Below are 57,671 nucleotides of genomic sequence, written 5' to 3' on the forward strand. Positions count from 1 at the left end.
TTCAGCAATCCCCAGATGACGGATCAAATCCGCCACCGGTGCCCCCATCTCAGCCTGCTTGAGTACGGCCACGATTTGCTCGACACTGAAGCGCTTGTGTTTCACAGCGTTCTCCTTCCCCTTCTAGGGCCGGATTATGCCGGAAACTCTCCATCAGATTGGTACGAAAAAGGCGGGGCCGCCCACTTTAAAGTTGAGTATGGAAATCGACTTAACTCAATTCAGTTGCTGTGGATGACACATTCTTTGGTAGGGCGTGAAACTGTCCTTGGAGAATGTTGTGCGTCATTAATTGCATCTACCGGGAGAATTCGGTTTGAGAATCTACAACCTCGATGAGGATGGTTTGGCAGCCGTTATTTCTTTCGGGAAATTGTTACAGCTATCTCACCTTGATTGTTCCAATAAAATCCTCGAGCATCATTCGCATAGAGAACCAATGGGCCATCTTCCTCTGCAAGAAGGTTCGGAGATTCCGATAAATCGTGGAGATGACATTTGTCCACTCCTTTGATTTCCGCTATAAGAGCAAACCATTTTGCGTCGCGATTCTTCTTTAGCAGGGCAAACAGATTCATCAGCCAGGTTCCTGGGGCACCCTTAGGGGCGATATGCTCGTGTGAGGCGTCATACCACGCTTGCTTTCCCACCACCGACACGATGTACTCACCGCTGGCTTGCAGATGCAGACCGACAGCATTTTCTGAGATCTCAGCCTTTATTGAGGCGACACATGAAGCTCCTACATCAAGCCTGTGGTCGTCCACCTGCGAGCACAATACTTCGTTCGGAGGAAATAACATGGTCACAGGATTGACATAGTCATTTCCCGCCCATGCATGGTCTCCAACCATCAGCCATACTGCACTGGCCACAAGGAATTTTCGCATCGTCGAACTCATTTTTCTGGCTGCCATCGGCGAGCTCTATCCCCATTGTAAAGGAGGTTATTCTACGACCTTAAAATGTTTTTCGAAGAATTCATCGATACTACCTGAGGTGGCGCGGCCTAAGAACAGATATCGTCCTCCAGCCTCACGTCGAGCATGAGGCTTAAATATTTTTGCAGATTTGATTCTCTGAGGCACACTCTTGTGAATGCTATCGCCTGGATGCGGCCTCCGCGGAAACGTTCCCATGTTCTGAAAAAGCCCAAATCCCCCATCAAAAAATTCGTCATGTAAGAGGCCGCAATTGCACTCAATAAACGGATTCGCCTCATGGGCGCAGCCACACTGAAGGAATCCGTTTTTCTCCTGATCGGCTAATTTGATCAACTCGTCTGTAGGTGGGAAGATGTCAAACGTCGAGAATTTTTTTAACATCCAGTTCAATGGCGTTGTCGCAAGGCCATTGAAGTTGTCTTTTGATGTGCAATTGTATTCTAGGGAATAGCTTCCTCCCACATCTGAATGCACCCCGGCAAACCACACCTCTTCAAGACGACTTCCCGGGATAGCTCGTAAGGGATCAAATCGAAGCAGGCGAAAGTCGTCTCGTTGCTCATCTAGCGCTAGTGCATGGAAACCATTGTCCGCGTAGAGTTCCACTCTGTGGTCGTCTGGCTCGTCATCGCGAATCAATCCCAAGGCAGGGACTGTGTCAAATACACCTATTGCAGTGATCTTCACTTTGTGCTTGTCTTGGTATGCGGTCATGCCGCGATGTTCCATCAAGGCTCTTAGCTCTCCTCTGATTCTCTCTTCGAATTCAGCCGTGCCATCAAAGTCCTGATGATATACGTCATAAAGTGCGCCTATGCTGAAGTGAAGGTTTGTCGCACCAATCCACTCAAAAGTGTCATACCATTTCTTCGGGATGCTTCCTCTATCGACAAGACCTGCGAACTCGATCAGTCCATTTAGTGATCTTGCAGTAAATGCTCCACGACTGAAGCCGATGATATAAATTTCATCCCCTGGCAGGTATGTCTCGACCAAGAACCTATAGGCTTGGCGTATGTTTAAACTAGTTCCCCTTCCTCCGATGCCACCAGTCACACGGTCAATCCATTTCGCGCCCACACCCTTGTCATAATAGGGAATTATTCGTTTCCCGCTACAGGCATGTTGCACAGCGAGTCGATAAAGTTTTCTCACGTTTGTTGATGAAGATTTATCATTCCCGGTGCCGTCCATGAATACCACTAACTTGCGGTGATCATCTGAGTCAGAGATTGCATTCTTTCGAGAGTAGTGTGCATTGAAGGTTCTCCAGAACGCGCGATTTGCAACATATGTATCACTAAGCCCATCAGTGTCAGTCGCCTTAAACTCCATACATAAACTTGGAGGTTCACCTTCATTCTTAGGAATCATGTCCTTGGGGACACAGCCTAAGAGTAGGAATATGCCGATAATCAAAAAAACCACGTTCATAATTTTTCCTTTGTCGTTAAAATCATCTGCCATCAGCAGCGCATTTACCTGTGATCAGGGCCTAGGGCTGTTGAGGCCCACCGCTGTAAGCGTTTCCATGCAGTGCAAAATTGTCTCAAACCGGAAGGAGGGTACTTTTTCAGGTATTTCGCGTCAAGTAAATGTGTACGACTAAATACGTGCATTATCAGAATGCTATCTGACACTTTATTCTAAGTTTAGCCGGATCTCGGAAAAGTCTTGTAAGTATTCAGTTCATCGCAGCTGTCATGAGGGAATGTGCGGTATTAATGGCCGTGCTGAATCTGGCCGTGGATATGGATCGGCTTGATAGGAATCGACTCAAACTCCTTCCGGTGCCTGAGTATGTGAAACGTGAGCGCGTGCTGGAAGGATGGGAATTGTTGAAACTTAAGGCGACTGCCTCGCCACAAGTTTGGCGTCTCATCATGGCAGCGCTCCAGATTGGCTTGCGCGAGAACAAGCTCATTGAGACTCATGAAGAATGGCTGATGCAGCGGGGAGACGGGTGGTGGATGGCGCCGGCGCCTGGTCGAACGAAGATCAAGGGCGTTCCCAAAACAATCCCTCTTAACCGCTTGGCATATGAAGCACTGTTCGGAGGGCTATCTCGGATTGGCGGGCGATTCTTTGGCCAATGGAAGAATGGGAACTCGTTCAAACATAGTTGGATGAGAACGTGTGAGAGGGCAGGGATTCATGACCTGCATTTTCACGACCTGCGCAAACCTTCGCGACTTGGCTGATGCAATGAGGTGTGGATTATGCTGTGATTCAGACCCTGAAAGGCGAGCCGCTTCCTGGTTCAGCAAAGTATTACATTCACAATTGGGACGGTCGATTGCGCGATGCGGTCACTCGCTTGGAGTCGTTCACCGGGGCTTTTCTGAACGGTGAAAATCCCTCTGAGGTGCCACTTACTGCCACTCAGGTGCCACCATCATACGTAGAACAATCTCTAAGTGCGCGATTTATGGTGCCGAGGGACAGAATCGAACTGTCGACACCAGCCTTTTCAGGGCTGTGCTCTACCAACTGAGCTACCTCGGCATTCCGGCAGAATTCGAGAGGGGGCTTCTGTCTACAGGATCACCGTCGAAAAATCAACCTTCATCGTAGGGTGGCGGAGAGGGCGGGATTTGAACCCGCGACAAGGCTTTTGGCCCTGTGACGGTTTAGCAAACCGTTGCCTTCGGCCACTCGGCCACCTCTCCGCACTCCCATATCTAGGACCCTGTTTGGGATATCTGACCCACGATTGCTCGAATGTGATCTCCCTTCTCGGAAAGAAGAAGGGGGATCATACCCCAGAGCATGGAGTGCACTCAAGTGATTCTCGTGAATGATTTTCAGGAAGTGAGTCTGGTTGCTAAAGCTGTGGTGTGATCGGGCACCGACGAGACCTCTCGGTTAGCGCTTCGCGAACTCTTTCAGAATATCCGCGAAGGTGGATTGCCATTGCGAGAGCAGCCCCTGATGCCGCTTGTAATGTGTCATGTGAATAAGTCTTGTCTGCACCGCATTTCTCGACGGGACCGGGCTGGGCGAGCGTATCTGTGAACGCGGGATGCCCATGGAGGGAGGATCGATATCGGCCGATCGAACAACGCCGCTGGTGAGCAGCATGCGCAACGCATGTGACTTTTGGTGGTTTCGTGTGCGCGAACTCTTTTGAGAGTTTGCCATATTTCCTCGTGCAGCGGTCGATGGTTGGTGAAGGCAATGACCATGTAGGGTCTTCTACATCCAAAGAATCCGGCCAAGTTCTTCATCGAGTTCCTTTGCCCGCTGACAGTGGCTGCAGCGAGCGAACAGGCCGTCGTTGCCCGGCGAGCTCTGGGATCGGAGTACCAACTGGTATTTCTGGCCACCGCAGAATGAACAGGCTTTCCCGTGAAGTTCCCGGCGCACCGATCCGATTTTCCCAACCTGTTTGTGCATGGAGCCTCCTATGAGATGGGGTGTTGGCTGCAGTGAATTTCCGAAGGGGGCCGTGATGCGTTGCGAATCGTGCATGCTCAACAATACCGAGCAAGTAGGAGGCTGAGAATACCGTGGAGGAGGGGAGGGGGATGAAGCAAAAGAGGGGAATGAAAGGAACGTCACTACATGTTTTTCGTGTCGTTCATTTATCTGTAAAGTATTTATATATCAATGTGTTGCTTGATATGTCTCATCTTGTAGATGATTTTGTGCAGCCTGGGCCATCTGCGGACGAATGTCGCGTAGGAAAGTGACGAAATAAAAAGTGATCTGATTGTTGAAGTTTTGGGGGTGAAGGCAGATCTCGCCAGGAGGATGCCGAGACCTCTTCCCGCCCTGGGTGGGCACAACCAAGGCAGAGACCTTCACCCTTTTTCAGTCAACCATGTGATCGGCCGTTCACGCAAGTGCGTAGTTGTTCGGAGGGATAGTCTTACTTGACGAGGTCGATCTCATGTTGGATGGCGTACTGGACACACCTGCTGTGTCATGCTCAATCACGAGGCATCTTTGGATGCGGTCTCACTCGCGAGCCTGGGATGATTGAGCCTATCGGCAAGGGTGTCCAACTGGACAAGAGATCGTTGGGTAGTTGTCTGTTCTGAGCAGGATAGGAATGGTCGCGCAGGGGGCAATATTATAGATCCTGATCATTCAGTTGTCTGCAGCAGGGACCTTGGCGGATTTGGCGGATATTGACCCTTCGCGCTTGCTCCATGGAGCAAGCTTTTACCAGGAGATAAGCATGGCGTTATGACCTATTTGAGGTTCTATCCCTGGATAACCGAGTATCAGGAATACCGTGAGGGGATATCACGCTGGGACAGCTTGTTCTATATCGTACGTTGTTAAGTCTGAAGAAAATTCGACCGATAAAGACACCACGACGTTGTCGGAAGACTCGCTCGGCGTAGTGGACGTGTAGGCAAGAAGTGCATTCCGTAGAATGGATACAGAAGAATCCCTCTCCGCAGCTGCACTGCAAAGAGGTCGCGATGATCGTAGATATGCCAAGATTCCAGCGGTATCGTCCGGTCATGCCAAGACGTTCATCGCCGCTCCCTGTTTGCTTGCCGTATAACGTACGCCTATCGGCGCCTGAGGAATCCGCAGAGTCGGTTTACACGGTGCGATTTTCGAATGCAATCTTGATGTCTCGCGAATCAATTCGCCGGATTCGTTAGGAATGAATGTCTGGGCCAGCCAGACACGTGGTAACAAGCCTCATGGTCGCTCGGGACTCCTCTACTGGTCATTCGTCGCATGAAGTGGCCGACCGCATCGCGCTTACCGACGCTGGTTTAGTGAAATCTGCGGAAGGACTGCCTATGGAGGAGCCACAGGGGGCGGTGGTATCTGCAAATGGTATGGTCTTGAGCTCCGATGCGCAGACATCCCAGGCTATGGAATCGACACTCTCTCACGAGGATTCGTCTCGCCTGTATGCATGGCTTCCCTCGCTGATCGTGATTCTTTTGTTTGCCACACTCACGATCAGTGCGTTGGCTTTGCATTATGTGGAAGCACACCTCGTCGCGTCATCCGGTGAAACGGTGGCCCTGGCCGCAACGGATGTAGCCGACAAATTGGACCGCTTTCTATTCGAGCGCTACAGCAATGTCCTTATGGCCGCCAATCTCATGAGCGCGCGAGCGGCTGATCGGAAATACCAGCGTGAATATCTAGATCGCATGAAGGAATTGTATCCGGAATATCTGTGGCTAGGGATCACCAACGAGCGGGGGCAGGTTGTCGTCGCGACGGACTCGACAACCGTCGGTCGTGACTACAGTGCTGAATCCTGGTTTCAGTCGGTGTTGCACGGAGGGTCGGTCCATGTTGGTGATATCGAACCATTCGCCATCATGGGAGGAGTGGACGCCGTCGAACTTACCGCGCCGATGAAAGGATCCCACGGAGAATTTCTGGGGACCATTACGACACGTGTCTCAATGACCAGCTTAGAAAATGTGTTGATTCAAACCCTGCTGGCGTATCAACAGCGTGAAGGTCTGCAGGGAGGGGTGGCCTATGAGTTTCTGACCAAATCAGGTGTGGCATTTGTTCAGTCCGAATTGCAGTTTAAAGGGAATGTTAACCTCAAGCAACTAGGCTTGTCCTCTGCCCTGTTGGCGGAGCAGTCTTCCTCGGGGTATGTGGAAGAGGCGCATCCACATCGCCATGTTCCAATTATCACTGGGTATAGCAAAACGCACCCCCTCGGAAAATTCGAAGGAATGCACTGGACGGTCCTCATGCATGTGGATCGAGACGACGTCTTGAGGCGAGTCCATTCCATTCTCTGGAATCTTGGCCTCGCGGGCAGCGTCGTGGTATGTCCCGTCTTCGGTGTGTTGCTGTGGACGATGAAACGCGTGCAGAAAGAACATCTCTCTGCTCAACATGAGAGTCGAACAGCCAAAGCCGCAGAGGCCTCACTTCGTGAGAGCCAAGCCAACGTGAGTGCGTATGCGGGGACACTCGAGGAGAAAAATCGGGCGTTGGATCTGGCCTTGGTCGAGGCGCAGGCAGCCACCGTAGCGAAGTCCGCATTTCTGGCGACCATGAGTCATGAGATTCGCACGCCAATGAATGGGATCATTGGAATGACGGGCCTCTTGATGGACACTCCCTTGACATCCGAACAGCGCGAATATGCGGAAATCGTCCGACGTTCCAGCGAAAGTCTGTTACACATCGTCAACGATATCCTGGATTTTTCGAAGTTTGAGGCCGGCGCGCTCAAACTTGAGCAGATCGATTTTGATCTTCGGACGATCGTTGAGGAGGCGTTGGACTTGTCGATCGAAGAGGCGCAGCGGAAGGGGTTGGAACTGGGGTGTCTGCTGCGTGCGGACGTCCCGGAATCCTTACGGGGTGATCCCGGACGATTGCGGCAAATTCTCGTGAATTTGACAGCCAACGCGGTGAAGTTTACGGAACGCGGTGAGGTCATGATTCATGTGACCCGGGGAGAAGAACAACGCGACCACGTCCAACTCCACTTCATGGTGAAGGACACCGGTATTGGAATCTCGAAGGAGGCACAAGCGAAGTTGTTCCAACCCTTTTCGCAAGCCGATAGTTCAACGACGAGAAAGTTTGGCGGGACTGGACTTGGCTTGGCCATTTGCAAGCAGTTGGTGGAACAGATGGGCGGGCAAATCATTCTGGAAAGTGAAGTCGGTCAGGGGACGGCATTTCGATTTACCATACTGCTGTCCAAGCAAACCAACCCCGCGCCGATCCCGGCTATCCCCGGAGGTGTCCTCAAGGGAAAGCGGATATGCATCGTGGATGATAACGCCACCAACCGATGTATTCTGGAGCAATATGCGTCACAGTGGGAGATGTCGAGCGTCTCCGCGTCCGGCGGACCCCAGGCGCTGGAGCTCTTGAGAACGGCGTACGCCCTAGGAACACCCTTTGATGCAGCGATTCTTGACTTGCAGATGCCTGACATGGATGGATTTGAGTTAGGGCGCGCCATTAGCACCGATCCTGTCTTGGGCGCGACGCGCCTTCTTTTGCTGACATCAGTTGGGATACGCGGACAGGCTGAGCAGGCTCGAGCCGCGGGGATTGCGGCCTATTTGACCAAGCCCGTGCGTCGAGCTCAATTGCATGATTGTCTATGTATGATTTTGGGAGAGACGAGTACTCCGGCAGTCAGCCGAACGGAGGATCCTCCGCGTGTATTGGTGACTCGGCATGTCATTGGGGAGGCGGCCTCTGCCAGGCGTCCGCGCATTTTGGTCGCGGAGGACAACATCTATAACCAAAAAGTGATTGTTCGAATGTTGGAAAAGTTAGGCTATCGTGCCGATGTGGTGGCAGATGGTCTCGAAGCCGTTGACGCAGTGGCTCGTATTCCTTACGCGGCGGTATTAATGGATTGGCAAATGCCTGAACTTGATGGGCTCCAAGCCACAGAAAAGATTCGGATGAATGAACGACGTCACGCTGGTCGTCAAACTCCTATTATCGCCCTGACGGCGAATGCCACACGCGAAGACGCTGAACGCTGTTTGGCTGCGGGTATGAATGACTATCTGAGTAAACCCGTGAGGAAAGAAGAGCTGGCGCTCGTGATCGAAAAATGGCTGTCTGCGGCAACCAAACAAGTGACCGGCTCGGGACCTCAAGCTTAGACTGAATACGGGTTCACTCAACACACGGCGCTTAAGGCAATCCCTCTCGAAATCTATCTGCAGCGGCTAGTGCGTGAAATGGGAATCAGTCCTACTCACGAAATGAGCGTGAGTGTGTTCGACTCTCCTCCAGCCCAAGATCTACAGCAGTTTGGCGGAGGGGGCGAGATTTGAAACCCCCACAGTATCAGAGACTATAAGTACTCATCCCATCTCATCGTTTCGTTCTCAATCACTTACAGAAGAGTCAGAGGTAGCGGAGGAACCGATCAAAACCGATCGGGCAATATAGTTCTGCCACAATTCGGCCACAGCGAGACGAGGGTAAATTAAAGGAAAAGCTGGCAACGACATAAAGCTGTCCGTCATCGGTTCTGAGCGAAGAGAAAAAACGCCTGCAAACCGACCAAGTGCGATTCATAGATTGGTGGGCATGATCTTCCTCAGTGAAGGTCAGTAGATTTTACCCATGTATGAGGTTGTGCTGTAACCCGAGCCGAGTTCCTGTTGGGCATAAACGCTAATAATTTTTCCATTGAAGAACAGAAATTTGAATGGCTTATAGCCGATGTATCCGCCGTAGCTGTTCTTGGCGTTGACACTTGCATTTAGTACGTAACCAAACTTAAGTGAACCACCATGAAGAGGAGCTTCTCTCATCCATCCAGGGGACACAGTGGACCAATCAATTCTTGCTGAATCAGGGTCTTTTAGGCTTCCTTTGAGAAATTCTAAAGCTTGCCGTTGGGCTAACTCTTGAGAGATAGGGGGCCCGTAGTCTGCATTAGAAAGTTCTTCTTGGGTTGGGGGACCACTGGCGCAACCGCTCATTAAAGGAAAGACGATGGATAATGAAATTGCCATGAATAGCAGGAATGGTTTCGACACAAGAGCCATACAGTCTCCTTTATGGTGGAAATGCGCGGCATATTGCCAGAAGAACTGGCATTCGCCAAGTTCTCATTTTTGGGGCAGTTGTAATGAAATGGTTGTATTGGAGGCTCCGAGGCGAGCCTTTGGCGGGCTGGAATTGGAGATTCGCGGACTCTCTGTAAGTAAATGATTTAGCAGATGAAATTATCTATTTGTGGCGAAAGTGTGGCTAACATGAATGATACTCAAATGTGCAACGAAGCAACGATAACCGGCAGAACGCACGGCCTTACCACCATGAAACGGGCCATAAAGACCCTTGGTAACCGTGCAATTGACCGTCGATCCAAGGTTGGCAAAGCGTTGGAAGCATGGCGAGGTGAATTGATTGCCGATCTCGGAGGGCAGGATACGATCTCGGCGCAACAACAGACCTTGATTGAGCTAGCCGTGAGAACCAAGTTGCTCCTGGATTCAATAGACGCCTGGCTACTTCAGCAAGGTAGTCTTGTGAATGCGAGAAAGCGGACGGTCTATCCGGTTGTCCTTCAGCGGCAACAACTCGCCGATGGTTTAGCCCGGTATCTGTCCCAACTTGGGCTTGAGCGTCGCGCCAAGCCTGCAAAGAGCTTGGCAGAAGTCTTGTCAGGCTCGGCCAGGAAGGGCGATCACCCAGCGGCATGAAGTTGGCCTGGGCTTGGGCGATTGTCGGCAGAATACTATCGGTCCTCAACGGCAGGCGTCACCGAGGATCGGCATAACATTGACGCCAGAAAAATGGGGGCAATCATGACTGTGAAACAGCAAATGGCATTTCGAGCCACGCACACGGCCAGTGAGGTAACAGATGTGTTGGACCTCTTAGCCATCGTGCAGCATCGACTGCAAGAGGTCGGCGAGTTAGAAGCTGTGGGCCAATCAGTGACGGTCTTGCATGTGGCCGCAGAGAAATTGGCGAAGCTCAGGGCCTTGAGCTGGTGAGAGCGGCTTCAGGCTGGTGACACGGCGGGTACTGGGGCACATGCTCGCCGTGTCCAGCCGAGAAGGCTCGGCTTCCTGTAGGTGGAAGGTGTATAGGCCATAACTTAATGTACGCGGGTTGTGCTGAGGTATGCTATAGTGAGACCTGTTTGGACAAGATAGCATACGTAGTTACCGCGTGGGCAGCTATGGGTAGAAGCCTAGGTCCGCTGCGAGCTGAAACAGTGCCAAGGCACTGACCGCGTTCAGCGCAAGACCGTATAGCTGCCTGATGTTGTGACATAATTCGGCTCATCGAACGCAAAGGCCGACTGTGGGAGTTCATCCCATAGTCGGCCTTTTTTATTGCCTGAAAGGGGGAAAGTTATGCCGCTCGTGAATGTAAAGCAGGCCGCGCAAGAGCTGGCCTGTAGTGAGTCGTTCTTGCGCAAACAGATGGGCAGGCGAGACTTTCCCCAGTATCGTCTTGGGTCAGATGTCCGGCTAGATCTGACCGAATTGCGAGCCTGGTTTCGGAGGAACAGCAGGGGACCAAGTGACCATGCTGACTCGCTGAATGGCTCTAGGACGAACGATCAGGGCGCGGCCTAAGCCCTGCCCTGGGTCAGTCATGAACAAGCGATTCTACAGGCAAGGCGTCGCCCTGGAATCGGTACACAATCAGACGCCGCATAACAAGGGGTGGGGTATGGAGACTGTAGAAAATAGCGTTAGCCTGATCCACGTCAAAGACATTATCGAACTGTTGAAGGGACATGCGTTGAACATGCGAGAGCTTCCCAACGTTGATCCGCTCATCATCGACGGATTGGAAAAGATGTCGAGCGGTTTCGTGATGCTGCACAAATGTCTGGAGCAGATGATTGCTACGGAGGTCGAAGAGGGCCTGTAAATGGATGCGGCGCTTGAGTTCTCTCCTGTTCCGCTCATGACGTTCGAAGTCATTTTATGTCATTTTAGGTTATTGTACGTAGTCACGAAAAATATTTCCTGACAAGTTTTCAAGGCCGTGTTACTTCATGTGAGAGAAAGTGAACGCGAGTAAATCTTAACCACAACGGAGGGACACACATGAATGAGTTGTTAACGATTCGAGAAGCCGCGAAGGAGCTTCGATGCTCACCCAATTTCCTCTATGTGCGAGTCAAGCAGCTTCCCCATATTCGCCTTTCGAAGCATGCCATTCGCTTTGAACGACATGTACTGCTGGAGCACTTCAAGCAGGCAGCCACTCACGAAGAGACGCGATGAAACCGAAACTGAAAACCGTTCCGAAGGTGAGCGCCGAGGAAGAGGCGGATTTCGACTTTGGGATCGCCGGTGAGCGAGGGGCGTTGATCCCTGCGGGGGACTATGACGTAGGCTTTGTCCGTGCCGTGAAGCCGTTCTGGTGCTTCAATCATCAGCGCACCTTGCTCTGGTTCCGCGTCACAACTGCGGGCGAACATCACGGGGTTGAGCTGTACATGGCGTGTCGCACCTCTCCACGGGAGGGGAAAAAGAGCCTTGCCCCAAGCTCCAAGCTCGTGCGGGCCTGTGCTCTGGCATTAGGTCGTTGGCCGAGCCGGACCGATCGATTAAGCACCACTGCGTTCAAGGGGAAGGCGTTTGCTGCACGGGTAGAAACCGTGACGCATGACCCGAAGAAGCAGCCGCTGTCAACAGAGGCGCAATATAGCATCATTCGCTCACTCACGAAGAAGATTGCGGGCTGAGCATCGGAAAGAACTGATACTTGAACAGGAAGCGTAACGTATACAACCACAAGTACCCTGACAATTACGGGTACCTGTACCATCCCCAGGCTAGGCCGAGACGGGCGATTTTGCCCCTTCCAGAGCGGGAATTCGGCGTATTGACCGTGAACGGGTATGGCAAGCTTTCGAGGGAGATAAACCACCCTCGAACGGTCCGTCACAGGACCGACTGGTAGGGATGACATCCCCCTGAGTTGAGGAGGCCGATAACCTCCCCAACTCAGGTGACCAGGCTGAACACGATGTGAGGGGTACGGGCATGATACCCGATTGCACGATGAGTGGAGAGAAAGATTGTAGCGCCGATTTTCTTGGCCCTTTGCCAATCATTCTCGCTTGACAGATCTCAATTTCATGAGAATATGCACCTAAGGAGATAAATGTATGGACGAGCAACGACTAGAAACATCTGCGGAAATGGCACAGCGACTCAAAATTTCACGACAGTTTTTGCACAAACTTACGGTCGCTTGTGCTGTGCCAGCATATAAGTTTGGAAGAAATTTTCGATACTCAGCCGAGGAGGTCTTGGCAGCGGTCAAGACACGTAAACGACGCCGCCAAGGAAACTAGACGGGCCGTGCGGTGCGTTTTCGCCCGCATACTCGCAGGTTCGGTGCAGTTCTGCCGCTCCACCGGGCCTGCGGCCCACAAAAAGCAACGCGATGAACCAGATTGACCCGCTAAAGTTTTTTGCCGCGCTCCGTTGGATCGATGGGCGGCCTCTCATCGAAACGATAGAGGCTTACCGGAGGCAACTCTTCACGCAGGCCCTTTTTACGTTTGATGCTGATGGGCGGCCCCGCATCAACCGTGTGCTGAGCGGGCGAAGTAAGAAAAATTTTAAGTCGTCTGATTTGTGCCTGGCGGGATTGTATTGCTTCCTATGCCGGACAAGTCCTCAAGGAAACGATGCGTACGTCTTAGCAAATGACGAAGACCAGGCCGGTGATGATCTTGGATTACTCAAAAAGTTGATTGCGGTGAACCCCATTCTTGCGAATGAGGTTGAGGTGCTCCAAAAAGCGATTGTGCGCAAGGACGGTCGGGGAACGTTTCGAGTGCTCCCAGCGCGTGACGTGGCTGGTGCGCACGGCAAGACGGCATGCTTCATCGGGTACGATGAAATTTGGAACTATCGCACCTATGACTTGTTCGAAGCGCTGGCCCCTGATCCGACGCGTCCGGACGTGCTGGAGTGGATCACCTCGTATGCGTCGATCTACAACAGTCCAGGTTTCCCGCTGTATGACCTTTTCCAAAGCGGTAAGCGTTGCGATGATCCGCGCATGTTGTTTTCGTGGTACGCGGGAGATTTTACGACTGATCCAGCATTTAAGGAATGCGAGCCGGAGGCACGCGCCAATCCTTCAATGGCATCGTGGGCAAATGCAGACTATCTAGGGCAACAGCGCCGACGGCTTCCCTCTCATAAATTTCGCCGATTGCATCTCAACCTTCCTGGCATGCCGGATGGGGCGGCACTCAATGCGGAACGAGTAATGGCCTGTGTTATCGAGGGCCGAAAGCATCTTGCCCCCAATCCAGAGCGAAACTACACCGCCTTCGTCGATATGAGCGGAGGCTCGTCGGATGATGCGGTACTGGCTATCGCGCATTGGGAGGAGCAGCGGGCAGTCCTGGACCTGTTGCTGAATCAGGGATCACGCCCGCCTTTCAATCCCCGTGTGGCTGTCAGTGCGTTCGTGGATACCTTGAAACAATACGGGGCCAGCAGCATTCACGGAGACGCGTATGCGGGCCGGACATTCAAATGCGACTTCGAAGACCGAGGCATTAGCTATCATCTGTGTGAGTGGAATCGTTCTCAACTCTACGGCCAGATTGAGCCCGCCTTGAATAGCGGCCAGGTTGAATTGCTGGACCATCCGAAGATGCTGGAGCAGTTCCTTGGACTTGTACGGCGTGGAGAGAAGGTCGACCACGAACCGAACTCGCACGACGATTTTTGCAATGCAGCAGCCGGAGCGTTGGTTCTGGCAAGTCAGGTTAATGCGGGTCCTGGAATATACGTATTTACGTAAAGTGAGAGTTTCCGCGTCTCACAGGCCGTCTAGGCATCTGCCAATAGGCTGCATTGAGGGACGGCACCACCACGGGAGGGGGCAGGCCGAAATTACGACTGGCGAAGCGGTGTCTTGCTGGCTAGGCCAAGGCGGGGCGCAACGTGAGCCTAGGTCGTGAATGGGCCGCTCTTGAGGCCTGGGAGAGCGAATCCGGGTCAGTTCAATGTGAGCAGTGAGTAAGGGGAAAAGTATGAATGGCGGAATAGTAGGACTCGAAAAGTCACTAGGGGAAATCAAAGTCGGCATCACGAACATGGTGATGAAGCATGATGATCTCGAACATAAGCAGGACGAGCTCTCAAAGTATGTGCATGGTCGTGTGAAGGCTGGGCTGAAAGCCAGTCTGCCAGGTGTCGATCATTACCCCTTCAGCTTCGGGAAGGCACTGTTGGCAATCTCAGCAATGAATAGGGGCCAGGCCCATCTCGTCAAAGAGTGGAACGTAGGTCATGAGCTGGATGTGATGACCCAGGCCACCAAGAAGGCCATGGACACCGGCACGGCGGGTTCTGGAGGGGGGTACCTAATTCCTCGGGAACTCATGCCTGAGATCATTGAAATGATGCGAGCCGAGGCGCAGTTGGTGCAGCTCGGCGTGACGGTGCTGGACGGGCTCAAAGGCTCGCCGGTTGAATTCTCAAAGCAATTGGCGGCGGGATCGATTCAGTGGGTTGGTCAAAATCAGATCATTCCGAAATCTGACCCCTCGTTTGGCGGTGTGCAGTTGACGCCAAAAATTGCCGCCATGCGCTGCGGCTTTAGCAATCTTCTGAACATCTTGAGTAATCCCGGTATTGAAGATCTGATACGACGGGATTTTGCTCGGGTTCTTGCCCTTGAAGTTGACCGGGTGATTCTCGAAGGCACAGGCACAAGCAATCAGCCGATGGGTATTGCTCAAATGCCTGGTGTGCAGACATTCGCCTTAGGGACGGATGGTGGCGTGCTCGGATGGGACGAGGTCACTGACCTGTTAGGAAAACTCGAAGACGCGAATGTGCCTAGCAAGAAATTGGGATTGGCGTTCCATCCCAAGGTCAAGCGCCTTTTAAAGAAGCAAAAGGTCGCCCAATATTCTGGAGACACGAAAGGTGCATATACCGTTGCTCCGGCTGCGTCGGATGAGAAGCTGCGCGAAATTCTGGGGGTCAACTTTGCCTCAACGACGCAGATTGCCACCAATCTGACTAAAGGCTCCGGTACCGGCCTGAGCCGCGTATACGCCGCCGATTTCTCGGAAGTCGTACTTGGCATGTGGGGCGGATTGGAGATCATTGCCACCAACATTGGTGGTGATGCGTGGATTACGAACAGCATTGAAGCTCGTCTCGTTGCCAACATGGATGTTGGCGCACGGCATCAGGAGAGCATTGTGATTTGCTCTGACGCCAAAACAGCATAGCAAGGAAGGGGGGGGGCGGGCGGGGCTTCGGCCTCGCCCGTTCTCTATCGAGGAGGACCGTATGGACGAAGATTCAACACTCTGGCAGGAATTGCTTCACGGCATCACCTGGAAAGAATTGTTTGCGCAGTATGCCGAAGCCCTCAACGAGTTGTTTGGGTATATCCGCCAGCATCCTAACGCCAAGCATGCCGATGAGCGGGTCGCCGCCGCCATGCAGACGGTTGTGGACGTGAATCAGGAGGTGGTCGGCTATGCCCGCAATCGTGAGGTGCAGCAGAGCCCACCACCGGTGGAGCTTGTCAAAACAGTTCTCGCAATCGCCTCGCAAGTTCGACGAGCCATTCCAGAGCCGACAATGCAGGGAAAGGATGCCGCATGAAACCCGCAGCCGAAACCGTAACGATTCCCCTGCGCGATACTGGCGCGGCCTTGGCTATGCTGCGTTTCGTGATTCATTCAGCCGGACCCGAGCACTATGCCGACTGTGTGACGACCCTGCGCCAACTCGATGCCGTGATAATGGGCCGACTTGCGCAAGGTTCGACACCAGAGCCGAGGCGGGTTGATCCGCTTCCGGCGGAACGGTATTTAAACATTGAGGAAGTATGCGCACAATTTAAGGTGACGGCCCGCTGGCTCTATCGGCACAAATCGAAAATGCCTCACTCTCAGCCAAGCCGGAAGCGGTTGATCTTTCCTGAGAAGGCGGTTACAAGGTGGTTTGCGAGTCGACAATCCGCTTGACATGAACTATAACTGAGTTATACATTGAGCATGACGGCAAAAGAACTGCACAAGCTGCGAAAGGTGTTGGGATTGACGCAGGCCGGATTAGCTCAGGCGGTAGGTGTGACGGCGAACGCTATCGCCTTAGCCGAGCGAGGTGAGCGGGGCATCAGCGAACCGCTGGCCCGGTTAGTGAAGATGCTGGTTCAAGTGCACACGGGAGAGTTAGTGCCCAAACGGTCAACCAAAAGGAAGCCATCATGAAGCAGCGCGGGCTTGGCATGATTTTTCAGCGTGGTGCAATCTGGTGGGTTCAGTACTACTTTCGCGGTAAGCGATACCGGGAAACCTCAGGATCGACGGCGCAGAAAGACGCGGTGCGGCTCTTGCGTGCTCGACAAGCCGAGATGGGGCAGGGACGGCTGCGAGGCCCAGAACTCGAAAAGACGACCTTCGCCGATCTAGTGCAAATGATGCGTGATGAATACGCAGCCAATCAACGGCGCTCCGTCAAACGCCTCAATACGAGCTTGAAGGCATTGGAACCGGCTTTTGGGCATTTGCGGGCTTGTGACATCACCTTGGACCGCCTCAATCGCTATGTTGCCGATCGGTTGGCAGTCGGAATTGCTCCTGCAACGGCTAAGCTTGAGCTGACCCATCTTCACAAGGCCTTTCGCCTGGCTGAACGAGCTGGAAAGGCCATCTGTCCGCCGTTCCCGGTGATTTCGGTACAGAATGCCCGCAAAGGATTTTTTGAGCGGGGCGATTTTGAAGCTGTTCGCTCCCACTTGCCGGGAACTTATCGAGGCGTGGCGACCTTCGCGTTTTTGAGTGGATGGCGTGTGCCGAGTGAAGTCCTCAGGCTTCAGTGGTCACAAGTAGACTTTCAGGCGGGCATCGTCCGCTTAGAACCGGGCACCACGAAGAATGACGAGGGGCGAACCCTTCCGTTTGCGGTGCTCCCAGAACTGGCTCAGCTCCTCCGGTCGCATTGGGACGAGGCTTTAGCTACAGAGTTGCAAACGGGGCAGCAAGTGCCTTGGGTCTTCTTCTGGAATGATCGAGGAGTGATGAAGCCGATCCACGTGAAGGCGTTCTATCGGCGCTGGCAGGCCGCCTGTAAGCGGGCTGGAGTCCCTGAACGCATTCCCCATGATTTTCGACGAACCGCTGTTCGAAATTTTGAGCGGGCAGGAGTGCCTAGGTCTGTCGCCATGAAGCTGACCGGCCATAAGACGGAAGCCGTCTATCGGCGCTATGCCATTGTGTCTGAGGCAGACCTCACCGAAGGCTTGAAGAAACTGGCGAGATTGCAGGAAACGCTACGCGAGAAGATGCAGCCATGCGGAACGCCGACGGAGTTTAGCCACAGCTTAGCCACAATTTCAGGGCGAAATATGCAGTTTTCGCCGGAAAATTTGGCGGAGGGGGCGAGATTTGAACTCGCGGATAGGTTACCCCATCTCCGGTTTTCAAGACCGGCACGTTCGGCCACTCCGTCACCCCTCCACACTAGGCCGGAAACAAGGTCATGCGAGCGTTTCTATCTTCTGAAGTCCTCCCATATAGGGCTGCAGGACGGGTGGGATAGCGACCGAACCGTCAGGTTGCTGATAATTTTCGAGAATGGCGACCAGCGTGCGCCCGACAGCCAACCCGGAGCCGTTCAATGTATGAACAAACTCCGGCTTCGTATCTTTTTTGCCGGCCTTAGGGCGCCAACGAATGCTCGCGCGGCGCGCCTGAAATGCCTCAAAATTGCTGCAGGACGAGATCTCGCGAAAGGTCTGCTGCGAAGGGAGCCAGACCTCAATGTCGTATGTTTTCGCGGCAGAGAAGCCCATGTCGCCGGTGCAGAGCGTGACGACTCGATAGTGTAGGCCAAGCCCCTGTAGAATGGCCTCCGCATGAGACGTCAATCGCTCCAGTTCTTCATACGATTGCTCAGGTTTTGCAAAAGCGACGAGTTCCACCTTGTTGAATTGATGGAGGCGAATCAGTCCTCGCGTGTCCTTGCCGTAGGAACCGGCCTCACGTCGAAAGCAAGGCGTATAGGCAGTGTAGCGAATCGGCAGCGCGTCTTCGGACAGTATCTCTTCTCGGTGCAAATTCGTCACCGGGACTTCTGCGGTGGGGATTAAGAACAGCTCTTCGTCGCGCATTTGAAACAGGTCGTCCTCGAACTTCGGTAACTGTCCTGTTCCGGTCATCGCCGCGCGATTGACCAGCAACGGAGGCAGCACCTCTCGATACCCGTGCTGGCTGGTATGGGTGTCCAACATATAATTGATGAGCGCCCGCTCGAGGCGCGCTCCCAGCCCGGTCAGCACCGCAAAGCGGGCTTTCGCCATGCGCACGGCCCGATCAAAGTCCAAAATTCCAAGCGCTTCTCCGAGATCCCAGTGCGACTGGGCCGGAGCGGAGAGGGCGGGCGGCGAGCCCCATCGACGCACCTCAACATTGTGGTCGGCATCCTGCCCGGTCGGTACCGACTCGTGAGGAAGGTTGGGGATGCGGAGAGCGATATGAGCCAATTGTTCTTCTATAAGCCGAAGCTGATCTTCCTGTCCTTTGATGGTGTCGCCCAGCGCTTTCATTGCTGCCATGGCCGCGTCGGCAGATTGCTTCTCACGTTTCAGGCGAGCGACCTCGTCCGAACCTTTTTTGAGCTGATGCCGAAGTTCTTCCACCTGGATCATTCGGGTGCGGCGATCCTCGGTCAATTTCCGAAGATCCTCCCATGCGACATCTTTACCGCGTGGCCCGAGCCGCTCGCGAAGTCCGTCTAAATTGTCTCGCAAGACACGAAGGTCGTACATACCCATTCCCCAGTGAAGCGGCGAGAAATCTAACACCGCATGTTCCCGTAGTCAATGAATGGGGGAACGTGATGTGCGGCACCGTCACGATGGCGCGCGATTGACAACAGTGGGCGCGCGCGGCACCATGACGAGATGAAACTCATCTCAAATCCACCCAATCGATTTGAATTGATACAACGCGAAAGGCTTGAGCCTGCCGCACGGGCACGGGTGCAGCTCTTCGAAGACAATACACAGCAGATTCTTAGCCGGAACGACAGCCCCGACCTGCCGTTTCGATGGAGCGTGAATCCCTACCGCGGTTGTTTTCACGCCTGCGCCTACTGCTATGCCCGCCCGTCGCATGAGTATTGGGGCTTCGGAGCGGGAACCGATTTTGAATCGAAGATCGTCCTCAAACGTCGCGCGGCAATTTTGCTACAGCAGGCGTTCGAGAAGCCATCCTGGAAAGGCGAGCTGGTCGTATTCTCGGGCAATACTGATTGTTATCAACCCCTCGAGGCTACACTTGGCTTGACCAGGGCTTGTCTTGAAGTCTGCGCGGAATATCGGAATCCCGTGGGTATCATCACAAAAGGTGTTATTCCCGCACGCGATCTGGATCTCTTTACACAATTGCGCGAGCAGGCGTGGATTCGCGTCTACTTCAGTATCGCCTTTGCCGATGATGAAACCGCGCGACTGGTAGAACCGCAGGCTCCCGGCATCAGTGCGCGCTTTGAGGCGATGCGTGTGCTTTCCGACGCGGGCATTCCGACCGGAATCTCTGTGGCGCCGATCATTCCCGGGTTGAACGAAGAAGCCATTCCTGAAATATTGTCTCGTGCGAGGCAGGCGGGAGCGACCTCGGCAACCTGGAGTCTGTTGCGGTTACCGGGACATGTCGAGCAGGTCTTTATTGAGCGTATGCGCGAAGCCTTTCCTGATCGGGTTTCGAAAATTATGCATCGCATTCGGGAGGTTCGCGGGGGCGCCTTGAGCGACGCGGAATTTTTCAGCCGGCATCATGGCATGGGGACCTATTGGCGCTGTGTCGAGCAGTTATTTGAGCTGGGACGCAGGCGTGCCGGTTTCGAGCCGGATGAGTTGCCCGTTCCGCAGACGTTTCGGCCCCCGGCGGCGCAGCAATTGTTGTTTGATGAGGAGGAGTCGTTGTGAAGCATAACCCCGGATTTTTGAAAGTCGTGGAAGACGCGCGCGCTCGCGTCCGCGAATGTACCGTTGCTGATGTAAAAGCCCGGTTGGATCGCGGCGAACGGTTCCACTTTGTCGACGTGCGGGAGGACGAGGAGTTTTCCCAGGATCATGCCGCAGGGGCCATTCACATCGGCAAAGGGGTGATCGAGCGGGATATTGAAACGGCGATTCCCAATAGGCAGGAGCCGATTGTGTTGTATTGCGGCGGCGGGTATCGGTCGGTCTTGGCCGCCGACAGCCTCCATCAGATGGGGTATACAAATGTCATCTCGATGGATGGTGGCATCAAGGCCTGGCGCGCCGCCGGCTATCCCATTGAGAACGGTCGGCCCTCTTAACGCATGCCCTTTTCACGACGCGAATTGTTCAACAATGCCGGCTTTGGTCTGCTCCTGCTGCCGGCGCTGCTCCGCTCGCCACAGACTATTTTACGTCATCTGCTTTTTGATCCCGAGGGGCCGCTGGTTTCGCCGAAGCCTATTCCAATTAATCCATTGATGCGGGAGGGCCGCTCTCTCGTCGCGATCGTCTACGGGACAGAGCCCGGCCGCATGCTCAGGCGTGCCCTGGAGCTGCTCGGCGGGATTGACCGGCTGGGCCTGCGCGGGCACCGTGTCTTACTGAAGCCCAATGTCTTGAACGATCAACCGCCGCCTTCCACGACCAATCCTCTGGTCGTGAAGGCCATGGCCGAGATGGTCCGGGCAAATGGCGCGGCAGAGGTGATCGTGGCCGACGGGTCGGGAATCATCCGCCTTCCCACATCGGCCAATTTGACCAGCACCGGCATGCGGGCGGCGGCGGAATCAGCCGGGGCACGGGTGCTGGCGCTGGAAGACGAACCCTGGGTGCGGCTTGAACCGCCCGATGCCAAGGCCATCGGCCAGTTCTATTTCTCGCGGCCGGTCTATGAAGCCGATGTGGTGATCAACATGCCGGTGATCAAGACCCATCGCTTTGCCGAGTTTTCCTGCAGCTTGAAAAATTTCGTCGGAGCGGTCCACCCGCGTTATCGTCCATCCGTCACATTTTGGAGCGGGGATTGGCACGAGCGTATTGCGGAAATCAACCTCGCGGTTCACCCCCTGCTGACGGTAGCCGACGGGACCACCACGATGATCGAGGGTGGTCCCACATCAGGTACCCCTTCGAAGACTGATCTGCTCATCTGCAGTGGAGACCGGGTTGCGGTGGATCTGACAGCCATCGCGCTCCTACGGTCCTTCGGCAAGTCGAAACTGCAGGGCAAGCGGATCAGCGATCAACGGCAGATCGTGCGCGCGGCGGCGCTTGGATTGGGAGTTGGCACGGGGCGCAGGATTGAACTTGTCAGTGAGGCGGTCGATCCGGCTCCACCAGCGTTTCTGCAGCTGGTGGAGCATATTCGGCAGGAATTGCTGAATTCGTGACCGTTATTTGTTCGTGCGGTCGAATTCCTTGATGACTTGCTCGGTCAAATCGATCGTGTCTTTGTTGAAAATCACGATTTTCACCGTTTGCTCGCTACCCTTATCCAACACCAGTTGATACCCGCCCTTGTCGGCGACGGCCTGCGTGGCCACGGCAATCTTCTTCATATACTCGTCGACGAGTTCCTTTTGCTTGCCTTGCAGTTCTTGGTTAAACTCCTGCGCGCGCTTCTGATAATCCTGGATCTTGCCGCGGAACGAGGTTTCCTTGTCTTTCTTTTCGGCATCGGTCAATTTGGAGCCAGGCTCTTTGAGCTGTTTTTCCGTATTGCGCAACTCTTCCTCGTCCCGAGACAAGAGTTTCTGACGCGTGGCCACATATTCTCTCAGCCCATCCAGTGCTCGCTTGCCGGCCTTACTCTTTTCCAGAACAACCTGAGGATCGATGACCCCCATCTTGAATTCCGCCGCCGGACTCATTGAGAACAAGCCGAGGGTCGCTGCGACGAGCGCCCCAACCATGACCGCGCGCCGGCCTGCTCCGTGCCACTTCACACCCATCTCGAGACTCCTTTCGCGGGAAAAATGTCGTACTACAAACTTTGGGAGAATAGCCGTACGCCGGGGAGGAGTCAAGAAGGCAGAGGCAGCCTGGGTCTGTGGTTTGACAGGTCTAAGCCGGACGGCTATAAGCCAGAGAGTCTGCTCCCTTATGCCACCCTTCGGTGCAGTCTTCACCACCGAGTGAGAAAGGAGTGCTGCATGCTCACGGGTCACGAGCGAGCCCACCGATTGTTCGTGAAGGCGATTCAACACGAACGTATCAACTGTGAGCGCGATGGTTGTCCGGGACCGGTTGAAGCGATCGACCAGTCCCGGACGCGGGATCGAGTCAAGACGTTTGATGTGCACTGTGAGTCCTGCGGCTGGCGGAGCACCGTGACGGGAGAGGAAGCGCTCACGCCGCCCTGGGACAACGCTGCGCTGGAGTTGATGGCTGATGAACACTTGCTGCACCAACAACCGGTCTGTCCGTTCGATGAGACACCGGTGGTGTTCATCTCGATGCCGAATCCTCGCCGCAAGGCCAAATATCGCGTGGCTTGTTTCTATTGCGGGCGACAAACGGATATGGATTGGCCCCCGCCGGAGAGCAAGCGCTAGCGAGTCAGAGGGCCTCCATGGCAAGGAGGCCCGGGCGCGAGCCTGGATTGTTCATCAATGCCTTCGCGAGGCCTTTGAAACGGAAGCCCGTCGAGGCTGCTCGCTCGTGGGGACGCCGCAGGCTTACATACATGCCGTCTGTCGAGGAGGCTGGACGAGAACAACCTCGACGGGTGAGAGAATCGGACGCCGGAGCAAGTGTTTGTGGGTCATTCGGGTTAGACGAAGTAACGTGCGGTGTCAAAGTGATGTTCGGCGTTATCGACGAGCTGCTGAATCGTATGGAGGTACTGCCCGCGCTCATCCTGCTGCGTCAGGTCCAATTCAGGTCCGTCTTCAACCGGCGCGCCGTCCTCATTCGTGATCACCTGCACCAGCGGGCGTTCGGCATTGGCTTTGTCCTGCGCCGGTTTGATCACGACGGCCAGCGGGCCTGAGTCAAGTCGTACCAGGCTGCCGATGGGGATAATGCCTACGCAGTTCACGAAGAGCTTCAGCAGCACCGGATCAAAGGACTGGCCGCTCTTCCCGAACATGAACTTGAGCACGTTTGCCGGTGACATCGGTTCGCGGCGATACACGCGGGACGAGGTCATGGCGTCGTAACAATCTGCAATGGTGATGATGCGGCTCGCCACCGTCTGCGACCAAGGTACCTTGAGTTTGGGGTAGCCGGAAAAATCGAAGTTCATATGGTGTTCAAAGGAGGCGGCGGCCATGCGAGCCGGTACGTTATTGATGCCGCGTGCTTTGACGAGCGTGAAGACCCCTTCGATGGGGTGCGAGCGCATGATGGCCCACTCGTCCTGGGTGAACTCACCGGGCTTATTGAGCACATCCAGGGAGATGGCGCATTTCCCCACGTCATGAAACAGGGCCGACAAGCCCAGATCCGCCAGGTCGACTTTCGGGTAGCCGGCCCGATTTCCGAGGGCCATCGCCAGCAACGACACGTTCACGGAATGGTTGTGCGTGTACTGGTCGTGGCAACGCAGATTCGTCAGGCCCAGTAGCGTGGACTCGTCCTGCATCAGCAGTTCGACGATGTTTTGAATCGCCCGTTTGGCCTGTTTGAAACTGACGGTGCCGCCGGCACGCGTGTTTTTGGTCAAATCACCGAGCGCCGACGCTGCCTTGGCATACCGGCCTTTGGCGAGTGCTCTCCGCTTCTCTTTGGAGTCCTCCGGGGATGACGTGGAGCCTCCTGGGCGTGTTCCTATTCCTCCAGCGGTTCCTTCGCCTTCGGCCAGATGTTGCAACTGAAGTGTTTTGGGTTCCTCCAGTTCAATGCCTTTGACGCCGGCGTTTTGCAGGGCTTCCTGCAAATCGGCGAGGGCATGTTTCTCCGGATCCAGGCTGACGAACAGGTAGGCGAATTCGCGATAGTCCTTCGATTCCGCCGTCGACGCGAACGAGACTCCGCCGATGTGCCAGGTGTTCAACGCCTCGATGATGCTCGCAAAGACCGCCATCTGTTGCGAACTCATCTTCAGATGACTGTCCCCGAGAAACAGAAAGTCATTCTGTAGCCGGAGCACCACGGGGTGATCCGCCGCCAGGGTCCTCACGAGGGTCAGCATCGAGTCCACGGGTTTGTCGAGGGCCGCATTCGTGCGGCCGTGGATGCGTGAGGTCTTGATGAGGACGTTGAGCTGGGTCACCAGCTGAATGCCCAGCATTGCGAGTTGCTGGTCGAGGATGTCTCCCGCTTCGGACCCCTTGGCGATTTTGTTTGCCAGGGATCGCTCATGGGTCAGGATCGGATGCGCGTTGTCTGCTGCTGAGGCCGGGTGGCTGGAAGATGGAACGTCGCTCACGGGTGGCATCCTCGCAATCAGGAGTTCGCTGCGGATGGGACTTGTCGTCGATGGACCCGGTTGGCTGCTGAGAGTGCGACACTGCAGGCCTGTTTGACGGCGGTGCCGCCTTTCTTCTGCCCGAGTTCGAGCGCGGCCAGTGCGGCCGAGGTTGCGAGTTTCCCGAGTGTATCCGCCGCGAGTAAGGCCAATTCTTCTTTCTTTTTGCGGTTCGTCCAGGACCACTCAGTCAGCAACCCTTGCCAGTAGGGGACGGCTTCGTCACCGGCCGTATGCTTGATCGCCAGGTAGATGGCGCGTTTTTCAGCCGGGGACCGATCATAGAACTCATCGGCCGCCACGAATGGAGCCCAGGCGGAAAAGGGCACCGTGTACTGTCCGCTGGTCAGCACTTTCATGGCGGTCAGGCGGACGGTTTCGTCACCGTCACTCAACAGCGCAACCAGTTTGCTCCCGCTTCCGGATGGGCGTAGGGTCGCTAGGAGGCGCAGCGCTTCGCGCCGTACGGTCGCTTCAGGGTGTCGCAAGGTTTTCTCGACATGGTCGCCAAAGCGGGGATCGTTCCATCGGGAGAGAATTGTGAGCAGGTTGCGCACGTAGGTCGGCCGCTTGTCCGTCAGGCCGCGGAGAATCGGTTCGGCATGGTCGCGGGCGTTTGTCTGCAAGGCCTCCATGATCACCGCTTGATGCGACGGACCATCCAGCGTGGCCAAGACAGAGCAGAGTCCGGGCACAGCCTCTTGCTTCATCATCAGGAGCAGCGTGATCAACCCTTGGGTGTTGGCCTGCGGCGTGCGGTTCAAGTGTACCCCGATGGCTTTCAACCGTTCTGGGCGGTGAAGCCCATCGAACAGCCCGGCGACCTGTTGCTTGTGGCTGTCCGCGAGATCGGGACGGACCGTTTCCGCCTCCTGCAGCATGGTCAGCACGGTTTCGAGCTGGGTCCATTCCCCGCCACGTATCAAGACATCGAGGACATTGTCCCAGACGTCGAACAGTTTGGTCAGCAAGGCTGGCGAAGGTTCGGAGGCCAGGACTGCGGTTAGGATATCGAGGATATAGGTGGTGGGATCGCGTGCGGTTTCGCGTTGGATCTCTTGTGCCAGGGTCTCTTGTTCCTGGTCGGAGACGTCATACCCGACCATGCTGGATTGAAACCGTCTGTTGCGGTTGGGGCCAGGTCCGTCGGAGGCCGCGCCGGTCGGGGCACTTCCGTTCTCCTCACCGGACCCGCTCGTGCTGTCTTTGTCGGCGGTTTTCTTGGCGCGTTCACGGTCGAGCAATTCGCGCAGTGAGCTGACCGACAGGTTCATGTAGCCCTGGGTCTGCAGTTCGAGCTCGTCCTGTCCGAACCCGGACGACCGCACCAGTTCTTCGGCGGTGACGACGGTGATGGTCTCGAGGTTCTTGGCCCATAACCGCGTCACGATGTCATCGTCATCATCAGGTTCGATCACCGGATGTTCCGGTCCGGTCTCGTTCGCCGGTACCCCCCAGAGGGCGTCGAGAAAAAAGGCGAGATCCTCTTGCGTGAGCCCTTGATAGAAGCTCAATTCTCGGATGCCGTCCGAATACATCTTGAAGGCGAAGCTGTCTCCGGTCGCGTCGCGCTCCGGTTCGTAGACGATCTCGTCTTTGAGATACAACTGGTTGCGTTGGACGAGGAGCGCCAGATGGGGATGTTGCGTGAGATGTTTCGTCAGATCGTCATAGAACTGTTGGAAAAATCGCTGCGCCACCGGATTCTTGGTGCCGTACGTGCGGGCCGATTTGGCCGCCTTGTCGAGCAGCTTCAACAATTGTTTGACTGCGGCGACCTCAGGGTCGACGTGGGCTCGAGCAAACGGGGTGGCTGCTGTGCCTTCCGGAAGCGGGGCTGTAGGTTCCATATGAGTCAGTCGTACCGCGAGGCCCTGTCTTCGTCAAGAAAATAGCCGGTCTGCGCATGGGTTTTGGCGTACGAATCTCACCTCGATGCAGCCAGGTGACTGGTGAGGACTCGGGATTGCGTCGCTTCGGCACGAACAGTAGAATCGCTCTATGGCTCACGACACGCGACTTCCGCTCATTGTGTGTTTCGGTGACAGCCTCACGGCTGGATACCAAGCTCCCAGCCCGTCGCATCCCTCCGGAGAGGACGCGCCCTATGGGCCGGTGCTGCAAGAGCGTCTGGGGCAGCGTGGCCGGGTTGCGGTCAGCGCAGTGTGTGGAGAAGTGACGGGTGAAATGGTGTTGCGGTTTCGCTCGTCGGTCCTTGATCGCCATCCGCAGGTGGTGATCATCCTCGGGGGGACGAATGATCTGGGATGGAATGCCGACCCAGCGGAGATCATGCGCAACTTGCTCAAGATGTATGAATTGGCAAGGGCCAATTCAGTCGTGCCGGTGCCGGTGACAGTACCGTCGATTCGCGTTGAGCTGGGCGGAGACAACCCTGAAGCCGCGTCTTGGCTTGCACAACATCTTCAACGTCGTCAACGATTGAATGCCATGATCGCGGAGTATGCCGATGCAAAAGGCCTGCGCTATCTTGATCTCTTTACGGCAACAGCCGAACCGGACTCGCTCATGCTTGCGCGGCCTTACTCAAACGACGGGCTTCACCTCACGACGTCCGGATACCGGCTCTTCGGGCAGTTGGCCTACGAGCGGCTGTTCGGCGACGAATCAGGGTTGCTCGGCCTGCCTCCCTCAGGTGCGGCGCATTCATGATTGGCGAGGTGACGGACCGGAATTTCGCACGTGAAGTGGAGCAGGCTTCCATGCCGGTGCTGGTCGAGTTCTGGCAGCCTGGGTGCGGGCATTGTCTCGCCCTGTTGAGGCAGTTGGAGCAGTTGCACGAGGAATTGGGGGCAGCGGTGAAGATCGTCACGATGAACGTCCAGGAGAACTTCCAGATCCCGGCCGAGCTTGAAATCAGTTCCCTGCCCGCGCTTGCCTTGTTTGAGGGCGGATCGTTCGCCAGGTTCATCGGGGGAATCGGGAAGAAGGACGAGATTCGACGACAGCTGTCTCTCGGCTAAGCCGCAGGCGGCCTGCCGATGCTCACAAGATGCGCCAACTCCGACCGTCGCGTTGAATCATCCGGTCCGCTTCAACCGGGCCCCAGGTTCCGGCCGGATATTCCGGCAGCCAGCGAAGTTTCTGTTGAGCCCACCCGTCGAGAATGTTCGTGACCCAATCCCAAGAGGCTTCCACCGCGTCGCGCCGCATGAAACGTGAGGCGTCGCCGGCCATCACATCCAGCAGCAGCCGTTCATAGGCTTCCGGGGAGGGGCAGCCAAACACGTCGCTATATTGGAAATCCATCTCCACGGGATGGGTTTGCGCGCGGGTGCCGGGAACTCGCGAGACAATTCTGAGCGATAGCCCTTCGTCCGGCTGAATACGCAAGGTCAGGACATTGGCCGGTTGCGGTTGTGCGGGGTTGGCGTTGAACAGAATCTGCGGAATATCCTTGAACTGCACGGCCACTTCACTGGCACGTTTGGGGAGGGCCTTGCCGGTGCGCAGATAAAACGGGACCCCGGCCCACCGCCAGTTTTCGACGAATGCTTTGACTGCAACGTAGGTTTCCGTGATGGAGTTGGGATTCACCCCCTTCTCCCGACGGTAGCCCGGAACGGGTTGCTCATGAGCGGTGCCCTCCGCATACTGCGCCCGCACCGTATACTGCTCGACATCCTTGCCGACGATGGGCCGAAGGCAGCGCAGGACCTCCATCTTGGCATTGCGCACCACGTCCGGATCGAGCGAGTAGGGTGGTTCCATGGCCACCAGGCAAAGCAGTTGCAGCAGATGATTTTGAATCATGTCCCGCAACGCACCCGCCTCTTCGTAATAGGTAGCTCTGGTGCCCACACCTTCCGACTCGCTGACCGTGATCTGCACATGGTCGATATATTTGTGGTTCCAGATCGGTTCAAAAATGCTGTTGGCGAAGCGGACGACCATCAGGTTCTGAACGGTTTCCTTGCCGAGGTAGTGGTCGATCCTGAAGATCTGGGACTCAGCGAACACCTTGCCGGTCACTTCGTTGATCTCCCGTGCGGAGGCGAGATCGCGGCCCACCGGCTTTTCAACGATGATGCGCGAATAGGGTGACGCCGTGGCGGCCGATGTCGCCAGTCCCGAGTGCGCCAATCCCTCGCAGACGGAGGCAAAGGAACTGGGAGGGATACTGAGGTAAAAAATCCGGTTTCCGGGAAGGTGCAGATTCCGTTCGATTTCTTCGGCCTTGGCGCGGAGCGCCTGATAGGTTCGGGCATCTTCGTTTTCCCCCTGGAGGTAAAACAGGTGGGATTGGAAAACGTCCCAGGTTTCTTGTACCAGTGCTTGGCGTGAATATGTGACGACTCCGTCCCGTACCAGGTTGCGGAACTCCTCATCCGTCATCGGTTTGCGGCCCAGGCCGATCACGGCATACTTGTCCGGTAATAGACCATCCAGCAGTAAGTTATAGACCGCGGGAATCAGGCGCCGGCGAGCCAAATCTCCGGAGCCGCCGAAAATAACCAGGGTGCACGGCTCCACGGGAGGCGCGGATTCCGGCACCGGTTTGCACTCGATGGGTGTCGTAGGGGAAGGCATGGTCTCGAAAGTCCTTGGGTGAAGGTCAGCGACGGACACTATGTCCGCCGAAGGCGTTGCGCAAGGCCGCCAACATTTTCTCCGCGAACGATTCTTGCTGCCGCGATCGGAAACGGGTGAACAGCGCCGCCGTGAGAGTCGGCACGGGCACATCCTTATCGATGGCGTCTTGTATCATCCAGCGGCCTTCGCCGGAATCCTGCACATAGCCTTTCAATTTTTCGAGCTTGGGATCCTGTTTCAAGGCGCCCACCGCCAGTTCCAGGAGCCAGGACCGGACCACGCTGCCATGCATCCACACATCGGCGACTTTGCCCAGATCCAGACGATAGTCGCTTTTCGCCATGAGTTCGAACCCCTCGGCATACCCTTGCATCATGCTGTACTCGATCCCATTGTGGACCATCTTGACGTAGTGGCCGGCACCGTGTGTGCCCATGTGGGCCCACCCATTTTCCGGCGCCAAGGTTTGAAAGATCGGGGTCAGGCGCTGAACCGGTTCGTTGTCGCCGCCGATCATGAGACAATACCCGACGGTCAGACCCCAGATGCCTCCGCTGGTGCCGACGTCGACATAGTGGATGCCTCGTTTCTGTAATTCGGCGGCGCGGCGCGTATCGTCATGGAAGCGCGTATTGCCTCCGTCGATGATCGTGTCGCCCGGTTGCAGCAGGGCGGCGACGGTCTGAATGGTGTCTTCCGTCGGCGTTCCCGAGGGAACCATGACCCAGACTGCGCGAGGGGCGGTCAGGTGTGCGACGAGGTCGCTCAGGGACGTCGCGCCGATACTCCCGGTCCGCTCCGCCTGTGTGACGACCTCGGGTGAACGATCGTAGGCCACGATGCGGTGACCACCCTGGCGCAGGCGCGTCACCATATTCATCCCCATCTTCCCCAGTCCGATAAATCCGAGTTCCATAGGTCATCCTCTCTGGTCAGTACCGGTGTGTGATGACTGGTTGTCCGTTGGCCTCGCGCGGCGTGTGGCGGTGCCGGTTCGGCGGGTGGCCGATGGTATCACGGTTCGGCACGAACGCAAACACCGGTTCGCTCTGAGGCGAGACAGTGAGGCCTGGTCAGTCCACGCGGGGCGGAAGGGGAATCTCGCGAAAGAGGGTGTCCGCGAATCGGCGTCCGGCGGTCAGCCGGTCGTGGAGGGTCGCCGCGCTCAAAAACTGGCTGGCCAACTCTCCGAGCGCCGGGTCGCGGGAGGCCAGGAATCGCAAGGTATCGACCGGCGCCGTGAACCACAGGCCTCGGATGCGAAAGAACGCCGACACGCACTCTTCGAAGAACAGTTGCAGGAGATATTGCGCCGTGTTGGGTCGGTCGCGCAGGTCCTCGACCTTGCCCAGCCAATGTAAACATTCCGCCTTGAGGCGGATGCGTTCATGGATCCCGGCAGCCGGTGGTCCCTGGCGAAACCGTTGCGCAGCTTTGGCGATGAGTTGGGCGGCGATATCTTCGTGATCGTAGAGAATCCGGCCCTTCCGGAGTAACGGCGCCAGACGGGGGGAATAGGCGAGATCCTCGCCCACCGTCTGGTGCTCACCATATCGAATATCGACCAGGCGGTCTCCCACCCGGATCATTTCCTGCCCGTCGGCCGGTCCCTTGACCAGGACAATCAGATCGATATCGCTGTGTGCCGTGACGGTGCGACGTGCGCCTGAACCCACGAGAATGATACCGACCAAGTCCCCGCCGCGTTTGGCGCGAATATATTTGACGGCCCCTGCCAGCGCGTCGTCATAGCCGGGTGGAGGCACGGCTGGAGGCATTTCGGGTGGTTCGGGAATCTCGAGTAACTCCGCCTTCAACTCTTCGGACGAGGGAAGCGTGCGTGTCGACTGGGAGGACGAATCAGCGATCTGCGAGTCCATATCTCACCTTCGACGTGGTCAGGAGGCCTGTACCCGTCGTATCTGTTGATCCAAGGTGCCGAGCCAGGCATCGAACGGCTGGTCGGCATCCACGATAATCTCAAGTTTTCCATTAGGAAGTTTGCGGACGATGCCGGGGCTTTCCGGCGAGAGAGGAATCTCTACCCACTCACGATTGATGCCCAGGGCATCGGTCAGGTCGAGAATGCGACTGATTTGTTGAAACGAGACGGCGTGGAGTGACACCCATTCCCCTTTGCTGCGATCCGCGTGCGTGCATTTTATGAGCGGGGAGGCGGTCTGTCAATGTGACGGCGAGGTGTTCATGCAAGGATGCGGGCGATGGCGTCGGCGGCCTGGTCAATGGCATCGGTCGACACATCCAGGTGCGTGACGGCGCGACAGGTCTTCGCATTGACGGCATTCAGCAGCACGCCTTCCTGTCTAAGGGCCGTGACGAAGGCCGGTGCCGTGAGTCGTGGGTGGTGCACGTCGAAGAACAGAATGTTCGTTTCCACTGCGGCAGGGTTGATGGCGACCGAAGCAATCTGGTGCAGTCTGGCCGCCAATCGTGTGGCATGTGCGTGATCGTTCGCCAGCCGAGGGATGTGGTGCTCCATTGCGTAGAGTCCTGCAGCCGCCAGAATGCCTGACTGGCGCATGGCGCCTCCATACATGCGGCGGAAGCGCCGGAGCCGTTCCAGGATGGTCGGATCGTCGGTCGCAATCAATGATCCGGCCGGCGCACCCAGGCCTTTGGAGAGGCAGAAAGTCACGGTCTCAAAATAATGCGCATAGGCGGCGGCGGAGACTCCGGATGCCACGACCGCATTGAACAGTCTGGCCCCATCCAGGTGCATGGGCACGCGGTGGGCGTTCGCGACTGCGCGAATGGCTTGGATCGTCGCCAGCGGGTAGATGGTTCCGCCTCCGGCATTGTGCGTGTTTTCAATGCAGATCAGTGCGGTCTGAATGCTGTAGGGATCGATGGGACGAATGGCGGCTTCGACCTGCTCCGCAGTCATGAGGCCTTGCCTGCCGCCGACCCAATGAAGTTGGACACCAGCCAGCGCGGCCGCCGCACCCTGTTCGTAGCGGATGATGTGACACTGACCCTCAACAATCACTTCACGTCCAGGCTCAGCATGCGCCCGGAGGCAGAGTTGATTGCCGAGTGTGCCGGACGGCACGAACAGCGCGGCTCGCTTGCCGACGAGCGCCGCGCCGACCTCCTGTAACCGGTTCACCGTTGGGTCTTCCCCGTATATGTCATCACCGACCTCGGCGTGGGCCATCGCCTCGCGCATAGCGGGAGTCGGTTTGGTGACCGTATCGCTGCGAAGATCGATCATGAGCGAGGACGTATCTCCAGGGGGAGTGACACTGCGTCACTGCGGAACGTGGGCGGCATTCTAGCAAATTTTCTTCGTGCGTGGGATCGCCGGCCTGCTACACTGGCGCCCACTCGGAGCCCCATGGAGACATTGCGTCGTTCAGTGAGCCGATTTGTTCAGGCAGAGCCGCAGGAGTTGCGGCCCTTGGCCTGGTCGTTCGGCTATTTTTTCTGCCTCCTCTGCGGGTACTACATTCTTCGTCCGGTGCGCGACGAGATGGCGATCCAAGGAGGCGTGCAGAATCTACCCTGGATGATGACGGCCACGTTTCTCACCTTGCTGGCGGTCACCCCTCTATTCGGCTGGTTGTCCGCACGGTACTCGCGTTATCGGTTGTTGCTCGCGGTGTACCTCTTCTTCATCACGAACCTGCTGGTGCTGTACCTATTGATGACGAATCGCCAGTCCATGGAATGGGTCGCCCGCGGATTCTTTGTCTGGCTGTCGGTATTCAATTTGTTCGTGGTGTCGGTGTTTTGGAGTTTCATGGCCGATCTGTTTACGCCGGCCCAGGGGGCCCGACTCTTCGGAGTCATTGCGGCGGGCGGCAGTACGGGGGCCCTGTTCGGTCCCCTCATCACCACCGGTCTCACCTATGTCTTTCCTGTGCCGATCCTCATGCTGGTCTCGGCGCTGTTTCTGGCGGCCTGCATCTGGTGCATCTACCGACTGGAGGTCTGGAGCCGGAGCCGGTCCGTCTTCCATCGCGAGAATAGCGGTGAGCCACTGGGGGGCGGGCTTCTGGCCGGTGTTCGCCTGGTCTGGTCGTCGCCGTATCTCCTCGGCATTTGTGGGTATCTCACCTGTCTCACGATGACGGCCACGTTCCTGTACTTCGAGCAGATGCGGCTGGTGGCCGAGCATTTCACTCAGCCTGAAGTCAGGACGCGGTTCTTTTCCATGCTCGATTTCGCCACCAATCTCCTAACGTGGCTGACGCAACTCTTCATCACGACCCGGGTGGTGTCCCGATTTGGATTGGTCGTGGCCTTACTCTTTCTGCCGGCCGTCAGTCTCGTCGGGTTTTTGGGAATCGCCCTCTGGCCCGGCTTGGCGGTGTATGTCGTTTTTTCGGTGCTTCGTCGGGTGGGGGAATATGCGCTGTCGAAACCGGCGCGAGAGGTCCTGTTCACGGTCGTCAGTCGCGAGGAAAAGTATAAAGCGAAGAACTTCATCGATACGGCCATTTCGCGCGCCGGGGATGCGTCGACCGGGTGGCTGGTCTCCGGCATCAAGGCGCTGGGCGTGACGACCGCCCAGATTGCCTGGGCCCTGGTTCCCCTCATGCTGCTATGGGCCTGGCTGGGCCGATGGTTAGCTTCCCAACAACGCGAGCAGGCCGATGGTCCCGTCTTTGACTCACAAAAAAATCGCATGGTATAGTCCGGCGCGAATACGACCTGTTGCCGCGATTCTGGTGATCGACCGATTCTCTGGGCATTGCGGGCGCACACCGGGTCACCACCTTACCCACTCACGACGTTGGGGTCACAATGGTTGAAGTTCCAGTTAAACTATACCTCGATAAGGTATTGAAGACGGCCAGGGAAGCGGTTCGTCCCACTGCCTTACTCACGGGGCCTGTGCGCGACAAAGCCTTGCGGGCCATGGCGGCGGCGATTGCGGAGAGTGAGGAGGCGATCCTTGCTGCCAACGAGACGGATGTAGACGCGGTCGGCAAGTCCATGACGGGGTATGAAAACCGGGAACGGGTGCGCGATGCCGTGGCGCGAATTCGTATGACGGCAGACGACGTGAAGGCCTTGGTGGATCGCCTGCACCGCATCGCGGATTTGCCGGACCCGCTGGGAGACGTATTGGGCCGGCATGACGAGCCGAATGGGTTACAGGTCGGGCGAGTGCGCGTGCCGATCGGAGTGATCGGCATCGTCTCGGAGCTGTCGCCGCTGGAAACGATCGATGCGCTGGCACTTTGCCTGAAGTCCGGCAACGTCTGTGTGTTTCGCGGGTCGCCGGATTGGACGCACACGCAGCAAATCATTGCCGCCGGCCTGACCACGGCGATGGCGGAGGCAGGAATTCCACGAGGGGCCTGCACCATCATTGATCGACCTGAGAAGGAAGCGGCGCTGGAACTGATCAAGTCCGGGAAAGCCTTGGATGCGATCATTCCACGCGGCGGCGCCGGATTGCGCAAGGTGGTGCAAGAGCAGGCCAAGATGCCGATTCTCTGTCACGACGGCGGGATCACGCACGTGTACATCGACGATGACGTCGAAATCCCGCTCGCGCAAAATATCGTCGTCAACTCCAAGGTGCAGAATCCGTCGGCCCCCAACTCGCTGGATACGCTGCTGGTCCATCAGGGAATTGCGCGCCCGCTCCTGTCGGCCCTGATTCTACGATTGCTGGATGAGTTCAAGATCGACATCTACGGTTGTCCGAAAACCGTATCCTTGATGGGACAGATGTTGATGACCGGGCACAAAGCGGTCAAGCCGGCCCAGGAGAGTGATTGGCGCAGGCAGTTTCAGGGACCGAGCATGGCCATCAAGATGGTGCCCGGTTTCGACGATGCCCTCGCGCATATCGCACAACATGGTCCCAGCCACACCTGTGTCATTGTCACCAAGTCGTACGAGTCCGCGATGCGCTTCACCCGTGAGGTTGATGCCGGGGCGGTACTGGTCAATGCATCCTCGCGCCTGAACGCCGGCGACAGCCTGGGATTCGGTGCGGATATCGGTTTGAGTTCCACCCGTCATCACGCGCGTGGACCGATCGGCCTCAACCAGCTGACGTGCGAGAAGTATGTGGTGTTCGGCAGCGGGCAGCTCCGGCATCCGCATCCGGTGCCTCTGGCGTACGAAGATGCCATCATGCTGAAAAGGCCGTAGCGTACACCGCGCGTATCGGCCACCTCCGGAAAGAGGGTTTCGTGCCCGCTGATGGGAACGACGAGATTCGCACTCGCCTGCAACGGCATCTCGCCTGGTGGGGCCTTCGACACATCGAATCCGATGCCGCCTACTTCGCCTGGCAACGCGACGTCTTCACGCCGCAAGAACTCGATGCGCTCCACCGGTCCATCGACGCGAAACGGCAGGCAGCCCATGGATCCGCCGCGGACATTGCGTTTTATGATCTGACGGCGCGCCCCCGCTCCGTTCCCGCGCTCTACAGTCAACGGTACGAATATTACGTGGAGGTCGGATCGCGGATCGCCGTTCGGCTCGAGGATGCCGGAACGATTCTCGACGTCGGTTGCGGGATAGGCCTCCTGACGACCTTCTATGCCGCACAATGCCCCCATGCCACGTTCGTCGGTATCGATCGTTCATCTGCCTCCATCGCCCTCGCTCGACAGCGGACGCAGGACCTTGGTCTCACCAATCTCCGTTTCGAATGCGTCGATCTGGATCAGCACAGTCTCGCCGGTCGGTTTGACGTGATCGTGGCGACCCATGTCTTGCTCCAAACCGAACAGGATCCTGGGCTTCCCAGTTGCGACTGGAAGGGGTTCACGCGGGTGCCGGATGCACAGGCCCAACAGATGTTTGAGCAGCGGACGGGAGTGGGGCCACGCTTGGACCGGCTCCGCGGAGCGTTGACGCCGCACGGTCGTGTGATGGTATTTGAAAAAACGAGGCAACTCGCGCGGCGGATTCCCTTTCAGCGAGCGCTCGCGGCTCGCGGCCTGCAGTTGCTCGCGCCGCCTGAACTGGTCCGGTATCGCTCGATCGAGGAGGTGTCGGATGACGGTCCTCTGTATGTCACCGGACTGGCGCCATCATCGAATCCCCTACCGTGGGATGAGTCTCCTGAGCCTGACCGTGTCTCTCCACTCACGATAGAGCAGCTGCGTTCCGTTCACGTACCTCAGGATCAGCCCCTTTACGAAAATCATGGAGCGTCGGCGCAGCAGGACTGGCTGGATCTTCCCGCGAAACAGGTGCTTGATCAGGTCACCAGGACAGAGGCGGATGGACGACAGCTGCACGTCGAGTGGGGGCGGGCCGGTGAGTTCGTGTATCTCTATTGTGCGAACACCTTCGATCAACGCCAATTGGTCATTGTTGAACCTGGCCGTGTGGCAATGGTGAAAACGTACTACAAAGAAATTACCGGCGAGCAGTCAGCAAATGAACAGGGGACGTTGCGATGAACGATCCGAAAGCGGATTCAGGCGATCTTCTCCAAGAGCACTTAGAAGTGGTAGGTCTCGTGCCGGCCGCCGGATCCGCGAAGCGCCTGCAGCCGTTTCCTTGCAGCAAGGAAGTGTACCCGGTCGGCTTTATGCCGGATGAAAAGAGCGGAACCCTTCGTCCCAAAGTGGCGGCACAGTACTTACTGGAGAAATTCAAGGCGGCCGGAATCACCAAGGCCTTCCTCGTCATCAAAGACGGCAAGTGGGACATTCCCAACTATTTCCGGGAGGGCGACCTGGTTGGTCTTTCACTGGCCTATATTGTGATCGCCGGATCGCTGGGACCACCTGATACCCTCGATCGTGCCCATCCGTTCCTGGCTCAGAAGCGCGTGGCCTTTGGGTTTCCGGATATTCTTTTCGGGCCTGGCGATGCCTATGCCCGTTTGATCAAACGGCAGGAGGAGACCGGAGCCGATGTGGTGTTGGGTCTGCATGAGATCGAAGACCCGCGGGTCTGGGATATGGTGGATTGTGACGAGGCGGGGTTGGTTCGCGATATCGTGATGAAACCGGCTTCGACCCTGTTGACCCATGGCTGGTGCTGCGCGGTCTGGACTCCGGCGTTCACGGAATTCCTCCACTCGTTTCTCCGAGCCGATGAAACCAGGCGCAATCTCGATCGGCTCGCGAGTAAGGCCAACGACCCAGGTGGTGATCTGGCCGTCGGCGTCGTCCTCCTGGCTGCCTTGAGGGCCGGGCTCTCAATCCAAAGCCTAACGTTTCCCGGCGAACGTTATCTCGACATCGGCACGCCGGAGAATTTGCTCAAGGCCGTGCGACAGTTCCAGCAGCCCCAATGATCATCGCGCCGTCTACGGATAGGCCGCGAGAATCTGTTCGGCTGCCTGCAGGCGCTGCTTCGCGTCTTTGTCCGTAAATTGTTTACGGCAGTTCGCACAAAACGTGAGCCGCCCGGCGATCGATCGAATATCCCGCTTCTCGTTGTAAAAGAGGGGGCAATCGGCCGGCCCAACCCGACGTGGGTGCGGGGGAATTCCCGCGACGACCGCCGCCGCCAGGTGCGCCATCATCCGCTCGACCGTGTAGTCCCGCTCGTTGAGTTGTTCGAGCAGCTCAAAGGTCGAGGTTACGATCAGCGGGTCCCGCCGCCAATAATACAGGTAGCTGGTCCGCGCATCCTTCAACGGAAAATTGATCATGCAGATCAGTTGCTCGACGGCCAACTCCTTCGGTTTCGTTTTCAAGCGCTCGTACAGCGTTTCCGCCACCACGAATGCCTGATCCTTCTCCTGTTCCCGTCGCCAGGTGCCGATCGGTGCGGGAAAGGAAACGGGTTCAAAGGCATACTGCGTTTGCGCTCTCGTCAGACGCTCGCAGATGTCCGGCAGATGGGGAATCATGCGATGCGCATTCCAGATGCCGATTCGCATGCGATTTTCCACGGCGCGTCGTCGGCTGCGTACGGCCGCGCTTCTCGTCCGTTCGTATTCGGCCGCCGTCCTTGGCAGGCAAAGATGTTGTGCGGGATTGCGGGCAAAGACCACCGGGACGGCCCAATCGATCGCTTCACCCGAGATCGAGTAGTTGACCGACACTCGCGCCTCACGGGCGGCATCGCCGATGCTGTGTCCCATCGCCAGGGCCCAGTAGAAGTGACGGGAGAAGGCGGTGGCGGAGACGTCCAGCACCGGGTACTGATTGGCGACCACGGCAGGTACTCCCCCGGCAATAAGGGCCTGCGCCACGCCGCGACTGAAATCCTGTCGGCCGCCACGGCCGGTTTCGCAGGCATTCAGACAGACCAGACGAATGCCCCGGCGGCAGACGATTTGGCGCAGGGTAGAGGAATCCAACCGTTGTTCGCCTCCGTCCTGGTTTTCGAAGATGAGGTATCCGCAATCGGTCTGCTTGTTGTATTCCCCATGGCCGATGAAGTGCAGCACGTCAATGGGGGCCGTGGCGGATTCCAGGGTGCGATGCAACAGCTCCGGAGTGGCGTCGAGGAGCAACTCGACCTCGGCCAGTCCTGCGTCGAGGAGGCGGCGGAATCCGCTGCGAATCACGTCGGCTTCTTCCTCTACCGAGAGGGTGCCGAGTCCCAGTGGTTGGGCGACCACGACGAGGATGCGCATGGTGGGGCGAGCCGGTATGCGTTCAGCCGGAATGGCCGTGAGCACGTTGCGCGTAAAATTGACTTCCTCCAGTGCCAGGAACGTTCTGCGATCGGGGTCATAAATGAACTCCCACGACTGGTCGGCAATCCACCCGATGTCCGAGGTGAAGATCAGGTTCAGTCGCTGGCTGACTTGTTCTGAGCGGGCCGCATCATACAGCCGGCGAACTTGTCCGGGAAGCAGGGCGGCGAAGAGCGCTCCACCCATTTGCTGGAGCTCGGCTTCATTCGGAAGTTGCGGGTAGGCAGGGTCTCCGTTGATGTAGCCTTGAATATGCGCCTGGCCTGCCTTGATCCGGTCCCACTGCGTTGGCGCATGACCCGCGGTGTTCCGGCGTGACGTCGCAACGTTTCTCTGCTCGCCTCCCGTGTGCAGATGTTCCATCACGCGGGCGTTGCGAAACGTGGCGATGAGTTGTGCGACATCAGCTCCCTGCTTGGGAGCGATGAGCGCAATGTGAAACACGTCGTCAGGCTCCGGCGAGGGCGTAAGCGAGGTGACGGGTGCGCTGACACGTTGAGGAGGGCGCGCCGGTTGTGTTGCGGTCGGTTCCTCGCGTGGTGTGGCGGCCACGGCGGGCGAAGGTGATTCCATTCGAGCGGCACCTCGACGCCTGCCTGACGGCAGGTCATGTTCGAGGTCGATGGGTGTGGCGGGCTGTGGTTGTCCGCGTAAGGCCCGGACGAGAAAATCCACGGTGCCGGGATCCTGAAAGAAGTTCACATGGTTTACGGGCTGCTGCTGCACAAGATTTCCGCCCAAGCCGAAACAGCCGACACGGGACCCCGGAATTGCGGCCGTCCCGGTTCCCGGATCCACACGCCAGCCGCCTTCGGTCGGCACGACGAGGTCGTTCGCGGTCGGAAAAAACAAATCGGCGCCCGCGTCGATGATGCGTTGGAGCAAGGCGCCGTTCGGTTCGAAGTTCGCCACCAGGGCCGAATACGCCTCGCCCGGAGGGCCGGGGGCATCCTGCAAGGCCCGAATGATGTCGCCGTTGTTATCCATCGAGGCCAAGCCCGGGAGGCTGCCGACCAACCGTCGCGCGATCCAGGACAACGCCTCGCTCACGAATTCCACGCCGGTGGTGAAGGGATTCTCGGGGAACAGTTCCATCACGTTGGACAGCCAGTTCGTGTACTGGGTGACGTGGTCCGGCGAGGCGAGGGGGGTTCCCCCGTTCGGACTGGCGACCAGCACGGCGCGACCGACGGCAAAACGATCGGCCAGCCTCCCGAACTGCTCGCGGCGCTCAACGAGATGTCGAAGGACCAAGCCGCCGCGTGAATGGGTGATCACGTCAAACGTGGTGGGGCGTTCGGGCAGAGCTTCGAGGAGCATGCGCACATTTTCCTCAGGCGTGCGGCTGAGGGTAAAGTGATCGAAGCCATAGATGCGATTCCCATAGACGTCCTGCAGTTCGGCGAACAGTGTCTTGCCGTTGCGGCCTTGAGTCTTGGCCAATTCCTTGAACGCGGCGGTCGTACTTGAAAACGTCCCGTGAATGAACAAGAGATTGCGTCCGGTGGTACTCAGGGTCTGCAGATCAGCCGCGGGCAGAACGTCGTTGCTGGCGAGTCCTTCGGGGGTGACTGCGAGCCATCCTTCCCGTCGATCCTTCAGCTTCCAGGTGGTGGTCTCCCAGAGCAGGGCGAGTTTGGCGAGGGCATAGTCGGCAATCTTGCTGGCCACTTTGAGCACCACAGTCTTGATGGCGGCGCTGATGAATCCACGGCGTCCGCCCGCTTCGGGCACTGGTGCGGCTGGAACGGGGATCGAAAACCGATACACCGTGCGTGTCCCTCTGCGCTTTCCGCGACGAGCCGGCTCGCTGGGCATGTGAAACCGGATGGCGCCGGAAGCATAACGCGTCATCACCACGTAGATGTCGTCGGTGCCACCTTCGACATCCACAGTGAGGGGAGCCGGTGTTCCATCGCCGCGCCTGGCCTTGGGCGTGGCTGTGAGGGTCTGTTCGATTTGCCAGCGTTTTGTTCCCGTGAGACTCGCCAAAAATGGATCCGGCGGCTCCGAGGCCGCCCGTCGACCACTGCGAGCAGCGCCCGTTGCACGAACGTCCCAGCCGTCCGAGGTTGACCAACTCACCTTGCCGGATTGTGTGTTCGCCATGGTGTGCTCCTACTGCTGAGTGGTGAGGCGTGACGTCCCTTGCCGTTTGGTGACTCGAATGACTTGTCCTCGAATTCAGATCGTGAAACCTATCGGGTGTCAGTGTGGTTGCGTGCTGGGAATCTGACACCACAGTGGGTGCGCGGATTTCGTGCCGCGCTTATCCCACAACCGGAGAAATGAGGCAAGAGGATGATGAGGGGCGATGGGAAAGAGAAGGGGGATGCATGAGACATTGAGTCGGGGCGGAGATCGTGTCGGAGGCGTGATGGCGTATTGGCGTCGTGTGCCACAGCCCATCTGGTTGGTCTGTCTGGCCTCAGTGGAAACGTCAGCCGGAAACGAGTGGCGGTGCGACGGAGGCGCTCAAAAACCGAGCGCTTTTTCCAGATCGGCCTGCTCTTTCTTGAAGGTCTTCTTGCGCCCTTCTTCGGCCTGTGCTTGGCGCTGCTCGGTCTGCTTCTGGACAGTTTCGGCTTGCTTGTTTTCGCCGGCCATCGCGTAGAATTCTGCGGCGATTTCGCCTTCGCCCTTGGCCTCATGGCGTTTCGCCAGAAGCCGCGCCTTCTCGCGAATTGTTTTGACGCCGTCCGGACGATCGGCCTGCTCGTAATAGGAAATGGCCAGGTGGAGGAATTTTCGCCCTTCCTCAGCCGCGAGGGTATCGCCGCGTTGTGCGGCCCTTGCGCGAATCCGGTCCTCGCCCGCTTTGGCATAATAGGCCCAGTTCTTCGCCAGTTGGAGTTCGTGGAGCGAATCCTTGGTGAACGACGCGAACCGTTTCTCTTCCTCCGCGAGGGCTTTCTCGACCTGCTTCAAGGCGTGGCCTCGCATCGCCTGTTCCTGCGCCTTGTCGTTCTGCTGAGAGAAGTAGTCGATCGCATGGCTCACCGTGTTGGTGTCGTCCGGTTTGGCTTCGACCAGTTTGCGCTGCATGCGGCCCGCGTCGGCCACTGCCTTCGCGCGAACATACCACTCAAACGCGTCCTGCAAATGCGACTTCTTTTCGTCTTCCGCGCCGATGGCTTTGGCGGTGCGTTGCTGCAAGGCGTCATGCCGTTTCGTGTCGCTGACGCAGTCGCTGTCCGCTTTCGCGGCGGCGGCATAGGCCTCGCGGGGCCGGCCGGCCCGCTCAAGCTCTTCGGCCTTCTTCAATTGTGCGTCTGCTGTGGCTTGCAACGCCTTGTCGGCGCAGAGGGAGTCCGCCCAGGCCGGCGTGCTCCATAATCCGAAGGCCATGGCACAGATCAGATGCAGGGATGTGACTCGTATCACGATCGCCTCCTTAGCGCCCCATCATCCCTTTGAGCATGCCCATCCCCATGCCGCCCATGTCCAGCTTTTCAAATCCGTTGGGAATTTCGAACAACTCGGCCGGTTGTTTGCCGACTGTGATATTGGTCTGTTCCATCTTGAAGCGCGCCTTCTGTCCCTTCTCAACCGCCAGGGCGTCGATCTTGGCGAGAATGCCTTCCTTCGTGGTCCACATGAAGCCGCCCATCTTCGTGCCGTCGGTGCCGGTCATGATGATTTTGCTCTTGTTCATGACGACACCGTTGACCGTTTCTTCGCCCAATGCCGTCTGTTCGATCTGGTAGCCGGACAGATCGGATTTATCCTGCGAAGGCGTATTGCCCGGCGCTTCCATATACATCTTCTCTTCCGGCATGAGCGTCCAGCTGACATGTTTGTCATGGCGGGTGATCATCGTCATGACGGTGCCGCCCTGGGACATGTCACGGCGTTCTTTGGTTGGTGTCGAATAGATGCGGCTTTTGGTGGCGCCTTCTTCGGATTCGATGATCTGGTCGGCGGAGTATTCGACGTGTACGCGTTCAGTTGCCAGTGCGGGGGCCAGGGGTGACAGTGTGACAGCACTCACTGCGAGGGATAACAGCAGTCTGGTGAGCATGGGATGCATCTCCTTGCCTCATAGTTGTGGAACGCGTGATATCGAGTGTCCCATCGGGGAGCACCATCACCAGTGTTGGTGACGTGGTGAAAAGGGTACGCCAGGTGGGACGACCTGTCAATTTTTGTTGGGGTGGGCCGGAGGATCCAGGAGCGCCGGGTCAGTTGGCGAGAGCGACTGCAATGGTTGGCTGGCGTTTAGTGTGCGGAACTGGAAACAGCGGCTGTTTGACCTCGGCGATTGTCGGAGGAATGTCCGATCCGCTGCTTGACTGGCGGTTGCGTAACAAGCTGACCCGTAGGCACTTGCGGGACCGGTACCGGCATCACCACGGAGGTAGAATTCGACTGTTGTGAACGGCGCTCGGACAGATGCTCCGTGAGCCGCATTCCCACTTTCACCATCGGGGCTTCAATCAGATGATAGAGCGCAATGGGCAACCCCACGCTCAGACTGATCAACGCAGCATACCTCACCATGGCTGGGTAATCCTTCAGCAGGACGAGCGCTGCCCATTGAGCATGCAAATGGGTGAGGTAGACGCCAAAGGAATAGCGCGAAATCAGCGCGAATACTCTGTTCAATGCAGGCCATCTGAGTTCTGCAAAGAACGGGGCCGACAGCCCAATCATCAAACAGAGAATCCACCGAGCCTCTAATCCGTACTCGCGAGAGGTTCCATACACAAGAACACCAGCGGCAGCGACAAGGGTCAGTGGCCAGCCGATAAACGGGAGTTGGTGACGGCGAATTCCATAGCCCAGGAAGTAGGCAGCGACTCCGGCAATGAAACAGGGGGCATACTGAAAGACTTCGAGGCGACCGGAAATGTGTGGTTGCGCAATCCCCGCAACCACAGCAAGGCTCCAGAGCGCAAGAATTCCCCTCACACCATAGGCCTTTCCGATCAGATAGAGAACGGGCAGCACCAGGTACATCGCGACTTCATAGGGGAGGCTCCACAGAACGGAGCTCACGACAGGCTTATACATGAACTCGGTATACAGGAATATGTTGGCGAGAATAGTAGAGAGGTCAGGGGAAGACCACGGCCACCAGGGCGCTCGGGGCAGGTGAAAGAGCACAATGATGGACACACACACGATGCTGAGCGGATAAATCCGAAAGAGTCGACGGATATAGAAAGTGATGAAGAGTTCTTGTTTGTTTCTTTCGATCCGCTCGAGCGAAAACATCAGTACGAGACTGGTGTGTACGAAGAACAACAATACGCCGAACTGGCCGAAATAATCAGGGAGGCGCGTGTTGGTCGTGATGAGCAAATGAAAAACGTAGACGAGAAGAACCGCTACAGCACGCAGAAAATCAAGATTCGGCGAGTGTGCGGAGGGCACTCTGTGAGCAGGGCTAACCGTGCGACGTGCTTCGCCTTCAAAGCTCTCTCTGGAGTGTTGCAAGTTTGCCATCGCGTCGCTGAGTGTTCGCAGGCGATCTGGCCACGTCGCAGTTGCGCCAAATGGCCGAGCCACGATGCTCTGAGTGGAGTAAACCGACTGTCAGGATGGCCAATGACCCGAAGGAACATGCATCGGGAATTGGAGCACACTGAGAGCCCTGGTTGTTCTGGTCACGCGGGCCCCCGAGGGGGAGAGAATGGCGACCAAAACCGAGTACACTCTATTTGCATACTGCAAGTCAACAGATCGGTGCACTTTTTTGATGATTGTTTCGAGTGCTTCAATATCGGTCATTTCCTTGTCTGAGATGGAGAATGCGTATCATGCGAATGTATACGTATTTATATGTGGGTCCCGTGACTCAGGCGACGGTTGGACGCCGCGTCGGTGGTGTCTGGTGCTGGTTGGCGGACTAAATTGCCAGGTACAACGGTGATTCGTTCCTGGTTGTGCGACGCGATTCTCGCATGCCCCGCCTGGCTATCGCCTGCCGTGAAGGAGAGCGCGTTTGGCTTTCAAGCGATCGTCGTCCGCTTGAGCCGGCAGGGCCAGCGAGATCTCCCAGGAGCCGTACATCGGATTAGGGAGTAAAAACCAGGATGTGCCCCAGCGTCTGCTGTGCTCGCGGGCTAGGCGGAGCCGGTTCTCCGGGGCGTCTCGTGCCCCGGAGACAAAATCCCCCAGGTCATCCCCGATCAACAACAGGATGCGAAATCGGTTCGCGAGGTACTGTCTGCGGCTCGACTTATCCGACGGCCAATTGTAGGGGGGCTCGCCTTCGGATAGTACCGTGTCGAGGTCTTGAGGAAGCGGAATGCCGAGTTTTTCAAGTGTCACTCTCGTCGAGGCTTCCTGGTGGGCCTGTCTGTTGGTGATGAATAGGATTGTGACGCCCCGCTTGCGAGCGTGGGCAATGAAGTCCAGCGCGCCTGGGACGGCACGTGCGTCGGCCTCGCGAACCCATGCATCCCATGCCGACGGACTGAATGTGGTGCGGCGCGTCACCAGCCGTGCATCAAAGGCACTGTTGTCCAGGACCGTTTCGTCCACATCGAGGATGACGGCAGGAGGACGGTTCGAAATGTCTCCGGTTTGCTCTGGTAGCGCGCTCCAGGTGTGGTCCTGCAACGCGTAATCCAATGCCTCGCCGGCCTGGCGGTAAGTGGTCGAGGCCAGTGCGTCATACTCCGCAGAGGTCTGCATCCAGAGTAGGCTGTTCAGGAGTTCATGGGTATCCCGGTTGCCTGCACAACCGGTGAAGGCTAGCAGGACGAGTGCGAGGAGGCATGATGGTCTGAACATCTGATCGGTCTCCCGAAAGTGTCAGTCGGTGTCCGCCATACGTAGCCGACATGGTCGTTTCTGCAGGATTGTGGGAAAAACGTATGCCATGAAATTCGTCGCACATTGTATCTCTTCGATGGTGACTGGTCCACGATGGACACCCATAGGCGAGGTCCGGATACTGTGATATAAGAGCCGCGAGGGACATTCACGTGGCGGAGGATGTATCCAATTGTCTCGAACAGTGTATCGAATCATGCACAGAATATGTGATTCGAAACGCCAGGGGCTCACCTGGGCGCCTGTGATTTCACGGCGGATTCTTGGACATCTGCCTTCTGGATCGGACAGGGGCTGCGCAGTCGCAGAGGATGCAGATGGTAAGGGAAGACGGTCAGGTGATGGTATGAATGGTGCAGTTGCCCAGAAAGGTTGATTGATCTCGCCGAGAGTTGTGTCACTGATCAAGCTCAGATCCACAAGGCAGAGAGGTAAGCTAGATGAAGGAACTCATCAGAATCCTCTGTATTTCACCAAACGATCCCGTTCGGTCTGGCCTTGATCAATCCCAGCTTCTTGAGCTCTTAACGCGTGGGCTGCCGACCGAACGGTTTGTCCTCGATTCTACGACGTACACGTCCTTCGCTCAGTCCCAGTCTCCTCACCTCGTGCTGCTCCACCAGGCGTGTTCCGATGCCTCACTCGAATCACGCGTCATCGAACTCAACCGGCGTTGGCCGGCTGTGCCTATCCTGGGGATACTCGGTGAACAACCTGAGCATCACACTGGCGGGGTGGAACGTATCCCGCTGGGCCTGCGCGATTTTGTGGTCTGCCCGCTGCGCAGCCAAGAGTTGGTCTTGCGGGTGTGTCGCATTCTGGTACAAGAGGTTCCGTCAACGAGGCGCGAGGCGGAGTTCCCGCAACCGGTGCGGGTGGATTCATTGATTGGCGAGAGTGCGATATTTCAGGCTCAAGTGGAGAAGGTACCGCTCTTTGCCGGGGTTGATGCGACCGTGTTGCTACAGGGCGAAACGGGCACGGGGAAAGAAGTGTTTGCCCGTGCGATTCATTATTCAAGTCCGCGCAGAGACCGTGCGTTCATTCCGATCAATTGCGCAGCATTGCCGGATCAGTTGTTTGAGAACGAATTGTTCGGCCATGCCAAAGGTGCCTACACCAGTGCGGCGCAAGAACAAGGCGGATTAGTGCTCGAGGCTGAGGGGGGCACCTTGTTTCTCGATGAGGTCGATGCACTGAATCCTTCTGCGCAGGCGAAACTGCTTCGGTTCGTCCAGTATCGAGAGTACCGGCCGCTAGGCTGCTCGCGCACCAGGTTGGCGAATGTGCGGATCATCGCGGCCTCCAATCATGATTTGCGACAAGCGGTGGCAGAACGGCGATTTCGCGAGGATCTGTTTCATCGGCTCAACGTGTTGTCGCTGGTGGTGCCGCCGTTGCGCGAGCGGCCCGATGATATTCCTCTGTTGGCCGCACGATTTCTACAACGCTTTCGACGCCCTGATGGCCAGGGTGCTCGGGCACTCTCCGACCAGGCCATTCAAAAACTGTTGGTACACAACTGGCCGGGCAACGTACGGGAGCTGGAGAGTACCCTTCAGCGGGCCGTTGTCTTGTGTGGGACCGCCGTCATCCAGGCAGATGATATCGAGTGCTCCGCAGACGGACCCCAAAATCAGCCGTTCAATGGCTCGCTCCGCGCGGTGAAGACGTCCGCGACCATGGATGTCGAACGCGCCTATCTGGTGAAGACCCTGGTGACCTTTCGCGGCAATGTGACGCGCGCGGCTAAAGCCGCGGGCAAAGAGCGGCGAAGCTTTCAACGGCTGCTCCGGAAGTATGGAATTGATCGGGAAACGTTCCAGAGAGATGACGTGCTTCAACCCGGGGACTATCCGGCACCGCTCCATCCATTGGACGGACATGCCTGAGCGCACCAGTGCCGCGGTAGTTTTGCCGCATCGTCCATCATTGTGATTTTCCGCAGAGTCCGACCCCTCTTCGCGCTGATCGACTGCGGCAGGAACGCCGCGCCGCCAGTTCCTGCTCGCAAAATCACCCAGTAAAACCAAGCAAACGGGTATCTCCCTAATGGCATTTCTCTTGCTTGGCTTCATGGCCATGTTGTCGTGCGGAGCCTCTCCGGGGATTGATCCGGATGGAATCACAGGATGCAGAAATTAGGTACAGCATTCTCGAATACCTGGTCCGCCATCCGGGGGCGAAGGATACTCGGGATGGCGTCATCAATTGGTGGATCGCGAAGCCGTGCGAAGACGAGCGTCTCGCCGACCAGGTATTGGAAGCACTGGTGGCAGAGGGGTGGGTTCTGAAACGGAATACCACGAGTCAGGCGATCTACAGCCTGAATCATGCGTGTTTGCAGGAGATCCGGAAATTTCTAACCGACGATCGACAGGGGAAGTGAATTTCTAAAGCCGAGGAGGACGAGTATGCCAGTGCAACCAACCTATCCGGGTGTCTACATCGAAGAATTGCCCAGCGGTGTACGCACCATTACAGGCGTCGCAACCTCGATTACCGGATTTATCGGGAAAGCGTTGCGTGGCCCGGCCGACCAACCGGTCACGATCACGAGCTTTGCCGATTACGAACGCACGTTCGGAGGGCTGCATCGGGATATGACGTTGAGTTACGCGGTGCGCGATTTCTTTCTCAACGGTGGTGGACAGGCCGTGATCGTGCGGCTGTATAAAGCGACCGTGGGCAGCGCCAGCAAAGCGACCTATGAAGTACCCAACCTGACGTTGCAGGCCGCCTCCGAAGGCGCGTGGGGCATGCAGGTACGTGTTCGTGTAGACAAAAAGGCAGTGAGTGATCCGAATCTGGTGGCGGTAGCGACACGGTTGGGCGTGCAGCCGGCCGACCTGTTCGACCTGACTGTGCGGGACGGGGGAACCGGTCGGACTGAAACGTTTTTGAATCTGACCACGAAGGAAAGTGCGCGCCGCGCGGACCGTGTGCTGGCGGCCGAATCGACGCTGGTGCGTGTGACGTCGAGCCTGCCTGCCAACACGTCGCCCACGGCCCATGCCGGAACATTGGCGGATGCCGATGTCTGGACGGCCAACACGAAGTCCACGGCGGCCAAGAATACGGCGCCGGCGGATGTCGCGGTCGATAGCGCCACGCTCGATGCTGCGACGTACAAAGGAAGCCAATCGTCCAAGACCGGCTTGTATCAGCTGGAGAAAGTCGATCTCTTCAATCTGCTCTGCGTTCTGGCGGACGTCCGTGGTGGCGATGTGCCTGATGACGTGTATCAGGAAGCATTGGGGTACTGTGTGAAACGCCGGGCGATGCTGATCGTCGATCCCAAGGCGGCGTGGGCCACGGTGAGCTTGGCGCAAAGCGGGGCGGCGAGCATGAATTTGAACGGAGACATGGCGCGCAACGCGGCAATCTATTTTCCGCGCATCAAGCAGGCCGACTCCGAACTCGGCGGTCAGATCGATACGTTTGTCCCGTGCGGCGTGATGGCCGGCGTGATGGCGAGGACGGATAGTCAGCGCGGTGTATGGAAGGCGCCGGCCGGCCTCGATGCCTCATTGAACGGGGTGGCGGGACTCCAACTCGATATGACGGACGCCGAAAACGGGCTGCTGAATCCGCTGGGCATCAACTGCCTGCGCACCTTCCCCGTGCACGGGCGGGTGGTGTGGGGATCGCGAACGATGCGCGGCGCCGATGCGGCGGCGGATGAGTACAAGTATGTCCCGGTCCGCCGGCTGGCGCTGTTTCTCGAAGAAAGCCTGTATCGCGGCACGCAGTGGGTGGTGTTCGAGCCGAATGATGAGCCCCTCTGGGCGCAGATCCGGCTGAACCTCGGGGCCTTCATGCACAATCTGTTTCGGCAGGGCGCGTTTCAAGGCACCGCCCCGCGCGACGCCTATTTCGTGAAGTGCGACAAGGAGACCACGACGCAGAACGACATCAACCTCGGCATCGTCAATATCGTCGTCGGGTTCGCGCCGCTCAAGCCCGCCGAGTTTGTCGTCATCAAGCTCCAACAGATGGCCGGCCAGATTGCGAGCTAACCAAAGGAGAGACCATGGCTCAGTTCACCGTCAACACGCATCGATTCGATCCCTATAAGAATTTCAAATTCCGGGTCAAATGGGACGGGCGCTATGTGGCCGGGGTCAGCAAGGTCGGCTCCTTGAAGCGTTCGACCGAGGTGGTCGAGCATCGCGAGGGCGGCGATCCCAGCACTAGTCGCAAGTCGCCCGGCCGCACGAAATTCGAAGCGATTACACTCGAACGGGGTGTCACGCACGATACGGCCTTCGAACAATGGGCGAACAAGATCTGGAATTTCGGCTCAGGCTTGGGGGCGGAGGTGTCGCTGAAGGATTTCCGGAAAGACATCATCATCGAACTCTACAACGAAGCCGGACAATTGGCGATTGCGTACAAAGTCTTCCGCTGCTGGGTCTCGGAGTATCAAGCGCAACCGGATCTCGATGCCAATGCCAACGCCGTGGCGATCCAAACCCTCAAACTCGAGAACGAAGGCTGGGAACGCGACTACGAAGTCGTCGAACCATCGGAGCCCACCTTCACGGAACCATGAGCATGCAGCACGAACCAGTTCAGGCCCTGTCCGCCTCCGTCATGCTGGAGCTGTGGGAACAGGGAGCGGGCCGTCATCCCATCGACCGAGCGTTGCTGCTATTGCGGCACGCCTGTCCCACACAATCGTTTGAAACGCTGTGCGAATGGACGATCGGCCGGCGCGATGCGCAGGTGTTGGAGCTTCGGCGGCACACGCTTGGTGATCGCATCGAGGCCTATACGGAATGTCCGGCCTGCCGCAATGGGCTTGAATTCGAACTGTCGTGCGCGGCGCTCTTGGCTTCGGCATCCGCCTCGGAGGCCATGTGGACGACCGTCGAACAAGACGGCCGCTCCTGGGAGTTGCGCGGGCCGAATAGTCGGGATCTCGCGCTGGCGATCGCGGCCGTCGATCCGAAACAAGCGCGGCGCATGCTGCTGTCTCGTTGCGTTCGGGAATCGGCTGGCGGCACTGAGCTGGAGGTACTAACTGAGGCAGATGAAGCGGCTCTTGCGGAGCGATTGAGTGAACTGGATCCGCTGGCCGAAACGCTCATTGATATGTGCTGTGAGGTGTGTGGCGAGCGGTGGCAGGCGCTGTTCGATATCGTCACGTTTTTCTGGAATGAACTTCACGCACGAAGCCGACGACTGTTGCAAGAAATCGATCTTCTTGCACGAACCTACGGGTGGACGGAAGGAGAGGTCCTCCGCATGGGTGAGCAGCGTCGGGGATTGTATGTGGAGATGGCCCTGGCATGAGCGATTTTTTGACCAGACTCGTGCAGCGACAAGAAGGAACGGTGCCGACGGTGCAGCCGCGCACCCCCTCGATGTTTGCCTCGTTGGTCGGCCGGGTAGGAGATGCTGATTTCCCAGCGATGGACTCGTTACCGGCTGCCGACCTAACAACTCGAAGATCCCAGGCCTCTCTCGAGTCGGGCAACCATCATGGTGAAGGCCAGACTCGACCTGATCAACAGGAAGGTCCTCGGCTGCTGACTGCTTCCAAGGCAACCACGCGTCCTGCGATGGGATTGCATCGATCCGAATCGTCTCCTGTCCCGTTGGTTTCGAACCCCTCGGCAGTCGTTCCTCGGCCGGTGCATGAGGCGCCTGCTGCGCTGCGCAGTGGTTCGGAGGTTATTCATGAGCAGGTGCCGCGTCAGCACATGAGTCTGAGCAAACCGACTAGTGAAGATCGTGGCGAGCCTGTGTCTGTTCCCCGTACGGCGCGGATCGAGGCACCTCCTCCGGCGGCCGACACTCGGCGGCATATCGCTCGCTCGTCTGTAACGGCACCACCTTCGTTGGCGTCGGGTGCGACCGTAGGGCGAAGGCAGGCGCAGATCTCTAAGACCTCAATCGAACCTCCCGTGGAAGTCACCATCGGTCGCATTGAAGTGACCGCAATGTCCATCGCGCCTGACACGAAACGAACACCGGGAGCTCGCCGTCCAGCGATGTCGTTGGAGGAATACTTGGCCCGTCGGCAGGGGGGAAGACCGTGAGCAGCGCGTTGGCCATTGCCGGAGTCACGGCGGTGCTTCGAGATTTGCTGAACGACGGTCTCATCAATCACAACGTGAGCGGACTGCTCGGCAGCACGGTGACGGTGAGTGCGCTGCCTCCGGATCGTGTGGTGCCGGTCAACGGCACGGAGAGTACGCAGCTGAACCTGTTTCTCCATCAAGTCACCTTCAATACCGGTTGGCGCAACCACGCATTGCCGTCCCGCGATGGATCGGGCACGCAGCGACTGAGTAATCCGCCGCTCGCGCTGGATCTTCATTATCTCCTGAGCGCCTACAGCGCCGAGGAATTGGGCAGCGAGATTCTGCTCGGGTATGCGATGCAGTTGCTCCATGAGATCCCCGTGTTGGATCGTCAAGCCATCACGACGGCACTGACGCCATCGCCGTCGGTCGATACCACCCTACCCCCGGCACTGCGTGCCTTGGCTGAGTGTGGGTTGGCCGATCAGGTCGAACAGATCAAACTGGTCCCGGACCCCCTCAGCAGCGAGGAGATGTCGAAACTCTGGACTGCCGTGCAGTCGCATTACCGGCCTTCCGCGGCATATGTGGCGACCGTCGTGCTCATTGAGTCCTCCAAACCGACGCGGTCGACGTTGCCGGTGCTGAGCCGTGGTCCCGTCGACCCCATCACGAAGCGGGATCGCGGCGTGGTGGTGCAGGCCGATCTGCTCCCCCCGTTTCCGACCATTCAGTCGGTGGCGGCGACCAATGGACAACCGGCTGCGACGGTCGGCTCGACGGTAGACCTCGCAGGTCACCACCTCGATGGTACCAATCGCACGATTCTGCTCTCGAACGGCCGGTTCGGCATTGACCAGGCTTTGCCGGCCGCAGGGGGTGGGAGCGGCAGCCTGGCGTCCTTCACGGTGCCCGTCGTGCCGGCAGGGGTGTATCAAGTGGCGCTGCAGGTTATTCGTCCCGGTGAATCCGATCCCCGTACGAGCAATGTCCTGGCGTTGGTGGTCGGGCCAGAGATTACGACCGCGATGCCGATCACGGTCGGGCGGGACGGCAACGGAGCGGCCACCATTGGGCTGACCGTACAGCCGCAGATTCAACCAGGGCAGTCGGCCTCCTTGCTGGTGGGAACTCGTGACGTCTCACTCGGGCGAATCACGGTGGCCACCGGGAGTATCAATGTCGTCGTTGCTGACGCACCGACGGGAGAGTCCTTGCTTCGGGTCCGCGTGGATGGAATTGACAGTCCGATCATCGACCGGTCGGCCATTCCGCCGGTCTTCCACAACTATCGGGTGACGATCACATGAAGCCAGCCGCGACCTCTGCAGAATGGTGTGATGCGAATCAAGGCTATCTGGTGGCCGAGTTTTCTCGTCTGAAGCTGCGTCTTGGGGCCGAACATGATGAGCGTACGGTTGCTGTTCGGCTGGAGGCGGCCCAGGCGGCGCTTTCCGCTCCGGCTGCCATCGATACCCTGTCCGAGCTGTTCGGGCTGAGCGCATTTGAGCGCGATTTGCTGCTTCTGGTCGCCGGAGTGGAAATGGATGCCGAGCTTGGGCGTGTGTGTGCTGCGGCTTTGGGCCAATCGCCAGCGCCGAGGCCGCAAGCGACGTTCGGCCTGGCCTTGGCGGCGTTAGACCATTCGCACTGGAGCGCACTGGCGGCGATGGCCCCGTTGCGCCGATGGCGCTTGCTGGAAGTCGACGACAGTGCCGGGTTGGTGAACGGGAGACTGCGCATCGACGAACGCGTGTTGCACTATCTGGCCGGCGTGAACTATCTCGATCCCCGCCTGCAACCGCTGCTCAGTCTGGTTCCCGCCCCGCAGGTCATGGCCGAGAAACATCGGCACATTTGCCGGTCGGTGCTGGAGCGATTGCGGGAACAGTCGTCGTCCTACCCTGTGGTCCTGCTGTCCGGCGACGATGTGGATGGACAGGCTGATGTGGCGGCGGAAGTGGCGGCTCACTTGCACGTGCAGTTGCACCGCGTGCAGGCCGATGACTTGCCGGGCAATTCGGCAGAGTCCGATGCCTTCGCCATTCTGTGGCAGCGGGAAGCGGTCTTACTCGGCGCGATTCTGTTGATCCACTGCCAGGACGGCACACCTTCGAAGGCGGTCGCGCACCTCGCCGACCGCGGCAGCAGCCCATTGTTTATTGTCGGTCGTGATGTCCCTTCGTGCAAACGCGCGACCATCCGATTCACGGTGAACAAGCCGGACGGGACAGAGCAGAAGCAATTGTGGCAACAGGTGCTGGGGCCGGCCACGGCCCGCATGAACGGGATGTTGGACGCTGTGGCGTCCCAGTTTTCTTTGAGCGCCAGAGCGATCGCGACGGCCGGCGCCGGGCTGCAAGACGTGGCTGAACCCGGTAGTCAGGCGGACAGCACGCTGTGGAACGCGTGCCGTAGCGTCAGCCGTTCACGGCTGGACGATTTGGCGCAACGCTTGGAGCCGGTTGCCGGATGGAACGATCTGGTCCTACCGGAGGCGCAGCAGCGGACCTTGAGGCAAATTGCGGCACACGCGAAACACCGGCTGATGGTCCATCAACAGTGGGGCTTTGCCGGGAAAGGCGTGCGTGGTCTGGGAATCAGCGCCTTGTTCGCGGGCGAAAGCGGCACGGGCAAGACCATGGCGGCGGAAGTCCTGGCGAATGAGCTGCATCTCGACCTGTACCGGATCGATCTCTCCGGGGTCGTCAGCAAATACATCGGCGAGACGGAACGCAATCTGCGACGCGTGTTCGACGCAGCGGAAACGAGCGGAGCCATGTTGCTGTTCGACGAAGCCGATGCGTTGTTCGGGAAACGCAGTGAAGTGCGTGACAGCCATGATCGCTACGCGAATATCGAAGTCAGTTATCTGTTGCAACGGATGGAGGCCTACCGTGGCCTCGCGATTTTGACGACGAACATGAAAGCAGCGCTTGATGTCGCGTTCTCGCGCCGCCTGAGTTTCGTCGTCCAGTTTCCCTTTCCGGATCAGCAACAACGGGAATTGATCTGGAGTCGTATGTTTCCCGCAGCAACACCGTTAGAGCTGCTCGATTACGCCAAACTCGCCAGGTTGAGCATGTCCGGGGGAAATATCCGCAGCATCGCCCTGAATGCGGCCTTCCTGGCGGCGGATGAGGGGAGCGCGGTGGGGATGAGGCATCTCCTGCAGGCGGCGCATACCGAAGCGGCGAAGCGTGAACGCCCACTCTCCGACGCCGAAACCAGGGGGTGGGTATGAGGCGAGTCGTTGTGAACATCGACCGTCTCGTCCTCAAAGGCATCCGCTTCGAAGACCGGCATGCAGTTGCGCAGGAGTTGCAGGAGCAGCTGACCCGACTGCTGGCCGCTCCTGGCATGGCCGAACGCATCCGCCGGACCGGCAGCGCGCCGCGTCTCCGTCTCGACAAGATCCAGGCGACGGGGAACATGCAGGGGCAGGGGATCGGCAGGGCAACTGGGCGTGCGATGGCCGCCCACTGGTCGCAGGAGGGCCGTGCGGCCGTGCCGTCGGTAACAGATTCAGCGCCGGGACAGAGGTCATCGACATGAGTGATCGACGGGCCGTCGTGTCACAGACCACAAGGCCGTCATCCGAGAAGGGGCGTCAGTCTGCGGCTGCGTCCCGCGGCGCGTCGGCATTCACGTCTCAGGCGTCGGGGCCGAAGCCGACCGGCGAATTCGTGAGCGGTGTGTTGCACTCGGCCGGATTGCCATTGGATGAACACTCCCGGACATTCTTCGAACCGCGTTTCGGGCATGATTTCGGGAAAGTCCGGGTTCATACGGATGCACGCGCCGCGGATTCCGCCGATACGCTGCTCGCGGATGCCTACACTGCCGGCGACCACATCGTGTTTGGAGCCGGACAGTATGCTCCGGCCAGCTCCAAAGGGCGGGCGCTCCTCGCCCATGAGTTGGCGCACGTGGCGCAACAGGCTGTCCCTCAGTCTCTGTCGGTATCGTTGCGGGTGAGTCGGCCGGGTTCGGTCGCGGAACAGGCGGCGGAAACGAGTGCGCAACGTCTGGCTCTCGGCCTTCCGCCCGCATGCCAGCCGATCTCGGAGCCTGGTGTCATTCATCGTGCAATCAAGGAAGACCTGCGCGAAGCCATCGCCGGCTGGGGGACTGATGAGGAAGCGATTTACGCGCGATTGCGCATTGCGGGGGACGAGGAAAAGAACGCCGTCCTGGGTGATCCGGTGCTGATGCAGGAATTGCAGGATGATCTGTCACGCGGGGAGTGGGGAACAGTGCTGGGACTACTCGGTGCGTCCGCCGAGTCGCGCGTCCATGCCGCGTCCGAAGGATGGGGCACTGACGAGGAAGGAATCTTTGAAGCCCTGCGGTCGACGCCGGCCCTCGAACTCAAACGCCAGATGGAACGCAGCACGATGCTCATGGAGTTGCGCGATGAGCTCTCGGACGACGAGTTGGGGCAGGCGCAGGCCATCATCACCAAGTCATTCTTCAACGAGGCTGCGATCAATTTCCCTGACACCTATCATGTGCTGCTGCTCTTTCCGGACACGGTGAATGAAGCCTGCGACCATTTCGAGGCGCTTGGGTATGATGTCGTCAAGAATATCATTGGTTATCTCCCCCGCGGACATGAGATGCAGGAATCCGTTGCGACGGATATCAATACGCAGATCAACCACGACAAGAAGCTGGTACGGGTGCAAGCCACGTTTGAGGCGCGCTGGAACATTTCGAGTCAGTCGAAGGCTGGGAAGGGGAAGAAGGCGCCGGCCTGGACGGTCGAGATGATTCGACAGCTCCATGCCGCGCTCAGGCAGGTGCCTGAGGGGCATGTGGTGAGAGCCGATCAAAACGTACCCGGTATTCAGAAGGGCGAGTTGTCGGGTTTTCGTCTGATCGAGGGCAGCGGCGGCTTTTGGTCGAATCCCTTCATCGAGGTCGGTGAGGAACGCTCTGATGTCGCTGGATTGACGCGGCACGAGGTCGGCCACGCCATGGATGACTACCTGGGCTCCTCCACCGAGACATTCAAAAAGAATTCCACCAACGGCTGGGATTGGTCGAAGACATCCGTGCTGTGGGAAGCGCACATGCCCGACCCCTGGAAACGCAAGGGCGGAAAGAATGTGCCTCTGGCCGATCAGCTGCAGATCAATGCGTTGCTCGACGCCTACGTCAAAGGCGACGGCAGCGAAGGACTGCGCAAAGGCACCGCCGAGACGCATCCGATCCGAACCTACTGGAATGATGACGTGCCCATGATCGAAGCCGCCAAAGATTTAGCCGGGAAGAAGGACAAGGTGTACCAACATCTCGGAAGCGTCAGGAAGTTCGGGCCCTGCTACTTCAGTTGGAGCACCTACTACCGCGAATTTTACGTGTACAACCTGATCGTGCAGGACAAACGGTTGACCGACTATTCGCTCTTCGGCCATCCGGAATTTTTTGCGGAGATGTATGAAGCCTACTATGAGGAAGGCTCCGGTTCGAAGCGTGGGGAGAAATTGAAGGGAGTGCCTAATTGGAAGCAGTTCTTCGACACCGTCGTCCATCCGGCGAAGTAGCACTGGGTTCTCGGCTTGAGGCCTGTGCCCGGCTACTCGGAGGGCTCATGCCAGACGCCGTCGACCAAGCGGCGAGCCTAGAGTCCGTCCTCTTGCCGGAATTTGACCAGTATGGGGAACTCATTGCTGCAACCGACCATCCGCTCGCCGGCCTCCTGCTGCGCGGCGAGGGTTCCGGCTTCACCGACCGTGTTCAAGGACTGTTGCGACAGTGGAATCTCGGGGAAGGGGCGGCGCTCGTTCACGCTCGTTTGGCGCATGCCTTCGAGCACAAACGATGTTTCCTGAAGCTTGAATGGTGTCGTCACGCCGATAGGATCGATCGCCAAGTGGCCGTCT

General features: G+C 57.7%; 52 protein-coding genes, 3 tRNA genes and 1 pseudogene (1 of these 56 running past the window's edge). 34 read left to right on the plus strand and 22 right to left on the minus strand.

The window, feature by feature from the left end; translation table 11 throughout:
- Positions 1 to 356: 356 nt before the first annotated feature.
- Entirely contained in the window at positions 357 to 917 is a 561-nt protein-coding gene (locus JNL86_02095; protein MBL8041695.1) for a hypothetical protein, read from the minus strand.
- A gap of 30 nt (positions 918 to 947) precedes the next feature.
- Positions 948 to 2,411: a DUF2235 domain-containing protein gene (locus JNL86_02100; GenBank protein MBL8041696.1), complete on the minus strand. Its 1,464-nt coding sequence runs from the start codon at positions 2,409 to 2,411 to the stop codon at positions 948 to 950.
- A 257-nt stretch (positions 2,412 to 2,668) separates the two neighbouring features.
- On the opposite strand from JNL86_02100, the gene JNL86_02105 reads away from it, so the two are divergent.
- A complete protein-coding gene (locus tag JNL86_02105; protein ID MBL8041697.1) occupies positions 2,669 to 3,145 on the plus strand; it encodes a hypothetical protein in 477 nt (158 codons plus the stop codon).
- Positions 3,146 to 3,373: 228 nt separating this feature from the next.
- Here JNL86_02105 and JNL86_02110 read toward each other — a convergent pair.
- From JNL86_02110 to JNL86_02125, 4 genes are all read right to left on the minus strand, one after another.
- A tRNA-Phe gene (locus tag JNL86_02110) sits at positions 3,374 to 3,449 on the minus strand.
- A 71-nt stretch (positions 3,450 to 3,520) separates the two neighbouring features.
- A tRNA-Ser gene (locus JNL86_02115) sits at positions 3,521 to 3,613 on the minus strand.
- A 196-nt stretch (positions 3,614 to 3,809) separates the two neighbouring features.
- Positions 3,810 to 4,085 carry a hypothetical protein gene (locus JNL86_02120; protein ID MBL8041698.1) on the minus strand — a complete coding sequence of 92 codons (276 nt, stop codon included), beginning with the start codon at positions 4,083 to 4,085 and terminating at the stop codon, positions 3,810 to 3,812.
- A 54-nt stretch (positions 4,086 to 4,139) separates the two neighbouring features.
- Entirely contained in the window at positions 4,140 to 4,340 is a 201-nt protein-coding gene (locus JNL86_02125) for a hypothetical protein (protein MBL8041699.1), read from the minus strand.
- Between the two features lie 1,370 nt (positions 4,341 to 5,710).
- Here JNL86_02125 and JNL86_02130 point away from each other — a divergent pair.
- Positions 5,711 to 8,533, plus strand: a complete 2,823-nt coding sequence (locus JNL86_02130; protein ID MBL8041700.1) for a response regulator — start codon at positions 5,711 to 5,713, stop codon at positions 8,531 to 8,533.
- Between the two features lie 453 nt (positions 8,534 to 8,986).
- Here the strand turns inward: JNL86_02130 and JNL86_02135 are convergent, their stop codons facing one another.
- Positions 8,987 to 9,430, minus strand: a complete 444-nt coding sequence (locus JNL86_02135; protein MBL8041701.1) for a hypothetical protein — start codon at positions 9,428 to 9,430, stop codon at positions 8,987 to 8,989.
- Between the two features lie 174 nt (positions 9,431 to 9,604).
- Between JNL86_02135 and JNL86_02140 the strand changes: the two genes are divergently transcribed.
- The 12 genes and pseudogenes from JNL86_02140 to JNL86_02195 all read left to right on the plus strand — a co-directional run bounded on the left by JNL86_02140 (position 9,605) and on the right by JNL86_02195 (position 17,633).
- Entirely contained in the window at positions 9,605 to 10,090 is a 486-nt protein-coding gene (locus tag JNL86_02140) for a hypothetical protein (protein MBL8041702.1), read from the plus strand.
- A gap of 105 nt (positions 10,091 to 10,195) precedes the next feature.
- Entirely contained in the window at positions 10,196 to 10,387 is a 192-nt protein-coding gene (locus JNL86_02145; protein ID MBL8041703.1) for a hypothetical protein, read from the plus strand.
- Between the two features lie 366 nt (positions 10,388 to 10,753).
- Entirely contained in the window at positions 10,754 to 10,978 is a 225-nt protein-coding gene (locus JNL86_02150) for a helix-turn-helix domain-containing protein (GenBank protein ID MBL8041704.1), read from the plus strand.
- Positions 10,979 to 11,075: 97 nt separating this feature from the next.
- The gene (locus JNL86_02155) at positions 11,076 to 11,279 is read left to right on the plus strand and encodes a hypothetical protein (GenBank protein ID MBL8041705.1); all 204 of its coding nucleotides are present in this window, start codon (positions 11,076 to 11,078) and stop codon (positions 11,277 to 11,279) included.
- Positions 11,280 to 11,458: 179 nt separating this feature from the next.
- Complete coding sequence (locus JNL86_02160) at positions 11,459 to 11,638, plus strand: helix-turn-helix domain-containing protein (protein MBL8041706.1); 180 nt, start codon at positions 11,459 to 11,461, stop codon at positions 11,636 to 11,638.
- The gene (locus JNL86_02165) at positions 11,635 to 12,102 is read left to right on the plus strand and encodes a hypothetical protein (protein MBL8041707.1); all 468 of its coding nucleotides are present in this window, start codon (positions 11,635 to 11,637) and stop codon (positions 12,100 to 12,102) included. The genes JNL86_02160 and JNL86_02165 overlap by 4 nt, the downstream gene beginning before the upstream one ends.
- 707 nt (positions 12,103 to 12,809) lie before the next feature.
- Complete coding sequence (locus JNL86_02170) at positions 12,810 to 14,189, plus strand: hypothetical protein (GenBank protein ID MBL8041708.1); 1,380 nt, start codon at positions 12,810 to 12,812, stop codon at positions 14,187 to 14,189.
- A 232-nt stretch (positions 14,190 to 14,421) separates the two neighbouring features.
- Positions 14,422 to 15,633, plus strand: a complete 1,212-nt coding sequence (locus JNL86_02175; GenBank protein ID MBL8041709.1) for a phage major capsid protein — start codon at positions 14,422 to 14,424, stop codon at positions 15,631 to 15,633.
- Between the two features lie 61 nt (positions 15,634 to 15,694).
- Entirely contained in the window at positions 15,695 to 16,015 is a 321-nt protein-coding gene (locus JNL86_02180; GenBank protein MBL8041710.1) for a hypothetical protein, read from the plus strand.
- Positions 16,012 to 16,380 carry a helix-turn-helix domain-containing protein gene (locus JNL86_02185; protein MBL8041711.1) on the plus strand — a complete coding sequence of 123 codons (369 nt, stop codon included), beginning with the start codon at positions 16,012 to 16,014 and terminating at the stop codon, positions 16,378 to 16,380. The genes JNL86_02180 and JNL86_02185 overlap by 4 nt, the downstream gene beginning before the upstream one ends.
- 30 nt (positions 16,381 to 16,410) lie before the next feature.
- A complete protein-coding gene (locus JNL86_02190; GenBank protein ID MBL8041712.1) occupies positions 16,411 to 16,626 on the plus strand; it encodes a helix-turn-helix domain-containing protein in 216 nt (71 codons plus the stop codon).
- Positions 16,623 to 17,633: pseudogene (locus tag JNL86_02195) on the plus strand (site-specific integrase). Before JNL86_02190 ends, JNL86_02195 begins: the two are co-directional and overlap by 4 nt.
- A 151-nt stretch (positions 17,634 to 17,784) precedes the next feature.
- Here JNL86_02195 and JNL86_02200 read toward each other — a convergent pair.
- Both JNL86_02200 and serS read right to left on the minus strand, forming a co-directional pair.
- A tRNA-Ser gene (locus JNL86_02200) sits at positions 17,785 to 17,874 on the minus strand.
- Between the two features lie 20 nt (positions 17,875 to 17,894).
- Positions 17,895 to 19,184 (minus strand): serine--tRNA ligase, encoded by a 1,290-nt coding sequence (serS, locus tag JNL86_02205; GenBank protein ID MBL8041713.1) that lies wholly within the window; start codon positions 19,182 to 19,184, stop codon positions 17,895 to 17,897.
- 135 nt (positions 19,185 to 19,319) lie between these two features.
- Here serS and JNL86_02210 point away from each other — a divergent pair, with 135 nt between their 5' ends.
- The 3 genes from JNL86_02210 to JNL86_02220 are packed head-to-tail and all read left to right on the plus strand — an operon-like array spanning position 19,320 to position 21,793.
- Positions 19,320 to 20,345 carry a PA0069 family radical SAM protein gene (locus JNL86_02210; protein ID MBL8041714.1) on the plus strand — a complete coding sequence of 342 codons (1,026 nt, stop codon included), beginning with the start codon at positions 19,320 to 19,322 and terminating at the stop codon, positions 20,343 to 20,345.
- Positions 20,346 to 20,371: 26 nt separating this feature from the next.
- Positions 20,372 to 20,722 carry a sulfurtransferase gene (locus JNL86_02215; GenBank protein MBL8041715.1) on the plus strand — a complete coding sequence of 117 codons (351 nt, stop codon included), beginning with the start codon at positions 20,372 to 20,374 and terminating at the stop codon, positions 20,720 to 20,722.
- Between the two features lie 3 nt (positions 20,723 to 20,725).
- Complete coding sequence (locus JNL86_02220; protein MBL8041716.1) at positions 20,726 to 21,793, plus strand: DUF362 domain-containing protein; 1,068 nt, start codon at positions 20,726 to 20,728, stop codon at positions 21,791 to 21,793.
- A gap of 3 nt (positions 21,794 to 21,796) precedes the next feature.
- Here the strand turns inward: JNL86_02220 and JNL86_02225 are convergent, their stop codons facing one another.
- Complete coding sequence (locus JNL86_02225; GenBank protein MBL8041717.1) at positions 21,797 to 22,354, minus strand: OmpH family outer membrane protein; 558 nt, start codon at positions 22,352 to 22,354, stop codon at positions 21,797 to 21,799.
- A 201-nt stretch (positions 22,355 to 22,555) separates the two neighbouring features.
- Here JNL86_02225 and JNL86_02230 point away from each other — a divergent pair, with 201 nt between their 5' ends.
- The gene (locus JNL86_02230) at positions 22,556 to 22,957 is read left to right on the plus strand and encodes a hypothetical protein (protein ID MBL8041718.1); all 402 of its coding nucleotides are present in this window, start codon (positions 22,556 to 22,558) and stop codon (positions 22,955 to 22,957) included.
- A 218-nt stretch (positions 22,958 to 23,175) separates the two neighbouring features.
- Here JNL86_02230 and JNL86_02235 read toward each other — a convergent pair whose 3' ends face one another.
- Complete coding sequence (locus tag JNL86_02235; protein MBL8041719.1) at positions 23,176 to 24,774, minus strand: HD-GYP domain-containing protein; 1,599 nt, start codon at positions 24,772 to 24,774, stop codon at positions 23,176 to 23,178.
- A gap of 17 nt (positions 24,775 to 24,791) precedes the next feature.
- Entirely contained in the window at positions 24,792 to 26,663 is a 1,872-nt protein-coding gene (locus tag JNL86_02240) for a hypothetical protein (GenBank protein MBL8041720.1), read from the minus strand.
- A gap of 151 nt (positions 26,664 to 26,814) precedes the next feature.
- Between JNL86_02240 and JNL86_02245 the strand changes: the two genes are divergently transcribed.
- Both JNL86_02245 and JNL86_02250 read left to right on the plus strand, forming a co-directional pair.
- Positions 26,815 to 27,486 (plus strand): hypothetical protein, encoded by a 672-nt coding sequence (locus JNL86_02245; protein MBL8041721.1) that lies wholly within the window; start codon positions 26,815 to 26,817, stop codon positions 27,484 to 27,486.
- Complete coding sequence (locus JNL86_02250) at positions 27,483 to 27,797, plus strand: hypothetical protein (protein ID MBL8041722.1); 315 nt, start codon at positions 27,483 to 27,485, stop codon at positions 27,795 to 27,797. Before JNL86_02245 ends, JNL86_02250 begins: the two co-directional genes overlap by 4 nt.
- 22 nt (positions 27,798 to 27,819) lie before the next feature.
- Here JNL86_02250 and zwf read toward each other — a convergent pair whose 3' ends face one another.
- The 5 genes from zwf to JNL86_02275 all read right to left on the minus strand — a co-directional run bounded on the left by zwf (position 27,820) and on the right by JNL86_02275 (position 32,599).
- Positions 27,820 to 29,343, minus strand: a complete 1,524-nt coding sequence (gene zwf, locus JNL86_02255) for a glucose-6-phosphate dehydrogenase (GenBank protein MBL8041723.1) — start codon at positions 29,341 to 29,343, stop codon at positions 27,820 to 27,822.
- Positions 29,344 to 29,389: 46 nt separating this feature from the next.
- Positions 29,390 to 30,283 (minus strand): decarboxylating 6-phosphogluconate dehydrogenase, encoded by an 894-nt coding sequence (gene gnd / locus JNL86_02260; GenBank protein MBL8041724.1) that lies wholly within the window; start codon positions 30,281 to 30,283, stop codon positions 29,390 to 29,392.
- Positions 30,284 to 30,440: 157 nt separating this feature from the next.
- Entirely contained in the window at positions 30,441 to 31,247 is an 807-nt protein-coding gene (locus tag JNL86_02265; GenBank protein MBL8041725.1) for a nucleotidyltransferase domain-containing protein, read from the minus strand.
- Positions 31,248 to 31,265: 18 nt separating this feature from the next.
- Positions 31,266 to 31,493, minus strand: coding sequence for a hypothetical protein (locus JNL86_02270; GenBank protein MBL8041726.1), 228 nt, complete (start codon positions 31,491 to 31,493; stop codon positions 31,266 to 31,268).
- A gap of 77 nt (positions 31,494 to 31,570) precedes the next feature.
- Positions 31,571 to 32,599, minus strand: coding sequence for an aminotransferase class I/II-fold pyridoxal phosphate-dependent enzyme (locus JNL86_02275; protein MBL8041727.1), 1,029 nt, complete (start codon positions 32,597 to 32,599; stop codon positions 31,571 to 31,573).
- A 123-nt stretch (positions 32,600 to 32,722) separates the two neighbouring features.
- On the opposite strand from JNL86_02275, the gene JNL86_02280 reads away from it, so the two are divergent.
- The 4 genes from JNL86_02280 (at position 32,723) to JNL86_02295 (ending at position 37,612) form a co-directional block, all read left to right on the plus strand.
- Positions 32,723 to 34,024 (plus strand): MFS transporter, encoded by a 1,302-nt coding sequence (locus JNL86_02280; GenBank protein ID MBL8041728.1) that lies wholly within the window; start codon positions 32,723 to 32,725, stop codon positions 34,022 to 34,024.
- Positions 34,025 to 34,134: 110 nt separating this feature from the next.
- On the plus strand, positions 34,135 to 35,499 hold the full coding sequence (locus JNL86_02285) for a glutamate-5-semialdehyde dehydrogenase (GenBank protein MBL8041729.1): 1,365 nt from the start codon (positions 34,135 to 34,137) through the stop codon (positions 35,497 to 35,499).
- A gap of 41 nt (positions 35,500 to 35,540) precedes the next feature.
- Entirely contained in the window at positions 35,541 to 36,767 is a 1,227-nt protein-coding gene (locus tag JNL86_02290) for a methyltransferase domain-containing protein (protein MBL8041730.1), read from the plus strand.
- A complete protein-coding gene (locus tag JNL86_02295) occupies positions 36,764 to 37,612 on the plus strand; it encodes a hypothetical protein (GenBank protein ID MBL8041731.1) in 849 nt (282 codons plus the stop codon). The genes JNL86_02290 and JNL86_02295 overlap by 4 nt, the downstream gene beginning before the upstream one ends.
- A 12-nt stretch (positions 37,613 to 37,624) precedes the next feature.
- Here JNL86_02295 and JNL86_02300 read toward each other — a convergent pair whose 3' ends face one another.
- From JNL86_02300 to JNL86_02320, 5 genes are all read right to left on the minus strand, one after another.
- On the minus strand, positions 37,625 to 41,077 hold the full coding sequence (locus JNL86_02300; GenBank protein ID MBL8041732.1) for a CHAT domain-containing protein: 3,453 nt from the start codon (positions 41,075 to 41,077) through the stop codon (positions 37,625 to 37,627).
- 366 nt (positions 41,078 to 41,443) lie between these two features.
- Complete coding sequence (locus JNL86_02305; GenBank protein MBL8041733.1) at positions 41,444 to 42,352, minus strand: hypothetical protein; 909 nt, start codon at positions 42,350 to 42,352, stop codon at positions 41,444 to 41,446.
- Positions 42,353 to 42,362: 10 nt separating this feature from the next.
- Positions 42,363 to 42,989, minus strand: coding sequence for a hypothetical protein (locus JNL86_02310; protein MBL8041734.1), 627 nt, complete (start codon positions 42,987 to 42,989; stop codon positions 42,363 to 42,365).
- A 197-nt stretch (positions 42,990 to 43,186) separates the two neighbouring features.
- Entirely contained in the window at positions 43,187 to 44,344 is a 1,158-nt protein-coding gene (locus tag JNL86_02315; protein ID MBL8041735.1) for an acyltransferase, read from the minus strand.
- Between the two features lie 543 nt (positions 44,345 to 44,887).
- Complete coding sequence (locus tag JNL86_02320; protein MBL8041736.1) at positions 44,888 to 45,709, minus strand: hypothetical protein; 822 nt, start codon at positions 45,707 to 45,709, stop codon at positions 44,888 to 44,890.
- A 482-nt stretch (positions 45,710 to 46,191) separates the two neighbouring features.
- Here JNL86_02320 and JNL86_02325 point away from each other — a divergent pair, with 482 nt between their 5' ends.
- From JNL86_02325 to JNL86_02370, 10 genes are all read left to right on the plus strand, one after another.
- Complete coding sequence (locus tag JNL86_02325; GenBank protein ID MBL8041737.1) at positions 46,192 to 47,643, plus strand: sigma-54-dependent Fis family transcriptional regulator; 1,452 nt, start codon at positions 46,192 to 46,194, stop codon at positions 47,641 to 47,643.
- 227 nt (positions 47,644 to 47,870) lie between these two features.
- Positions 47,871 to 48,140, plus strand: coding sequence for a hypothetical protein (locus JNL86_02330; protein ID MBL8041738.1), 270 nt, complete (start codon positions 47,871 to 47,873; stop codon positions 48,138 to 48,140).
- A gap of 25 nt (positions 48,141 to 48,165) precedes the next feature.
- Positions 48,166 to 49,770, plus strand: coding sequence for a phage tail sheath family protein (locus JNL86_02335; protein MBL8041739.1), 1,605 nt, complete (start codon positions 48,166 to 48,168; stop codon positions 49,768 to 49,770).
- A gap of 14 nt (positions 49,771 to 49,784) precedes the next feature.
- Complete coding sequence (locus tag JNL86_02340) at positions 49,785 to 50,306, plus strand: phage tail protein (protein ID MBL8041740.1); 522 nt, start codon at positions 49,785 to 49,787, stop codon at positions 50,304 to 50,306.
- A 2-nt stretch (positions 50,307 to 50,308) separates the two neighbouring features.
- Positions 50,309 to 51,049: a hypothetical protein gene (locus JNL86_02345; protein ID MBL8041741.1), complete on the plus strand. Its 741-nt coding sequence runs from the start codon at positions 50,309 to 50,311 to the stop codon at positions 51,047 to 51,049.
- 745 nt (positions 51,050 to 51,794) lie between these two features.
- Positions 51,795 to 53,093, plus strand: coding sequence for a DUF4255 domain-containing protein (locus JNL86_02350; GenBank protein MBL8041742.1), 1,299 nt, complete (start codon positions 51,795 to 51,797; stop codon positions 53,091 to 53,093).
- The gene (locus tag JNL86_02355) at positions 53,090 to 55,027 is read left to right on the plus strand and encodes an ATP-binding protein (protein ID MBL8041743.1); all 1,938 of its coding nucleotides are present in this window, start codon (positions 53,090 to 53,092) and stop codon (positions 55,025 to 55,027) included. Before JNL86_02350 ends, JNL86_02355 begins: the two co-directional genes overlap by 4 nt.
- Positions 55,024 to 55,338, plus strand: a complete 315-nt coding sequence (locus JNL86_02360; protein MBL8041744.1) for a hypothetical protein — start codon at positions 55,024 to 55,026, stop codon at positions 55,336 to 55,338. Before JNL86_02355 ends, JNL86_02360 begins: the two co-directional genes overlap by 4 nt.
- Positions 55,335 to 57,332, plus strand: a complete 1,998-nt coding sequence (locus JNL86_02365) for a DUF4157 domain-containing protein (GenBank protein ID MBL8041745.1) — start codon at positions 55,335 to 55,337, stop codon at positions 57,330 to 57,332. The genes JNL86_02360 and JNL86_02365 overlap by 4 nt, the downstream gene beginning before the upstream one ends.
- Positions 57,333 to 57,379: 47 nt before the next feature.
- A protein-coding gene (locus tag JNL86_02370; GenBank protein ID MBL8041746.1) for a hypothetical protein crosses the window boundary here: on the plus strand, positions 57,380 to 57,671 show its beginning. 557 nt of this gene lie beyond the right edge of the window; the window shows 292 of its 849 coding nt (coding positions 1-292); it begins with the start codon at positions 57,380 to 57,382; its stop codon lies off the right edge, out of view.

It is taken from the genome of Nitrospira sp. (assembly GCA_016788885.1).
Classification (GTDB): Bacteria; Nitrospirota; Nitrospiria; order Nitrospirales; family Nitrospiraceae; genus Nitrospira_A.

Bases quoted from the DNA above. Each gene is read 5' to 3' on its own strand.
- JNL86_02230 (MBL8041718.1), top strand. From the start codon at position 22,556: ATGCTCACGGGTCACGAGCGAGCCCACCGATTGTTCGTGAAGGCGATT.
- JNL86_02360 (MBL8041744.1), top strand. From the start codon at position 55,024: ATGAGGCGAGTCGTTGTGAACATCGACCGTCTCGTCCTCAAAGGCATC.
- JNL86_02250 (MBL8041722.1), top strand. From the start codon at position 27,483: ATGATTGGCGAGGTGACGGACCGGAATTTCGCACGTGAAGTGGAGCAG.
- JNL86_02220 (MBL8041716.1), top strand. From the start codon at position 20,726: ATGCCCTTTTCACGACGCGAATTGTTCAACAATGCCGGCTTTGGTCTG.
- JNL86_02130 (MBL8041700.1), top strand. From the start codon at position 5,711: ATGGAGGAGCCACAGGGGGCGGTGGTATCTGCAAATGGTATGGTCTTG.
- JNL86_02295 (MBL8041731.1), top strand. From the start codon at position 36,764: ATGAACGATCCGAAAGCGGATTCAGGCGATCTTCTCCAAGAGCACTTA.
- JNL86_02265 (MBL8041725.1), bottom strand. From the start codon at position 31,247: ATGGACTCGCAGATCGCTGATTCGTCCTCCCAGTCGACACGCACGCTT.
- JNL86_02355 (MBL8041743.1), top strand. From the start codon at position 53,090: ATGAAGCCAGCCGCGACCTCTGCAGAATGGTGTGATGCGAATCAAGGC.
- JNL86_02190 (MBL8041712.1), top strand. From the start codon at position 16,411: ATGACGGCAAAAGAACTGCACAAGCTGCGAAAGGTGTTGGGATTGACG.
- JNL86_02105 (MBL8041697.1), top strand. From the start codon at position 2,669: ATGGCCGTGCTGAATCTGGCCGTGGATATGGATCGGCTTGATAGGAAT.
- JNL86_02145 (MBL8041703.1), top strand. From the start codon at position 10,196: ATGACTGTGAAACAGCAAATGGCATTTCGAGCCACGCACACGGCCAGT.
- JNL86_02125 (MBL8041699.1), bottom strand. From the start codon at position 4,340: ATGCACAAACAGGTTGGGAAAATCGGATCGGTGCGCCGGGAACTTCAC.
- JNL86_02310 (MBL8041734.1), bottom strand. From the start codon at position 42,989: ATGCTCACCAGACTGCTGTTATCCCTCGCAGTGAGTGCTGTCACACTG.
- JNL86_02155 (MBL8041705.1), top strand. From the start codon at position 11,076: ATGGAGACTGTAGAAAATAGCGTTAGCCTGATCCACGTCAAAGACATT.
- JNL86_02285 (MBL8041729.1), top strand. From the start codon at position 34,135: ATGGTTGAAGTTCCAGTTAAACTATACCTCGATAAGGTATTGAAGACG.
- JNL86_02300 (MBL8041732.1), bottom strand. From the start codon at position 41,077: ATGGCGAACACACAATCCGGCAAGGTGAGTTGGTCAACCTCGGACGGC.
- JNL86_02150 (MBL8041704.1), top strand. From the start codon at position 10,754: ATGCCGCTCGTGAATGTAAAGCAGGCCGCGCAAGAGCTGGCCTGTAGT.
- JNL86_02325 (MBL8041737.1), top strand. From the start codon at position 46,192: ATGAAGGAACTCATCAGAATCCTCTGTATTTCACCAAACGATCCCGTT.
- JNL86_02100 (MBL8041696.1), bottom strand. From the start codon at position 2,411: ATGGCAGATGATTTTAACGACAAAGGAAAAATTATGAACGTGGTTTTT.
- JNL86_02135 (MBL8041701.1), bottom strand. From the start codon at position 9,430: ATGGCTCTTGTGTCGAAACCATTCCTGCTATTCATGGCAATTTCATTA.
- JNL86_02330 (MBL8041738.1), top strand. From the start codon at position 47,871: ATGGAATCACAGGATGCAGAAATTAGGTACAGCATTCTCGAATACCTG.
- JNL86_02165 (MBL8041707.1), top strand. From the start codon at position 11,635: ATGAAACCGAAACTGAAAACCGTTCCGAAGGTGAGCGCCGAGGAAGAG.
- JNL86_02340 (MBL8041740.1), top strand. From the start codon at position 49,785: ATGGCTCAGTTCACCGTCAACACGCATCGATTCGATCCCTATAAGAAT.
- JNL86_02140 (MBL8041702.1), top strand. From the start codon at position 9,605: ATGAAATTATCTATTTGTGGCGAAAGTGTGGCTAACATGAATGATACT.
- JNL86_02210 (MBL8041714.1), top strand. From the start codon at position 19,320: ATGAAACTCATCTCAAATCCACCCAATCGATTTGAATTGATACAACGC.
- JNL86_02365 (MBL8041745.1), top strand. From the start codon at position 55,335: ATGAGTGATCGACGGGCCGTCGTGTCACAGACCACAAGGCCGTCATCC.
- JNL86_02170 (MBL8041708.1), top strand. From the start codon at position 12,810: ATGAACCAGATTGACCCGCTAAAGTTTTTTGCCGCGCTCCGTTGGATC.
- serS (MBL8041713.1), bottom strand. From the start codon at position 19,184: ATGTACGACCTTCGTGTCTTGCGAGACAATTTAGACGGACTTCGCGAG.
- JNL86_02245 (MBL8041721.1), top strand. From the start codon at position 26,815: ATGGCTCACGACACGCGACTTCCGCTCATTGTGTGTTTCGGTGACAGC.
- JNL86_02095 (MBL8041695.1), bottom strand. From the start codon at position 917: ATGGCAGCCAGAAAAATGAGTTCGACGATGCGAAAATTCCTTGTGGCC.
- JNL86_02280 (MBL8041728.1), top strand. From the start codon at position 32,723: ATGGAGACATTGCGTCGTTCAGTGAGCCGATTTGTTCAGGCAGAGCCG.
- JNL86_02320 (MBL8041736.1), bottom strand. From the start codon at position 45,709: ATGTTCAGACCATCATGCCTCCTCGCACTCGTCCTGCTAGCCTTCACC.
- JNL86_02120 (MBL8041698.1), bottom strand. From the start codon at position 4,085: ATGGCAAACTCTCAAAAGAGTTCGCGCACACGAAACCACCAAAAGTCA.
- JNL86_02180 (MBL8041710.1), top strand. From the start codon at position 15,695: ATGGACGAAGATTCAACACTCTGGCAGGAATTGCTTCACGGCATCACC.
- JNL86_02185 (MBL8041711.1), top strand. From the start codon at position 16,012: ATGAAACCCGCAGCCGAAACCGTAACGATTCCCCTGCGCGATACTGGC.
- JNL86_02160 (MBL8041706.1), top strand. From the start codon at position 11,459: ATGAATGAGTTGTTAACGATTCGAGAAGCCGCGAAGGAGCTTCGATGC.
- JNL86_02225 (MBL8041717.1), bottom strand. From the start codon at position 22,354: ATGGGTGTGAAGTGGCACGGAGCAGGCCGGCGCGCGGTCATGGTTGGG.
- JNL86_02335 (MBL8041739.1), top strand. From the start codon at position 48,166: ATGCCAGTGCAACCAACCTATCCGGGTGTCTACATCGAAGAATTGCCC.
- JNL86_02240 (MBL8041720.1), bottom strand. From the start codon at position 26,663: ATGGAACCTACAGCCCCGCTTCCGGAAGGCACAGCAGCCACCCCGTTT.
- gnd (MBL8041724.1), bottom strand. From the start codon at position 30,283: ATGGAACTCGGATTTATCGGACTGGGGAAGATGGGGATGAATATGGTG.
- JNL86_02275 (MBL8041727.1), bottom strand. From the start codon at position 32,599: ATGATCGATCTTCGCAGCGATACGGTCACCAAACCGACTCCCGCTATG.
- JNL86_02175 (MBL8041709.1), top strand. From the start codon at position 14,422: ATGAATGGCGGAATAGTAGGACTCGAAAAGTCACTAGGGGAAATCAAA.
- JNL86_02345 (MBL8041741.1), top strand. From the start codon at position 50,309: ATGCAGCACGAACCAGTTCAGGCCCTGTCCGCCTCCGTCATGCTGGAG.